51 protein-coding genes (2 of these 51 running past the window's edge) are annotated in these 57,671 nt (G+C 37.3%); 24 read left to right on the top strand and 27 right to left on the bottom strand.

All coding sequences use genetic code 11. The features are described 5' to 3' along the window. A protein-coding gene (locus G7Y57_RS03595) for a DUF4835 family protein (protein WP_165020798.1) crosses the window boundary here: on the top strand, positions 1-166 show its 3' portion. It extends 728 nt beyond the left edge of the window; the window shows 166 of its 894 coding nt (coding positions 729-894); the start codon falls outside the window, past its left edge; it ends in the stop codon at positions 164-166. A 285-nt stretch (positions 167-451) separates the two neighbouring features. After that, positions 452-1,501, top strand: coding sequence for a bifunctional transcriptional activator/DNA repair enzyme AdaA (locus tag G7Y57_RS18135; RefSeq protein WP_165020799.1), 1,050 nt, complete (start codon positions 452-454; stop codon positions 1,499-1,501). A gap of 9 nt (positions 1,502-1,510) precedes the next feature. On the opposite strand, the gene G7Y57_RS03605 is transcribed toward G7Y57_RS18135, so the two are convergent. After that, positions 1,511-2,332, bottom strand: coding sequence for a tetratricopeptide repeat protein (locus tag G7Y57_RS03605; protein WP_165020800.1), 822 nt, complete (start codon positions 2,330-2,332; stop codon positions 1,511-1,513). A 153-nt stretch (positions 2,333-2,485) separates the two neighbouring features. Here G7Y57_RS03605 and G7Y57_RS03610 point away from each other — a divergent pair, with 153 nt between their 5' ends. After that, positions 2,486-3,259 carry a M15 family metallopeptidase gene (locus tag G7Y57_RS03610; RefSeq protein WP_165020801.1) on the top strand — a complete coding sequence of 258 codons (774 nt, stop codon included), beginning with the start codon at positions 2,486-2,488 and terminating at the stop codon, positions 3,257-3,259. 101 nt (positions 3,260-3,360) lie between these two features. On the opposite strand, the gene aspS is transcribed toward G7Y57_RS03610, so the two are convergent. The 5 genes from aspS to G7Y57_RS03635 form a co-directional block, all read right to left on the bottom strand. After that, positions 3,361-5,121 carry an aspartate--tRNA ligase gene (aspS, locus tag G7Y57_RS03615; protein WP_165020802.1) on the bottom strand — a complete coding sequence of 587 codons (1,761 nt, stop codon included), beginning with the start codon at positions 5,119-5,121 and terminating at the stop codon, positions 3,361-3,363. Positions 5,122-5,147: 26 nt separating this feature from the next. Beyond that, positions 5,148-5,438 carry a putative quinol monooxygenase gene (locus tag G7Y57_RS03620; protein ID WP_165020803.1) on the bottom strand — a complete coding sequence of 97 codons (291 nt, stop codon included), beginning with the start codon at positions 5,436-5,438 and terminating at the stop codon, positions 5,148-5,150. Between the two features lie 95 nt (positions 5,439-5,533). Beyond that, entirely contained in the window at positions 5,534-6,016 is a 483-nt protein-coding gene (locus G7Y57_RS03625; protein ID WP_165020804.1) for a GNAT family N-acetyltransferase, read from the bottom strand. Between the two features lie 2 nt (positions 6,017-6,018). Then, entirely contained in the window at positions 6,019-6,528 is a 510-nt protein-coding gene (locus G7Y57_RS03630) for a hypothetical protein (protein WP_165020805.1), read from the bottom strand. Positions 6,529-6,530: 2 nt separating this feature from the next. Continuing rightward, complete coding sequence (locus tag G7Y57_RS03635; RefSeq protein WP_255491321.1) at positions 6,531-6,941, bottom strand: putative quinol monooxygenase; 411 nt, start codon at positions 6,939-6,941, stop codon at positions 6,531-6,533. A gap of 119 nt (positions 6,942-7,060) precedes the next feature. Between G7Y57_RS03635 and G7Y57_RS03640 the strand changes: the two genes are divergently transcribed. Continuing rightward, positions 7,061-7,936: an EamA family transporter gene (locus G7Y57_RS03640; protein ID WP_165020806.1), complete on the top strand. Its 876-nt coding sequence runs from the start codon at positions 7,061-7,063 to the stop codon at positions 7,934-7,936. A gap of 13 nt (positions 7,937-7,949) precedes the next feature. Here G7Y57_RS03640 and G7Y57_RS03645 read toward each other — a convergent pair whose 3' ends face one another. Then, positions 7,950-8,453 (bottom strand): hypothetical protein, encoded by a 504-nt coding sequence (locus G7Y57_RS03645; protein ID WP_165020807.1) that lies wholly within the window; start codon positions 8,451-8,453, stop codon positions 7,950-7,952. 219 nt (positions 8,454-8,672) lie between these two features. Between G7Y57_RS03645 and G7Y57_RS03650 the strand changes: the two genes are divergently transcribed. Beyond that, positions 8,673-9,263, top strand: coding sequence for a sigma-70 family RNA polymerase sigma factor (locus G7Y57_RS03650; RefSeq protein ID WP_165020808.1), 591 nt, complete (start codon positions 8,673-8,675; stop codon positions 9,261-9,263). Between the two features lie 75 nt (positions 9,264-9,338). Here the strand turns inward: G7Y57_RS03650 and G7Y57_RS03655 are convergent, their stop codons facing one another. Next, on the bottom strand, positions 9,339-10,295 hold the full coding sequence (locus G7Y57_RS03655; protein WP_165020809.1) for an aldo/keto reductase: 957 nt from the start codon (positions 10,293-10,295) through the stop codon (positions 9,339-9,341). A 295-nt stretch (positions 10,296-10,590) separates the two neighbouring features. Further along, complete coding sequence (locus tag G7Y57_RS03660; RefSeq protein WP_165020810.1) at positions 10,591-11,022, bottom strand: DUF2147 domain-containing protein; 432 nt, start codon at positions 11,020-11,022, stop codon at positions 10,591-10,593. 175 nt (positions 11,023-11,197) lie between these two features. Here G7Y57_RS03660 and G7Y57_RS03665 point away from each other — a divergent pair, with 175 nt between their 5' ends. The 4 genes from G7Y57_RS03665 (at position 11,198) to G7Y57_RS03680 (ending at position 17,704) form a co-directional block, all read left to right on the top strand. Beyond that, a complete protein-coding gene (locus G7Y57_RS03665) occupies positions 11,198-11,890 on the top strand; it encodes a carbonic anhydrase (RefSeq protein WP_165020811.1) in 693 nt (230 codons plus the stop codon). 100 nt (positions 11,891-11,990) lie between these two features. Beyond that, positions 11,991-14,315, top strand: a complete 2,325-nt coding sequence (locus tag G7Y57_RS03670; protein WP_165020812.1) for an ATP-dependent helicase — start codon at positions 11,991-11,993, stop codon at positions 14,313-14,315. A gap of 239 nt (positions 14,316-14,554) precedes the next feature. Continuing rightward, positions 14,555-15,991: a hypothetical protein gene (locus G7Y57_RS03675; protein ID WP_165020813.1), complete on the top strand. Its 1,437-nt coding sequence runs from the start codon at positions 14,555-14,557 to the stop codon at positions 15,989-15,991. 87 nt (positions 15,992-16,078) lie between these two features. After that, the gene (locus G7Y57_RS03680; RefSeq protein ID WP_165020814.1) at positions 16,079-17,704 is read left to right on the top strand and encodes an OmpP1/FadL family transporter; all 1,626 of its coding nucleotides are present in this window, start codon (positions 16,079-16,081) and stop codon (positions 17,702-17,704) included. A gap of 83 nt (positions 17,705-17,787) precedes the next feature. Here the strand turns inward: G7Y57_RS03680 and G7Y57_RS03685 are convergent, their stop codons facing one another. The 9 genes from G7Y57_RS03685 to G7Y57_RS03725 all read right to left on the bottom strand — a co-directional run bounded on the left by G7Y57_RS03685 (position 17,788) and on the right by G7Y57_RS03725 (position 26,811). Continuing rightward, positions 17,788-18,741, bottom strand: coding sequence for an N-acetylornithine carbamoyltransferase (locus G7Y57_RS03685; RefSeq protein WP_165020815.1), 954 nt, complete (start codon positions 18,739-18,741; stop codon positions 17,788-17,790). Then, entirely contained in the window at positions 18,741-19,643 is a 903-nt protein-coding gene (locus G7Y57_RS03690; protein WP_165020816.1) for an acyltransferase family protein, read from the bottom strand. Before G7Y57_RS03690 ends, G7Y57_RS03685 begins: the two co-directional genes overlap by 1 nt. After that, positions 19,644-19,826 (bottom strand): hypothetical protein, encoded by a 183-nt coding sequence (locus tag G7Y57_RS03695; protein WP_165020817.1) that lies wholly within the window; start codon positions 19,824-19,826, stop codon positions 19,644-19,646. Beyond that, on the bottom strand, positions 19,826-21,076 hold the full coding sequence (locus G7Y57_RS03700; RefSeq protein WP_165020818.1) for a glutamate-5-semialdehyde dehydrogenase: 1,251 nt from the start codon (positions 21,074-21,076) through the stop codon (positions 19,826-19,828). Before G7Y57_RS03700 ends, G7Y57_RS03695 begins: the two co-directional genes overlap by 1 nt. Before the next feature lies 1 nt (position 21,077). Then, on the bottom strand, positions 21,078-22,154 hold the full coding sequence (gene proB / locus G7Y57_RS03705) for a glutamate 5-kinase (RefSeq protein ID WP_165020819.1): 1,077 nt from the start codon (positions 22,152-22,154) through the stop codon (positions 21,078-21,080). A gap of 97 nt (positions 22,155-22,251) precedes the next feature. Next, a complete protein-coding gene (gene rimM / locus G7Y57_RS03710; protein ID WP_165020820.1) occupies positions 22,252-22,779 on the bottom strand; it encodes a ribosome maturation factor RimM in 528 nt (175 codons plus the stop codon). Positions 22,780-22,817: 38 nt separating this feature from the next. Beyond that, the gene (locus tag G7Y57_RS03715; RefSeq protein ID WP_165020821.1) at positions 22,818-23,429 is read right to left on the bottom strand and encodes a DUF4290 domain-containing protein; all 612 of its coding nucleotides are present in this window, start codon (positions 23,427-23,429) and stop codon (positions 22,818-22,820) included. A 140-nt stretch (positions 23,430-23,569) separates the two neighbouring features. Continuing rightward, positions 23,570-25,285, bottom strand: a complete 1,716-nt coding sequence (locus tag G7Y57_RS03720; protein ID WP_165020822.1) for a S41 family peptidase — start codon at positions 25,283-25,285, stop codon at positions 23,570-23,572. 197 nt (positions 25,286-25,482) lie between these two features. Continuing rightward, positions 25,483-26,811: a deoxyguanosinetriphosphate triphosphohydrolase gene (locus G7Y57_RS03725; protein WP_165020823.1), complete on the bottom strand. Its 1,329-nt coding sequence runs from the start codon at positions 26,809-26,811 to the stop codon at positions 25,483-25,485. A gap of 222 nt (positions 26,812-27,033) precedes the next feature. Between G7Y57_RS03725 and G7Y57_RS03730 the strand changes: the two genes are divergently transcribed. The 3 genes from G7Y57_RS03730 (at position 27,034) to G7Y57_RS03740 (ending at position 30,987) form a co-directional block, all read left to right on the top strand. Continuing rightward, positions 27,034-27,909 carry an aldose 1-epimerase family protein gene (locus G7Y57_RS03730; RefSeq protein ID WP_165020824.1) on the top strand — a complete coding sequence of 292 codons (876 nt, stop codon included), beginning with the start codon at positions 27,034-27,036 and terminating at the stop codon, positions 27,907-27,909. A 104-nt stretch (positions 27,910-28,013) separates the two neighbouring features. Continuing rightward, on the top strand, positions 28,014-29,417 hold the full coding sequence (locus G7Y57_RS03735; RefSeq protein ID WP_165020825.1) for a DHA2 family efflux MFS transporter permease subunit: 1,404 nt from the start codon (positions 28,014-28,016) through the stop codon (positions 29,415-29,417). 7 nt (positions 29,418-29,424) lie between these two features. Then, the gene (locus G7Y57_RS03740) at positions 29,425-30,987 is read left to right on the top strand and encodes an NAD(P)/FAD-dependent oxidoreductase (RefSeq protein ID WP_165020826.1); all 1,563 of its coding nucleotides are present in this window, start codon (positions 29,425-29,427) and stop codon (positions 30,985-30,987) included. 69 nt (positions 30,988-31,056) lie between these two features. Here G7Y57_RS03740 and G7Y57_RS03745 read toward each other — a convergent pair whose 3' ends face one another. From G7Y57_RS03745 to mgtE, 3 genes are all read right to left on the bottom strand, one after another. Beyond that, positions 31,057-32,088 (bottom strand): zinc-dependent metalloproteinase lipoprotein, encoded by a 1,032-nt coding sequence (locus tag G7Y57_RS03745; RefSeq protein ID WP_255491322.1) that lies wholly within the window; start codon positions 32,086-32,088, stop codon positions 31,057-31,059. A 100-nt stretch (positions 32,089-32,188) separates the two neighbouring features. Then, positions 32,189-32,746 (bottom strand): maltose acetyltransferase domain-containing protein, encoded by a 558-nt coding sequence (locus G7Y57_RS03750; protein WP_165020827.1) that lies wholly within the window; start codon positions 32,744-32,746, stop codon positions 32,189-32,191. Positions 32,747-32,821: 75 nt separating this feature from the next. Next, entirely contained in the window at positions 32,822-34,213 is a 1,392-nt protein-coding gene (gene mgtE / locus G7Y57_RS03755) for a magnesium transporter (RefSeq protein ID WP_165020828.1), read from the bottom strand. Between the two features lie 216 nt (positions 34,214-34,429). On the opposite strand from mgtE, the gene G7Y57_RS03760 reads away from it, so the two are divergent. The 6 genes from G7Y57_RS03760 to G7Y57_RS03785 all read left to right on the top strand — a co-directional run bounded on the left by G7Y57_RS03760 (position 34,430) and on the right by G7Y57_RS03785 (position 41,392). Continuing rightward, entirely contained in the window at positions 34,430-34,885 is a 456-nt protein-coding gene (locus tag G7Y57_RS03760) for a Fur family transcriptional regulator (RefSeq protein ID WP_255491323.1), read from the top strand. A gap of 19 nt (positions 34,886-34,904) precedes the next feature. Then, entirely contained in the window at positions 34,905-37,358 is a 2,454-nt protein-coding gene (locus G7Y57_RS03765) for a TonB-dependent receptor (protein WP_165020830.1), read from the top strand. A gap of 23 nt (positions 37,359-37,381) precedes the next feature. Beyond that, positions 37,382-37,978: a DUF4625 domain-containing protein gene (locus G7Y57_RS03770; RefSeq protein WP_165020831.1), complete on the top strand. Its 597-nt coding sequence runs from the start codon at positions 37,382-37,384 to the stop codon at positions 37,976-37,978. Between the two features lie 13 nt (positions 37,979-37,991). Beyond that, positions 37,992-38,594, top strand: coding sequence for a DUF4625 domain-containing protein (locus G7Y57_RS03775; protein ID WP_165020832.1), 603 nt, complete (start codon positions 37,992-37,994; stop codon positions 38,592-38,594). Between the two features lie 125 nt (positions 38,595-38,719). Then, positions 38,720-40,750 (top strand): TonB-dependent receptor plug domain-containing protein, encoded by a 2,031-nt coding sequence (locus G7Y57_RS03780; RefSeq protein ID WP_221412103.1) that lies wholly within the window; start codon positions 38,720-38,722, stop codon positions 40,748-40,750. A gap of 9 nt (positions 40,751-40,759) precedes the next feature. Further along, positions 40,760-41,392: a YiiX/YebB-like N1pC/P60 family cysteine hydrolase gene (locus tag G7Y57_RS03785; RefSeq protein WP_165020833.1), complete on the top strand. Its 633-nt coding sequence runs from the start codon at positions 40,760-40,762 to the stop codon at positions 41,390-41,392. 77 nt (positions 41,393-41,469) lie between these two features. Here G7Y57_RS03785 and G7Y57_RS03790 read toward each other — a convergent pair whose 3' ends face one another. From G7Y57_RS03790 to carA, 4 genes are all read right to left on the bottom strand, one after another. Continuing rightward, on the bottom strand, positions 41,470-42,408 hold the full coding sequence (locus G7Y57_RS03790) for a hypothetical protein (protein WP_165020834.1): 939 nt from the start codon (positions 42,406-42,408) through the stop codon (positions 41,470-41,472). 185 nt (positions 42,409-42,593) lie between these two features. After that, positions 42,594-43,346 carry a hypothetical protein gene (locus tag G7Y57_RS03795; protein WP_165020835.1) on the bottom strand — a complete coding sequence of 251 codons (753 nt, stop codon included), beginning with the start codon at positions 43,344-43,346 and terminating at the stop codon, positions 42,594-42,596. Positions 43,347-43,536: 190 nt separating this feature from the next. After that, complete coding sequence (carB, locus tag G7Y57_RS03800) at positions 43,537-46,755, bottom strand: carbamoyl-phosphate synthase (glutamine-hydrolyzing) large subunit (RefSeq protein ID WP_165020836.1); 3,219 nt, start codon at positions 46,753-46,755, stop codon at positions 43,537-43,539. Positions 46,756-46,781: 26 nt separating this feature from the next. Next, positions 46,782-47,852: a glutamine-hydrolyzing carbamoyl-phosphate synthase small subunit gene (carA, locus tag G7Y57_RS03805; RefSeq protein WP_165020837.1), complete on the bottom strand. Its 1,071-nt coding sequence runs from the start codon at positions 47,850-47,852 to the stop codon at positions 46,782-46,784. Positions 47,853-48,312: 460 nt separating this feature from the next. Between carA and G7Y57_RS03810 the strand changes: the two genes are divergently transcribed. Beyond that, a complete protein-coding gene (locus tag G7Y57_RS03810) occupies positions 48,313-48,750 on the top strand; it encodes a hypothetical protein (RefSeq protein ID WP_165020838.1) in 438 nt (145 codons plus the stop codon). 62 nt (positions 48,751-48,812) lie between these two features. On the opposite strand, the gene G7Y57_RS03815 is transcribed toward G7Y57_RS03810, so the two are convergent. Then, positions 48,813-51,134 carry a family 20 glycosylhydrolase gene (locus tag G7Y57_RS03815; protein WP_165020839.1) on the bottom strand — a complete coding sequence of 774 codons (2,322 nt, stop codon included), beginning with the start codon at positions 51,132-51,134 and terminating at the stop codon, positions 48,813-48,815. Positions 51,135-51,257: 123 nt separating this feature from the next. Here G7Y57_RS03815 and G7Y57_RS03820 point away from each other — a divergent pair, with 123 nt between their 5' ends. The 3 genes from G7Y57_RS03820 to G7Y57_RS03830 all read left to right on the top strand — a co-directional run bounded on the left by G7Y57_RS03820 (position 51,258) and on the right by G7Y57_RS03830 (position 55,018). After that, positions 51,258-52,571 (top strand): aspartate kinase, encoded by a 1,314-nt coding sequence (locus G7Y57_RS03820; protein ID WP_165020840.1) that lies wholly within the window; start codon positions 51,258-51,260, stop codon positions 52,569-52,571. A 25-nt stretch (positions 52,572-52,596) separates the two neighbouring features. Further along, positions 52,597-53,754, top strand: coding sequence for a diaminopimelate decarboxylase (gene lysA, locus G7Y57_RS03825; protein ID WP_165020841.1), 1,158 nt, complete (start codon positions 52,597-52,599; stop codon positions 53,752-53,754). A 97-nt stretch (positions 53,755-53,851) separates the two neighbouring features. Further along, entirely contained in the window at positions 53,852-55,018 is a 1,167-nt protein-coding gene (locus tag G7Y57_RS03830; RefSeq protein ID WP_165020842.1) for a glycosyltransferase, read from the top strand. Between the two features lie 3 nt (positions 55,019-55,021). Here the strand turns inward: G7Y57_RS03830 and G7Y57_RS03835 are convergent, their stop codons facing one another. Continuing rightward, complete coding sequence (locus G7Y57_RS03835; RefSeq protein ID WP_165020843.1) at positions 55,022-55,735, bottom strand: archaeosortase/exosortase family protein; 714 nt, start codon at positions 55,733-55,735, stop codon at positions 55,022-55,024. Positions 55,736-55,878: 143 nt separating this feature from the next. Between G7Y57_RS03835 and G7Y57_RS03840 the strand changes: the two genes are divergently transcribed. Both G7Y57_RS03840 and G7Y57_RS03845 read left to right on the top strand, forming a co-directional pair. Beyond that, entirely contained in the window at positions 55,879-56,607 is a 729-nt protein-coding gene (locus G7Y57_RS03840; RefSeq protein WP_165020844.1) for a type III pantothenate kinase, read from the top strand. Continuing rightward, positions 56,594-57,671: the 5' portion of a hypothetical protein gene (locus G7Y57_RS03845; protein WP_165020845.1), read on the top strand. 230 nt of this gene lie beyond the right edge of the window; the window shows 1,078 of its 1,308 coding nt (coding positions 1-1,078); the start codon lies at positions 56,594-56,596; its stop codon lies off the right edge, out of view. The genes G7Y57_RS03840 and G7Y57_RS03845 overlap by 14 nt, the downstream gene beginning before the upstream one ends.

Raw genomic sequence — 57,671 nt, forward strand, 5'->3', positions numbered from 1 at the left:
CGAAGCCCGACCATCGTCTCTTCTGTTGACTCTTTTTGCTGAAACAAAAATGGAGGAACTGGTGAGAATCTGTTCACAAGCTACAACCGAAGAGAAACAAGAGATAAAAAAGAAACTTTTGCTAATGTTTCCTACCAAGAATAATATTATCAATACGTTGAAATAGTATTATTCTGAAACTTATTGTTTTAACGTGAGTTCGATGTAAAATCTTCATTCGAATTTGTCATCCCGATACGCAGTGAGGGATCTTGACTATTCTTTGTTATAGGAGAATAGATCCCTCACTGCGTATCGGGATGACAGAGTAGACGAGAGACAAATACCAGCTCATAACTACTAGCTATATGATATTATATCGAACTCACGTTATTTTAATTAGAAAAAAATACGTGTCAATTTTTCGGTTGCAATAAGGCTTATCTAACTAATATCTTTGTAAAAAAAGCAAATGAAAAAAGAAGATATATTTTATAAGGCATTACTCGATAAAGATAAATCTTTTGAGGGAACATTTATTGTAGGCGTAAAAACTACAGGAATATTCTGCCGTCCGACTTGTACAGCCCGTAAGCCTAAGCAGGAGAATGTAGAGTTCTTCAATAATACGAAAGAGGCGATATTGAAAGGATACAGAGCGTGTAAAATATGCAGGCCTATCGAAAAACCGAACGATACACCCGACTACATAAAACAAGTTATAAAGAAAATAGAATCTGATCCGTCTCTAAAATTGAAAGATTACGATTTGAGGCAGATGGATATAGAGCCGAGTAAGATACGGCGCTGGTTTCAAAAAAATCATGGAATCACATTTCATAGCTATCAGCGGATGTATAGGATCAATACTGCTTTTAAGCAAATACAATCGGGGATTTCGGTTACAGATACAGCCTTCGATTCGGGATATGAATCTCTGAGTGGATTTAACGATTCATTTAAGAAAGTTTTCGGAGTGTCGCCAAAACAAAGTCATAATCAGCAGATAATCGATTTTACGCGTTTCGAAACAATCTTGGGTACAATGGTTGCCTGCGCTACAGACAAAGGTATTTGTTTACTGGAATTTTCGGATAGACGAATGCTCGAAACCGAACTTAAGCAATTGGCTAAAGTGCGTAATGCAACTATCATACAAGGTTATAATGTTTATTTTGATTTGCTTAAAAATCAGATAGATGCTTATTTTGAAGGGAAACTAACCGAATTTGATATTCCACTTGATATAGTTGGTACTGATTTTCAGAAAACTGTATGGGATCAACTCATCAGTATTCCTTATGGTAAAACGCGATCTTACAAAGAACAAGCAGAAGTTTTAAACAAACCTTTAGCTGTAAGGGCTGTCGCAAATGCCAATGGAATGAATAAGATTGCAATCATCATACCTTGCCATCGTGTTATTGGGTCTGATGGATCATTAACAGGTTATGCAGGAGGTTTATGGCGTAAAAAGAGGCTCCTTGATCTGGAAAAAGAAGTGCTTGACAGAAACGGCTGAATTTTATTATTATTTACATAGACGAAGAAAGTCTTCAATTACTTTTTCATCGGCGCCCATCTCTTTAGCTTTCAGAAAATCTTCTTTCGCTTGAAACTTGTCGTATTGAGCTAATCTTAGTTGTCCCCGTAAGATATATATAGATGAGTTTTCATATCCTAATTCGGCAGCTTTGGTTAAGTCTTCTTGTGTACGTGCTAATTTATTAAGGTGCAGATAACATTCGGCACGATTGAAATAGAAGTCAGCATTAGTTTTGTTTTTATATATCAAGTCAGTATACATTTCTTCCGCTTCTTTCCATTCCCCTTTTCGTTTTGTGAGCATTGCCAGCCCCGATTTTGCCAGAATGTTTTCGGGAGAAATAGCTATTATTTTTTCAAAATCTTCTTCAGCAGCAAAAATATTTTTTTTATTCATCTGTAATAACGCTCTGCGATAAAGTGCCTCTATATCATCGGGATTTGAAAGTAGGATGGCATTATAATCTTTCATTGCATCATCGAAGCGATCCATTTCACAATAAAGGGCGGCTCTGTTATGACGCAAGAATGCTATATCGGTATATTTATCTATCGCTACGTTGTAGGAAAAGAGTGCTTCATCAAATTTTCCTAAATGTCGTTGCACTGTTCCCAGATTAACCATCAACATTGTATTGCCTGCATTGCCCGGCTCTTTGCGCAAAGCGGCTAAAAAAGCCTGTTCGGCAGCTGCATATTCACCTTGTTCTGTATAATCCATAGCACGGTTTACATATTCTTCGTAAGTCTGTGCGCTAAGCGATGTTACGCAAAAAGTAAAAATGAGTATAGCTAAATATTTTTTCATTGTTCTATTTATCTTGTGCAACAAAAGTACGCTATATTAACAGATATTTGCGACATATATTATCTAAAAAGATATTAAATACTGATAATAGATACTTATGAAAATAAATCTTATATGTTTGTATATACCCGCTTAATATCTTTCTTTTGCAAGATGAAATTTAGAATATCTTTTTTCTTTGCTGTCTATCTTATGGTATCTATTGCCATAGCTCAGGATATATCTCAATATCCAGTAGAAGTAAAGAGGCTATTGATGGCTTACCCCGAGACAATTGTGGGTTATGATGGTACATCTATTATTTTATATAATGGCACCAAGATAGCATACACAAAAGGCACAAGTGCCAATCATACCGATTTGCTTAATAGTACTAATCTTGGTGATATATTCGCTTATGAATATAAAAGAGGTTTAGTAAAAGATATTCCAAAGAACTATGATCCCGGACGAATCCGCAGCGATAAATTATTGAAGATAATGTACGGATCGACATCCGAAGAGGTTCAAAAGAATCTGACGACGATTATCTGGTGTCCTATGCTTGTTAATCAAAAGTTACGGGTTACAAAAGTGAATGGGGTTGATAAACAATTACAAAAAATATCGGATGAGTTAGACCAACATCCCGAATTGAAGGATTATCTGACTAGTTCGGGCACATTTAACTGGAGAAAAATAAGAGGTACCGATCGGTTGAGTTCTCATAGCTTTGGTACGGCTATTGATATAAGTGTCAAATATTCTAACTATTGGCAGTGGGATTGCCGTTGTACTTCTGAAGATGTAGATTTGAACTATAAGAATAAAATACCCCAATTGATTGTCGATATATTTGAAAAACATGGTTTTATATGGGGTGGAAAATGGTATCATTACGATACAATGCACTTTGAATACAGACCAGAGCTATTAATAATGGAATAATGCATAAAAGAGAAACGACCAACTTAGTTGGTCGTTTTTACTATTATTTGATAAGCTGTTCTCTATAAAGAACTTCTTTACTCATATTCACTTGCTATCTTTTATTCTTTTATCTTTATATCTATTTTCAATCCTAATTCATCCAATTGTTCTTGCTCGATAGTTGACGGAGCGTCGATCATCATATCACGTCCCGAATTATTTTTAGGGAAGGCAATACAGTCACGGATCGAATCCAAACCTGCAAATAAAGATACCAAGCGGTCTAGACCGAAAGCTAATCCTGCGTGAGGAGGAGCTCCATATTTAAACGCATTCATTAAGAATCCAAATTGAGCCTGTGCCTTTTCTTCGGTAAAGCCTAAAACTTCGAATATCTTCTTTTGCAGTTGACTGCTATGAATACGTACCGAACCACCACCAACTTCGACACCATTGATTACCATATCGTAAGCGTTTGCACGAACAGCACCCGGATTAGAATCCAGTAAACTGAAATCTTCTTCTTTCGGACTGGTGAAAGGATGATGTTTGGCGAAATAACGTCCAAGTTCCTCGTCTTTTTCAAGTAGAGGGAAGTCTACTACCCATAGACAACTGAATTTATTTTTATCGCGTAAGCCCAGTTGTTCTCCAACTTCTAAGCGTAGTTCGCAAAGTTGTTTTTGAGCTTTTTCTGTTTCGCCACAGATGATTAAGATAAGGTCACCCGGTTCTGCCTGACAACGTTCTGCCCATTTCTTCAAATCTTCTTGATCATAGAATTTGTCTACTGAAGATTTTAATGAACCATCTGCTTCGTAACGAACATATACAAGACCTTTTGCCCCGATCTGAGGGCGTTTTACGTAATCTGTTAAAGCATCTAATTGCTTACGGGTATATGATGCAGCGCCTTTAGCACAGATCGCACCTACATATTCTACCGAATCGAATACAACAAAATCCTTACCTGTGGTAAGGTCTTTTATTTCGACAAACTCCATACCAAAACGGGTATCGGGTTTATCCGAACCATAGTATTTCATAGCATGGGCATAGTCCATACGAGGAAAATCAGCCAGATCGATATCTTTTACAACTTTGAAAAGATGTTTTGTTAAACCTTCAAATATATTTAATACATCTTCTTGATTTACAAAAGACATTTCACAGTCTATTTGAGTAAATTCGGGTTGACGATCGGCACGAAGGTCTTCGTCACGAAAACATTTTACTATTTGAAAATAGCGGTCAAATCCCGAGACCATCAACAATTGTTTAAATAGCTGAGGCGATTGTGGCAGAGCGTAAAATTCTCCCTGATTCATACGTGACGGAACAACGAAGTCGCGCGCACCTTCGGGAGTAGAACCAATAAGAACAGGAGTTTCTACTTCTAAGAACTGGCGTTCATCGAGGAAACGACGTGTTTCGAATGCAATTCTATGACGAAGTTCTAGATTCTTGCGTACCGGATTACGGCGAAGATCCAGATAACGATATTTCATGCGGGTATCGTCACCACCATCCGTTTCATCTTCGATAGTGAAAGGAGGGGTATCCGATGTATTTAGGATGACAAGTTCATTGACAATTATCTCTATTTCTCCGGTTGGGATATTCAGATTCTTGCTAGAACGCTCTTGTACCGTTCCAGTTATCTGCAATACATATTCACGTCCCAGTTTGTTCGATTGCTCGTACAAATCGGCGTTTACGTCTTTACTGAAAGCTAATTGAGTGATGCCATAACGGTCGCGTAAATCGACAAAAGTCATTCCGCCACCTAATTTCCGTGCTTTTTGCACCCATCCTGCCAATGTTACTTCTTTATTAACATCTGCAATAGTCAACTCTCCGCAAGTATGATTTCTGTACATATTCTGATTTATCTTATTCTGATTTCTTAATAAACTTGTTTGATTATATCTACTGCCAGGCTCTCGATCTTGCCTGCAATACCTCTTTTAAATGCAGCGAAATGATCGCTGGCGTTATGCAAATCTATGGCTTGTTGGTCTTTCCATACTTCCAGTAACGTAAACTTAAGAGGGTTGTTAACATCTACATGCAGGTCGTATGATATATTGCCCGATTCTTTTCGGGTTCCGTCTACTACCGCATGAAATACCTTTGTTAGTTCGACTTTATGTGCTTCTTTAACTACAATAGTTGCCACGATTTTCAATTCAGCCATAACCTTATAATTTAAATGTTTTGAGATTACAAAAGTATAGATTTTATTTGTGTTTAAGACCGCTTTAAGCAGAAAAAGAAAGATATAGAATGTGATTATCCTATATCTTTTATCATTACAAAATTGCTCTTGTTTTCGCTTGCGACTCTAAAACCGGCTCGCTCATATAATTTTCTCGCTTCATTCTGTTTAGACACACTTAGCGATAGAGCTTTGATCCCTCTATTTTGATAGCATCGTATTATTGTTTCTATCAATCGGGTTCCTATTCCTTTATTTCTATACGGAGCTAATACTGCCATACCTATTTCGGGAATAGCTTCGTCTATAAATCCATAGTTCATATCCGATTCTTTAAACAATCGCCCCCAGATTACACCGATTAGCTTGTTGTTTTGTTCAGCTACAAATGCGATATCGTTTTCAGTTTTACCCCAGTCTTTTATATATTTGTGTATATCAGGTTCGTATATTATTGAAGGGGGAAATGGCTTGGCTCCCTCAGGTACAAATAAAGCATGAAACAGCATTTCTTCAAGAAATGCTGTTTCATGTAATTGTAATTCCCTTATTCTCATATTTATAACGGGGAAGGAGGTGGGCTCAGATTTACATGTACCTGTTCGTTTATCAGACGTGTGTATAACTCGTTGGTCGTCATTTTGTTTCCAATTTCGAAAGCAAGTAAGCCTGTATCGATATTAATGAAATACTCATTGTTATTTATATCGATTATACTAAACCATTGTAGAATGCCATTACTGAACTCCATACCTAGCCATCTTAGATGTGTTGTTCGGAGGTTGAATTCCAAATCTCCTCTTTTATAGCCTCTAATGTATGCTTTATCATTAACTATGTAGAGTATCCCACTACTCTCGTAAGCCATAAGCTTAAAAGTTGTATGTTGCGCTTCTTTTGAGTTAATTCTAATTGAAGCCGTAAAGCTAACATTTGACGGTAGATTCGCCAACAATTTTTTTCTTTTACGCTTCTTTATATAATAAATCCCAAAGACTATCCCTGCGATTAAAGCAATAGGGAAGGCTACGATTAAGATTATTACTAAGAGTAGTTCCGATTCCTCCATACTTATTTCAGAATCTGCTTATATAATGTTACACCGGTACCTACGGTTTTGCCCGCTGTAGCTTCCTTATATTCTTTCATGTGAGCAGAATTGTTATGAATATTTATAGCATCCTGCGATTTCCATTCTTCTAAAAAGATCAGTTTGGTACTATCGTTAATATCTTCATGCAGATCATAGAAAATACATCCTTCTTCGGCTCTGCTGGCTTTTATCATTTTATCAAAGATAGGCATCAGCTCTGTTCTGTATTCAGGCGCCACGGTCATAGTCGCTACTATTCGCAGCTCGTTACCTGTCGGTTGATATTTAGTTTCTTCTACGGTCGAGGTTTCAGTCATTTTTTCTGTTTTAGGGTTGCAGCTTACCATACAGATAAGGCTGAATAGTGAAATAAAAGCAATTTTTTTCATAATTATAGTTTTAGTGTTATACGATTGCAAATATATTTATTTTCAGCAGATGTAGGGCTATCAATTTTAAATATTCGTAAATTTGCTTAACCGTCACTATTAAAATCATTAATTTCAGTATGAGTGTCTTAGTAATTGTTGCAATACTTCTTCGTGTACTGTCTAACCCGATGGGTAATGTGTTTCAGAAACAATTGACTAAGAAAACGATCAATCCTCTTTTTATCAATTTCGGAACTTATCTCTTACTAGGCATAGCCTCCCTACTTTATATTCCTTTTATAAATATAAGTCTTTTAGCCGCTGAATTCTGGTTTTATGCTTTTCTTGGTGGAATTATGGGAGCATTGGGTAATGCATTACTCATAAAGGCTTTTGAGAAAGGTGATCTTTCAGTATTGGGGCCTATTAATTCTTATAAGTCTGTTATCAGCATTATATTCGGTATTATTCTGTTAGGTGAAATTCCAAGTGTTTGGGGAATCTTGGGTATTATCTTAATAATAGGAGGAAGCTACTTTGTTTTAGATACCACCGAAGAACGATTCTCGTGGAGATTATTAAAGCAGAAAGAGATTCAGTATAGAATAGGTGCAATGGTATTTTCGGCTATCGAGGCCATTTTTATAAAAAAAACAATATTGTTGTCTTCTATCGAGATTTCGTTTGTGAGTTGGTGTTGGATAGGCGCTTTATTTTCATTCGTTATCCTTTCCCTATTTAAGATAGAGGTAAGAACAGAGATTCATAAAGTCGATAAATTTAGTTTACACAAGTTCTTATATTTGGTGATTTGTGTTGGTATTATGCAGTTTACTACAAATTATGTTTTTGATCACATGCCTGTCGGATATGCACTATCTCTATTCCAACTGTCGGTAATCGTTAGTATTTTCTTTGGGTATAAGATATTTAAAGAAACGAATATCCGTAAGAAGCTTATAGGTGCCATTATAATGGTTGCCGGATCGGTTATTATTATCTTAATGAAATAAGTCTTTCGTATATCTATTTCATATTTTTCTTTATCTCTTTTTCGAGATTACCTTTCTCTATTAGTTTTTCATATTTTTCTATATTCTTATCCTGTTTCAGATAACCTCTGTTTTTACGATAAAAAGCAACTGTAGCTTCTATTCCAGCCATATTGCCTGCTATATTATCTTTAGAATAATTGTTATCTAATGCATACTTTGACCAACCAATCATAAATGGAATCAACAATTCGGGATTTCCATCCATGAAATTTACAACTTTTGGGTGAATGTTTACCTTTATATCGGGCTCACCCGTTAACCATGCAATAAAGAAAGCGTTTGCTTCCTGTCTCTTTTTTGAATCTTGCCCTAGCGAAGTTTGTAATAGCCACTCCATTGTTTCTTTTATCTGGGGTTCATAAGTTTTATAGTCTTCGGCAATAACAAACTTATAGTCTTTTGGTACATTGTAATTTTGACTAAATAGAACAGTGCAAGTAAAACTGAATAATAAAAGTGATAATATTCTTTTCATAGTTTAGGTTTCTTAAATACTTGGGTAAATATTGTAATATTTTTTCACATTGACAAACGGTAATAACCCCATAGTGTTAAATTAAGTTTTGTTCTTTGGGAGTCTGATAAATTTGCTTTTTATTTGTAACTGTAACTCAGATTATTATTAACTACAAATCCAAATTTTTTGCCTATAGAATAAACATTACTCTTTATAAATAAATATAAACTAGAGATAATGGAAACATTAAGAGCGATGACCGACGAACAGTTGGTTGCTACTTATTCTAATGGTAATAATCTTGCCTTCGATATTTTACTGTCGCGACATAAACAAAGTGTATTTAACTACATTTATTTTACTGTTCGTAAAAGAGAACTGGCAGAAGATATTTTTCAAGAAACATTTATCAAAGCTATTGTTACTATCAAACAAGGACGATATACCGAAACCGGTAAGTTTCGTGGTTGGATATCTCGTATAGCACATAATCTTATAATAGATCATTTCCGCCAAGAGAAAAATGAGAATACAATTTCGAATGATGATGCACCTATCGATCTTCTTAATAACACTTCGCTCTGTGATGGTACTATAGAAGATGAGATGATACAAACACAAATAACATCGGATGTTCGAAAACTTATTTCTCATCTCCCCGACACGCAACGCGAGGTTTTGGAAATGCGTTATTATCAGGACTTAAGTTTTAAAGAAATAGCCGATCAAACAGGTGTAAGCATTAATACGGCGTTGGGTCGTATGCGTTACGCCATTATCAATATACGTCGGATGGCTGAAGAGAACAGTATCATACTGACGATGTAAGCATTTTAATATTAAACAACACTGAGAATTAAAAAAGGTGGCCCTGTGAAGAGCTACCTTTTTTCTTGTTATTGCTTATTGTGCGAGTATATTTTCAATCAGAGTTAATTCGTCGGCTCCGAATCGGGTATTATCCATCGCTTTCAAATTGTCCTGCAATTGGGCAACAGAACTTGTTCCTACAATAACGGACGTTACATGTTTATTATTAAGTAGCCATGCTAATGACATTTCGGCCAGAGTCTGCCCACGCTGTTGAGCCAGATCATTCAGAGCCGTTACTTTAGCTATAACAGCAGGGGTTATCTCGCTCTCCTGCAAAAAGCCATGACTTTTGTGGGCACGGGATGTTTCAGGGATACCATGCAGGTATTTATTAGTCAATACACCTTGAGCCAATGGAGAGAATGCGATAAAGCCTACACCATGTTTCTCGTTAATAGTCATATGCTCTTTCTCCGGTTCACGAACCAGCATACTGTACTTATCTTGGTAGATAAGACATGGCACATGTTGCGATTTTAATATTTCGTAAGCCTGCACGGCTTTAGCAGGTGGGTATTTAGATATGCCCACATACAATGCTTTTCCTTGACGTACAATGTCTATGAGGGTTTGCATTGTTTCTTCTATGGGTGTTTGCTCATCATAGCGATGCGAATAGAATATATCGAAATACTCTAAACCTGTTCGTTTTAAACTTTGGTTCAGGCTCGCCATTATATATTTTCGCGAGCTGCCGTCGCCATAAGGTCCATCCCACATAAGATGTCCGGCTTTCGAGGATATAATTAATTCATCACGATGCCCTTTCAGGTCTTTAGCAAGTATTTTGCCAAAATTAGTTTCGGCACTTCCGGGAGAAGGGCCATAGTTATTTGCCAGATCAAAGTGAGTAATTCCGTTATCAAATGCAGTGCAGATCATAGCTGTTGCCACATCGAAATCGTCCACATCACCAAAATTATGCCACAAGCCCAATGATATATCGGGAAGCTGTAAGCCGCTGTTTCCGCAGAAATTATATTTCATAGTCGTTCAAAATATTAGGTATTATGGCTAAAGTTAATAGATATTTCTTTTAGTGCATTTATTTGTATCAGTTTTTTTATATCTATAAGAAAGACATTATCATAATAATTCTTTCTCTCCCTGTCATCCCGATACGCAGTGAGGGATCTATAATATTCTGAAATGAGGTGTAGTACAGATCCCTCACTGCGTATCGGGATGACAGGTTTAGCTAAATATTTTATTAGTTATTACTCCTTTCCCTATATCGAACCACATTAATTAAACCAACAAGATGTGCTATGGAATAGAATTTTTATTTGACTCTTGTCCATGTTTGCGTTCTGCCAAATGCAGATATACCCACATAACCACGTACTTTTAGCTTGTCGGCTCCATCAAGCGAAACATTACATTTATAAAGCTTACCCGATGTTGGATCAAGTATTTTGCCTCCACTATATTCTTCGCCGTCTTTTTTGAGACCTTTAATAATTACCAAGCCCAAAACAGGTTTGTCTTTATCGGCATCTGAACAATCAACACACTTCGAATCTTTTTTGGCAGGATTCAATATCTCTACTACTTTGCCATATATTTTACCGTCTTTTTCGGTGATTTCTACGATCGATTTGGCATCACCTGTCGCGTCGTCAAATGTTTTCCATTTGCCTAAAACACTTTGTGCATTTACAGATAGTACGCCTGCAAACAAGATAAGTAAAAGTGTAACTGTTATTTTCTTCATCGTTTTTTGAGTTGTTATTACATATTTGAATTATTATCATACGAAAGTAATATTATTCTTACAGCACCCTTCACCAAAAGTCACAATAATTTTTTTGTGAAAAAAAAGTAGTCAAAAAAAAACTTGAACCAGATATTTATATACTTTTGCCCAATTTTTATAAAAAACGATACATATGCTAACTTTTAATTTTTCAAAGAAAACAGGATTATTTACTGCGTTTTTACTATTTGTTTCATTAGTTTTTGCCCAAGAAGAGAAGGTTGATGCCTTGTCTATATTGAAAGAAGGGAATAAACGTTTTTATTCCGGCCAGCTTCTGCATGAACATCAGAGTTTGGAAACAGTAAAAGAACTTGTCGGAGGGCAGAACCCGAAGGCAGTAATTATTAGCTGTTCCGATTCGAGGGTAACCCCTGAAATCTTATTCGACCAAGGATTAGGAGATATATTTTCAATCCGTACTGCCGGAAATGTAATGAGTGATTATGAAGAGGGTAGTGTAGAATATGCAGTTGAGCATTTAGGTACAAACCTGGTGGTCGTGATGGGACACCATGGATGTGGGGCAGTGAAGGCTTTTCTTAATTATGCTGAACATAAAGAAGAGCACGAAGATCATGCTGAAGTAGCAAATCATATCAATTCCATTATTGAGAAGATGAGTAGCGAAGATGAGCAAAAGACAGTTTTGGAGCAACCTGGAGATCATTATGAAAAATCGATTGAGGCCAATGTTATAAATGGTGTTAATCAATTAAGAAAATCCGATCCTATTTTGGCTCATTTGTATAAAGAAGGAAAAGTGCAGATAATTGGAGCTATTTATCATATAGAAAACGGACAAGTAGAATTCCTCGATTATTGACGACATACAGATAGTTAACAAAACTCTTTACTCTATATTTGATTGATTAGAGCAAAGAGTTTTTTTATTTATGTATCTTTGTTTCTCACTCTTATGTTATATGAATAATTTACTAGACGAATTGAATCAGCAGCAGCGCGAAGCTGTAGAATATAATGATGGACCATCTCTTATTATTGCAGGTGCAGGTTCCGGAAAAACACGCGTGCTGACATACAAAATAGCTTATTTATTACATCAGGGATTACATCCTCAAAGTATTCTCTCTTTAACCTTTACCAATAAGGCGGCAAGAGAGATGAAGGAGCGTATCGCTCAGATTATCGGATGGCAGCATGCCCGTTATCTGTGGATGGGAACATTTCATTCGGTATTCTCCCGTATATTGAGAACCGAAGCAGAGAAGATCGGTTTTACATCTACTTTTACTATATCCGATTCGGCAGATTCGCGCAACTTGATAAAGACCATTATCAAAGAATATCAACTCGATGATAAGGTGTATAAGCCGGCCCGTGTGCAGGGTACAATCTCTAATGCGAAGAATGCCTTGATTTCGCCCCAAATGTATGCTCAGAATAAAGATCTTATCGAATACGATCAGCGTGCGAAAGTACCGATGATTAAAGATATTTATCGTGATTATTGTAATCGGTTGAAAGCATCGAATACAATGGATTTTGATGACTTATTGTTTTTTACCAACCGTTTGTTTCGCGACCATCCCGATGTTTTGAAAACCTACCAAGAGCGTTTCCAATTTATATTAGTAGATGAGTATCAGGATACTAACTTTGCTCAATATCTGGTTGTTAAGCAACTCGCAGATGCCCATCACAGAGTGTGTGTGGTTGGCGACGATGCGCAAAGTATTTATTCATTTCGAGGAGCAAATATCGATAATATCTTAAAATTTAAGGAAGTATATCCTGAATCGAAACTATTTAAACTCGAACAAAATTACCGTTCTACGAAAAATATAGTAAACGCTGCCAATAGTCTGATCAGTCAGAATAGAGATCAGATACAGAAAAAGGTTTTTTCAGAGAATGACGAAGGCGAGCGCATTGAGGTGGTGAGTGCATTCTCCGATTTTGAAGAGGGTGTAATTGTTTCCAATAAAATATGGGACTTGCGGCGTGATAAGGATGCCTCTTATAGCGATTTTGTTATATTATATCGTACAAATGCGCAATCACGTGTATTTGAAGAATCGCTACGGAAAAAGAATATTCCATATCGAATCTATGGTGGACTATCTTTTTATCAACGTAAAGAGATTAAGGATGTTATAGCATATTTTCGCATGATAGTCAATCCTTATGACGAGGAAGCATTCAAGCGTATTATCAATTTTCCTACTCGTGGCATTGGTAATACGACCGTGGGAAAAGTGACAGCCGCCGCCCGATTGCACGATGTGAGTCTATGGGAGGTAATCGGAGATCCTTTGGCGTACAATCTGAATGTAAATTCGGGAACAGCTAAAAAACTGAATGATTTTCGTCAGTTAATAGAAGGCTTTATCGGGCAATTACCGGCTCTTTCGGCTTACGAACTGGCTACGCATGTTGTTAAGCAAAGCGGTATTGCCAGCGATGCTTATCAGGATCAGACTCCTGAGGGTATGAGCCGTCAGGAAAATCTTCAGGAGTTGCTTGGTGGTATTCACGAGTTTTGCGAAACACGACAAGAGGAGGGTGCAGAAAATATAGGGTTGATGGATTTTCTTTCGGAAGTTTCACTTTTGAGCGATCAGGATACTGATAAAGAGGCAGACAGAGAGAAAGTTACGATGATGACTATTCATGCTTCTAAAGGATTGGAATTTAAAAATGTATTTATCGTTGGGCTCGAAGAGGATCTTTTTCCTTCGGCAATGGCGAAGAACGAATTTAAAGGATTAGAAGAAGAGCGACGTCTTTTTTATGTGGCACTGACTCGTGCTAAAGATTTTTGTATGATGACTTATGCGAAGAGCCGTTTTCGGAATGGTCAGGTCAATGCATGTAATCCGAGCCGTTTTTTGAAAGATATCGATGTTGTATATCTTAATGTAAACAAAGGTGTACTAGACGGTGGTTTCGGATCTTTTCAAGGTGGTTTTCAATCATCGGTTTATAATTCATATAAAGATAAAACTACGGATGATGAACCGATAAGAAGAGATAAAGTTATCAGGGAGCAGCCTGAACAAATTCGCTCTAATTTCGTTAAATTAAAAGATGCAATACATAAGCCTTCCACGACGAATGGAATGTCGGAAGTAAAAGAAGGTGATGTGATTAAACATGAGCGATTTGGAGTGGGTAAGGTGACATCAGTAAGTGGTGATACGGACAGCCGGAAAGCAACTGTAGAATTTGAAAATTCGGGTATAAAACAGCTATTGCTAAAGTTTGCTAGATTTGAAATTATACAATAAAAAGCAATAATATTAGTTGATTAACTTAAAGGCGTATTTCGTTTGTTTTTATTAACATAATTGAGCGCAGCACCTTATATTTATTGGCGTCTCTTCAAGTAGAGTAAGAAAAAAAATGTACATTTGTTCTATAGTGTTTCTTTGATTCATTAAACCTTTTACAGGAGATAACGTCTAAAAGTGGAAGAAACATCTTAAAATAGTACTTAATTATAAAAAAAATAATAGGAGATCAGTTTATGAAGACAATCAAATTATTATTAGTGGTTCTAATGACAATGTTGCCATTCTCTATGTCTGCGCAAAATGGTTGGGATGACCTCTATGGTACTCCTAGAACCAGAACTAAAAAAACGAATACTAAAGCCAATCCGACACCCACGAATACAGTCCCTCCCAGACAAACAAATAATACTCAGGGACAAACAGTTAATCCAAATCAAGTAATTGTGGTAGGCGATAATGGTGATGTAACGCTAGAAACAGCACAACGCAGGCCTCTAGAAATGGATGTCGATGCCTATAATCGTCGTGGAGGAAATGTTGCTCCATCTAATAATATGGATGCCAACGAAGAATTCGAAGAAGAATATACCGATTATAAATATACCGATCGTATCGTTAAGTTTCATGATCCGGCTAATAGCGTCAGGATATCTAGCGATGACCAGATCAATGTTTTTGTAGTAAATGATTTATATAACAATTACTACACCAATCGTGGTTGGGATTTAAATATGAATGCCAATTGGGGTATGGGTTGGAACGGCGGCTGGGGCATGGGCTGGGGTGGCGGCATGTGGGGTCCCGGTTGGGGCGGCATGTGGGGTCCTCGCTGGGGCATGGGCTGGGGTGGCGGCTGGAACATGGGCTGGGGCTGGGGCGGCGGCTGGGGCATGGGCTGGGGCGGCGGTATGTGGGGCGGTGGCATGTGGGGTCCCGGTTGGGGCTGGGGCGGCGGCATGTGGGGTCCTGGTTGGGGCTGGGGCGGCGGCTGGGGCGGTGGTCGTAGAGGCAACGTCAGTATGTCAGGCCGTGGTCGTTCAGGCTACTTCGGAGCAACAGGAAGAAGTGGAAGAAATAACTCTTCGATGAGAAATACGTCAGGTGGAAGAAACAATTCTTCTAGTGCCGGACGAGGCAACACATCTAACACACGTCCAACCTACAATACCGGAGGTCGTCCAGGATCATCAACAAGACCAAATGCAGGTACAAGACCAAATAGCAATACAAACACACGTCCAAGTTATAATACATCGGCAAGTGGAGGTAGAGGTAATTCTTCAACAGGAGCAAATACCAGACCTACAACTACACGTCCGAGCTATAATACATCAACAAGTGGTAATCGTGGTAATTCTTCAACGGGAACTACTTCAAGACCAACAAGTACACGTCCGAGTTATAATACATCGACAAGTGGTAATCGTGGTGGTTCAACAGGAACAACTACCAGACCTGCAACTACACGTCCGGCTAATACATCCACATCTGGCGGTAACCGTGGATCATCATCGCCGAGCGTGAGTAGACCTAGCAGTAGTCCTTCTAATTCCAGATCATCATCGTCTTTCGGTTCACCTAGTGGCGGACGTAGTTCTTCTCCTGCATCATCGGGAGGTCGTTCATCCGGCGGCGGTGGTGGAAGAAGCAGTGGCGGTCGTGGCAGATAAGAGATAATTAATTTATAATAAATAATGCATAAGAGCTGTTTCAAAATGCAAATTGAAGCAGCTTTTTTAAACAAAAATAAAATAGTTATGAAACGTAAATATTTACTAGCATTAGCATTTAGCCTTTCTCTGGGAGCATCGTATGCTCAAGGAGAAATGGATGCTTATAAATTTTCTCGCAATGATCTGACAGGTACAGCTCGTTCTTTATCTATGGGGGGCGCATTTGGCTCTTATGTTGGAGGAGATATATCGGCTATTGCAATCAATCCGGCTGCGATAGGTGAGTATAACAGATCGGAGGTTGTAACAACCTTGAACTTTATGAATACACGGATGGAGTCTAATCTGGGTGGAAATACACAAACTGAAAATAAATTTAAAGTGAGATTTGATAATCTTGCTTTTGTTTCTACATTTCCATTACAGAGTGATGTTGCTCCTTTCCTTAACTTTGGTTTCTCGTATAATCGTCTGAAAACTTTCGATCGCCAATACTCAATGGGAGGAAATACAAGAAACTCGCTTAGTGACTATATGGTGACCAGAGCCGATGGATGGCAAACCAGCGATCTATCGTTGAACTCTAATCCGCAGGCTTGGCGTAACACAGACTGGCTGCCTGTATTAGGTTTTAATTCGGGATTAATTACAAATCGTAATAATTCAACAGATCGTTATGTGTCAACTACCAGAAATTCTGGGGGTAATAGAATTTTGACTCCGTATAGCCAATTATTCAATCAAGAAAGAGGTTCTATAAATACATACGATTTTAATCTTGGAACAACATTTTCCGATATGGTGAGTTTCGGATTTACTGTAAGTATGACCGACATTAATTACCGCATGTATTCCATATATTCGGAAGATTTTGCTAATGGAAATAATCAGGGATTTTTTGATCTTGAAAACTGGTTGAGAACAGATGGTACGGGATGGCAGGTTAAGACAGGTCTTGTATTTAAGCCTATTCACCAATTACGCATAGGTGTAGCTTATCATTCACCTACATGGTACCATATGACAGACTATTATGCTGCAGATATACAGCATGACATATCGGCGCTAAGAGGTACAGCTACTAATATACCAACTGATTATCAACCGGGACGAGTAGAAAGTTTCGATGGAAATGGAGATGGCATAACTGATTATCGTCTTCGTACACCGGACAAATGGTCATTCAATATAACAGGAGTAATTGGCCAAAGAGCTATTATTAGTGCTGATTATGAATTGACTAATTATCGTAATAATATGAGATTACACGATAACAATGGTCGTGCATTAGCTAGTGGCGATGCAGATCCGAATAATCTTATAGAACAAGATTTCAGGAATTCATCGACACTGCGTATAGGTGCAGAGATTCGTATCACTCCTTTATTCTCGGGTCGTGTAGGTTATTCATGGGTGCAAAGTCCATTAGTAGCAGAGTTTAGGAACAATGACTTTGAAGTATTCACTGTTGGTTCTGTTCCTCATTATACATTAGATGGAGACACTCATTATATAACTTATGGTTTGGGGTATAGGCTAACAAGCCACTTCTATACAGATGTTGCTTTTGTAATGACTTCTCAAAAAGATGATTTGTATACATTCTCAAGAGTTTTGGATAATTCGGGTAACGATATTGTTACTCCTGATAGAATTTCTCTTAAGACAAATCGTTTCCAAGGTCTTTTAACTCTTGGTTATAGATTCTAAGAAAAAGAAAAAATTAAGATAAATAAAAAGAGTATTTCCACTACGGAAATACTCTTTTTGTATATAGATGAAAATATGTTTTGTTATAGGCTTTCCAGAATACGTTTTATAACAGTTTGTGCCGATATTTCGCGATTAGCTGCTTCTTGTATTACTATTGATTGAGGGCTTTCTATCACATCGTCGCTCACTATCATATTGCGTCTTACGGGTAAGCAATGCATGAAATAAGCATTATTGGTAAGAGCCATCTTTTCGGTAGTTACTGTCCACGACATATCTTTACTTAATATCTTTCCATAATTAGGATCGGCGTATGCAGCCCAGTTTTTCGCATAAATAAAGTCTGCATCAGCAAATGCCTTATCTTGGTTATATTCTATTTTTGCTCCACGAACAAATTTATCGTCAAGCTCATATCCTTCGGGATGTGTAATCACAAAATCTACGTCAGCTTCATTCATAAAGTCAGCAAATGAATTAGGAACAGCCTGTGGTAACGCTTTTGGGTGAGGAGCCCATGTCAGAACAACTTTTGGACGGTCTTTCTTTTTATATTCCTCTATCGTGATCAGATCGGCAAATCCTTGCAGAGGGTGACCTGTTGCAGCCTCCATGCTAAATACTGGTTTACCTGAATATTTTATGAACTGATTTAGTATTTTTTCTTGATAGTCATCTTCTTTATTCTCAAATTGAGCAAAAGCGCGTACTCCAATAATATCGCAATAGTTTCCCATTACAGGGATTGCCTCGAGGAGATGCTCTGTTTTATCTCCATCCATTATTACGCCACGTTCAGTCTCCAGCTTCCATGCACCTTGATTTATATCCAGTACCATTGTATTCATACCCAGATTCATTCCTGCTTTTTGTGTGCTTAGGCGTGTTCGCAAGCTAGAGTTAAAGAATACCATTAACAGGGTTTTGTTTTCACCCAAATGTTTATAAGCAAAGCGATTCTTTTTAATTTCAAGAGCTTCTTTTACTGCGAGGTTCAAATCACCCAGGTCTTTAACGTTGGTATAATTTTTCATTATAAGAATATTTTTAAGCGTTTATTTATAAGGAGAATAAAGGTAGAAATAAGTATTGAGATTGCCACAATAAAAGGTAGCTTATAGAAATTATTTGTTGTGGAAAGTGGAATTAGCTGCGTTATAACTAAAATATGAATATAAAATATTCCTGCAGAAAGCTTCCCTATACTATCTGTTGCTAACTTATCTTTAGAGCCTTTGATTACAGATAAGAACAAGGCGGGGCAAAGAACAATTAGTGATAAAAATAAATTATAATACGATTGCGATCTGTATGCTATATACGATTCTATCAACAGAAATATAATGCTAATGGCAACTAAGCTATACAGTTGGTAGGTATTTACTTTTTCTGCTATTTTTCGATTTCTGAGATAATAGCCTATTGTAATAAATGGAAAACCAAAGATTAGGCCATTACAAACCAGTCGGTAATCAGCTTGTACATATCCGAGTACATATCCAGCAATGAAAAGAATGACTGCAATACTCATCAATATATTGTCATTCTTAATGTATCTTTTAAGTACAAACAATAGTATGCTGCCTGATATAAGAGCCGGCAGAAACCACAAATGGTAGTATCCTATAAATGTAAATGTAATTAATGAACGAGGTTCTATTTCTGATATATATGTAGGTAGATATATCAATGACCATATCAGATATACAATAATGAGGTGAAGTATATATTTCTTCATCTTCCTATTATCCTCTAGTTTAGAGCGTATAAAATATCCACTAGCGATAAAGAAGCAGGGAACAGCAATACGGGAAATGCCATTAGAAATAAGCCATCCGGCAATAGAGCTATTATCGAATAGAGGCTGAGTATGTATTGTAATAATTAGAATACTCAGAATGAGTTTAAAATAGTCAAGTCTGAGATTACGTTCCATTTATTCGTTGAGATAATTATTCTTATCAGCCTTGCGATTATATGTTTTTTTACTAGGATGTACGCTGGTAATTCTTTTCCATCCGGCTGATTGTTCTAGTTGAATTTCTCTGTCGGCTTTTTTGACAGCCTTTATGTAATCTTCTATAGATATTTTGCCTACCTGCTTTTTCTTCTTTTTCATTATCTTATTTGTCCGTCTCCTTCAATAATCCATTTATAAGTGCAGAGCTCATCTAGCGCCATTGGTCCGCGTGCATGCATTTTCTGTGTGCTGATGCCTATCTCGGCGCCAAGACCAAACTGAGAGCCATCAGTGAAAGCCGTAGAGGCATTGGCATAAATGCAAGCTGCGTCAATCATTGCCTCGAATAGCTTAATTGCATTTTTATCCTCACTGACAATTGCTTCGCTATGTTTCGAACTGTAGGCCGTGATATGCTTAATAGCATCTTCTATTCCCGATACAGTTTTTATTGCCATCTTATAATCAAGAAACTCCGTACCAAAGCTATCGTCATCTGCTTTCTTTAGCAGATCGAACGAATAGAATTGGAAAAGAGCGTCGAACGAATATTTATCGGCATAAATAATAACATTCTTTTTCTCAAGATCTTCGCATAGCATAGGCAGATCTTCCAGTCTGTCTTTGTCAATAACAAGACAATCTAAGGAGTTGCAGACACTAACTTTACGCGTTTTTGCATTAGTGATTATGTCCTTACCTTTTTTTACATCTCCCTCTTTATGAAAATAAGTGTGACATACTCCGGCTCCTGTTTCTATAACCGGGATTCTCGAATTGTCACGAACGAAGTTTATAAGTTCTTTTCCTCCACGAGGGATAATTAAATCTACGTAATCGCGAGCTTTGAGTAATTCGTCTGTAGCCCCTCTATCGTTGGGTAATAGGGTACATACATTCGGATTTACATCATGTTCATCTAGTAGATTTCTAATAATATCGATGATAGCCTCATTCGAAAATCGGGCATCTGATCCACCTTTTAGTATACAGGCATTGCCTGATTTGAAGCATAGTGAAAATACATCAAAGCTAACATTCGGACGTGCTTCGTAAATGATTCCAACAACCCCGAACGGAACAGTTTTTTTTGTTATATTCAATCCGTTTGGTAAAGTCTTTTCCATTAGCTGCTTGCCAATGGGAGAGGGTAGAGAAATAACATTGCGAATATCTTTTACAATATCCGAAATACGTTGCTCATTAAGTAACAATCTGTCGTATTTAGGATTAGAAATATCCATCCGTTGCAAATCTTTTAGATTTTCCGAAAGGATATAATGCATTTTAGACTCTGTTTCTTTTGCAATAGCTTCTAATATTGCATTTATTTCTTTTTCTTCTAATAGATTAAGACTTCTGCTAGCCTCTGCTACTAATTGAAACATATTCTGATGATAGTCGTCCATTTTATTTTTCTATATATAGATAGTCGTAATGTATAATTGCTTTCTTATTGTTTTTGCCAATTATCTCATTGGCTTTTTGGCTGTTGTAAGATGTTCGGCCTATTCCGATCTGTTTTCCGGATTCGTCGATAATTCTTACTATATCGTCTGTTTCGAAGTTGCCTGTTACTTTTGTTACGCCAACGGGAAGCAGGCTGATTGCTTTTTCTCCGAGTAAAGCGTCTTTAGCTCCTTCGTTGATATGGATTTCCCCTTTGGTAAATCCTTCAGAGTGAGCGATCCATTTTTTGACACTCGATACACCCTTGGTTGAAGGGATAAAACGGGTGCAAAGTGTCTCCTTATCTTTCAACAGATGTATCAGTATATTATCTTTACGCCCATTGGCTATAATCACTTCAATACCTTCTTCGGCAACCTTGCGGGCAATGTTATATTTAGTCTGCATTCCACCACGTCCGGCGGTCGATTTAGAAGATTGTATAAACTCTTCTATCTGATCTTTTTGTGTATCGATTTCTCTTATAACTTTAGACTGCGATTTGTTTGGATCTCCATCGAAAATACCGTCTATATTACTTAGAATAATTAATTTATGGCTTCCCATCATTGCTGCAACCAGTCCCGACAGTTCATCATTATCTGTAAACATAAGTTCGTTGACAGATATTGTATCGTTTTCATTTACAATTGGTATAACGTTATTATCTAACATAACAGTCATACAGTTCCGTTGGTTCAAATAATGACGGCGTGTAGCAAAGTCTTCCTTAGTTGCAAGCACTTGCCCGCAGACAATACGATGCTGATGGAATAGATCGTAGTAACGATTGATCAGTTTAGCCTGTCCAACAGCCGAATATAATTGACGAGCAGAAATTGTATCGAGCTTATCTTTTATTTTCAGTTCTGTCTTACCAGATGCCACAGCTCCGGATGATACTAAAATGACCTCAATGCCCTCTTTGTGAAGTTCAGCTACCTGATCCACTAAAGCAGACATACGCGTTACATCTAGTGTACCGTCTTTGCGTGTCAATACATTGCTTCCTATTTTTACAACGATGCGTTCTTTCATTTGAGAATGATTGTAAGAAAAACAAAGTTATAATTTTATTTGAATAAATCTTATTAAGATGGGAGACAAGTTAATTGTAAATAGAGGGGGTATTCTATTATTGGGTATCAATTAAACCTTCGGCAAGTTCGAGATGCAATATCTTTTTCTTTGCGTCGATTCCTACTATAAAGTCCTCGGTAGCAGGTATAATATATTCTCTTTCGCTATTTTTTACAAGAAATAGCGTGTTTAATGTTTTATCGTCAATTGCTTCAATCACGCCTAATTCTCCGGCTACTTCATCTATAACCGTAAATCCGATGAAGAAGTTCCAAGAATATTCAATATCCTCATTTTCTTCCTCTTCGTGATATGACCGCGGAAAATATACATCCAAACCTGATAAGCGTTGGGCTTTATCTTCGTTGTCCACGTCTTCGAAAGTCATTAATACAACTTCTTTTCCTTTGGAGCGGTATTCTTTAATAATGAAAGGTACAAATATGCCATCAATACGACAAATAAGATAAGGACAATCTACCCTTTCGAAAACATCATTCTCGAAAGCAAAAGCGATTTCTCCCTTTATGCCGTGAGGTTTAATGAACTTTCCGATCTTAAATACTTCGCTTTCCTTAATCATTATTCGATATTGTTGTGTGCCTTAAAAGTAATGTAGTCTTATTTTTTACGTTGTTGGGAGTTGTTTTTCTTGCCTCCGTTATTGTTATTATTGTTACGTTGGCCCAAGTCTTTCATCTCCGGTAACTTGATATTGGAATCTCTGATATCTATTTTCTTATCAGACAGATCATATAAATCGAAAAATATTTTCGGATCTTCGACTTCTTTATTCCATTGGATATAAGACTTCTTCATGTGTGTAGCAATAAGTATTACGAATTGCTCTTTTTCTTCAGGATCTTCGATAGTTGTAGCTATTCGAATCATCTTTTCCAGCGTTTTTCCGTAATGTCTGTATTCCATATCAGGGCGGCTGTATTCAAGCTTTCCCGGTTTGCTATATAGATCCTCTTTCTTGATAATCTCGTAAGGATAATCAATGTCTAATTTGAAATCTGACATAATAGCCAAATGATCCCAAAGTATATGTTTGAAGTCGTTAACGTCACGAAGATGTGGAAATAAATTTCCCATTATATTGATTATTGAGTTTGCGCAACGTTTGCGTTCCGAACGATCTTCAATCGTCAGGCAATAATCGACCATGTTTTGAATATTTCTTCCATATTCGGGAAGCGCTAGTTTTTCTAGCTGCGTATTATATTCCATTTGTAAAATATTATAAGACAAGTAGGTTAAGTAATATTAATTGCTTATCGCCTTGTGTTTTTTGATTGTAATAAGTTGTTAGTCTTTACTTTATTGGGGCAATAGAGATGTTTTGTACCCTAAGCCTACAAAGATAATATTTATTTGTCTGTTTCTGTCGGAACAGACAAAGTTTCTTTATACAGTTTAGGATCGTTTAATACCTCCAGTGCTTTAGCTAAAGTTTTATCTCTCTGCAAAGTAAACATATATTCGCCTCTTTCGTGAAAATAACGTTTTACAACCTCTGTATTTATCTGTTGCATAATCTCTTCTTTGAATGTATCCAAGTCACGGTTAAGGTTAGGTACTAATTTCGCTTCCAGAGCCTTATATTCTTCATCGGCTGATTTCATATATCCTTCAAATTCCATAACTTCTTTAAGCGAGGCCATCGATTTTTCGCTCATACGGTCATATTGGAAATCCTTCGATTTAACGAATTCTTTAAAATTCTCATAATCTTCGTCCGTAATATTGAAAGTTTTAGGAGACTCTATCGATTTATGTTTTAAAGCCCAGTTTGTAACCCAGTCGAATACAATAAATTGATTAGAAAGGTAGTAAGTGATGGTAGGTACTTTGTCCTCTTTCAGTTCGATATCGGGAGAAACACCACCACCATCTCTCACAGGGCGTCCTACTTCCGTATAGAATACAGTGGTTAAGCTGTCAGGAATGCGTCCGGCACTGCCATCAGGGTTGCGATGCGAATAATCAATTGCTTGCACGCATCGACCGCTTGGTATGTAGTATTTAGATGTAGTAACCTTCAAGCTACCGCCATAAGGCATTTCGCGAGGCGATTGAACTAACCCTTTTCCAAATGTACGTTCTCCTACCAGTATTGCTCTATCCATATCTTGGAATGCTCCGGCTACGATTTCAGCTGCTGATGCAGAACCTTTATCTACAAGAACTACTAATGGTATTTCATTATCTATCGGCTCTAATGTAGTACGGTATGTTCTATCCCCTTGTTTTAGTCTTCCTTTGGTAGATAAAACTACTTTTCCTTTTGGCACAAACATATTCACTATCTGTACAGCTTCTTCCATTATACCGCCGGGATTTTGACGAAGGTCTAATACGAGTGATGTTACACCTTGCTTTTTTAGATCTAGAAACGCTTTTTTTACTTCTGCTGCGCTCTTGTCTGTGAATCCATTCAGATTGATATACCCTGTTTTAGGGCTCACTAGACCGTGATAAGGGACAACATCTACAATTATTTTTTCACGAGTCAGTTTCACTTCTACAGGCTTTTTTTCACCCGGGCGTTCTACTTTTATAGTTATAATTGTTCCCGGCAGTCCTTTCAGATTAGAACTAACAAAGTTGCTAAGTGTGCGTGCATAAGCTTCTCCTTCTTTTTTCTCACACTTAGTCATGTCTTTTCCATCTATTTCGAGGATGTAATCACCGGCTTTTAGTCCGGCTTTTGCTGCGGGTTTGCCTTCAAATGGTTCTGTGATAGATATTTTTCCGTCTTTGTATATAATTCCGGCTCCAATTCCTGCATATTCGCCGGTGGTCATGAAAGTAAAATCTTTCATATTATTTTCATCGAAATACTCGGTATACGGGTCTAAGCTTCCGAGCATATTGTCGATTCCGGTTCTCACAGTCTTGGTTATATCTAAACTATCTACATAGAATAGATCTAGCTCACGAAGTATCGAGTTGTAAATATCTATGTTTTTATTTATATCGAAGTAACGTTGTTGATCTTGGTTTTGAGGTTGTGTATTTTGAGCATTTATTGCTGATGTGCCAATTATAGAGAGGACAAATAGAACGATTAATTTATTTTTCATTGACTCTAAATTATATATTATTTTTTTGTTTCAAATTTTAACAACAAAGGAAATACTTTTTTATGTATCTCGAAATTTAACAGACCGATAAGTCTAATAAAAAAAGTGAAAATATGAAGAAACCACCTAAAAAATTGTCTATGAATCATTTTAGAACCTAAAGTCGGCCAATTTCCTATATTTTCGGGGCTATTTATTTATACAGTCGGTAAACTCATACCTGTTATTTTGCGATACAGATCGAGAGCATATACATCTGTCATTCCCGAAACAAAATCGAGTATAGCAAGAATACGATCGTAAAGGCTTGATGCATGTATATCGTACTGTTCAGGAACTCTGCTAAGAATGAGTTCTGAATATTTTGCTTCGGGCGATTGTATAGCATTGATGAATGTATCGAGAAGAAAACCTATAATGCGATGTCCTGCCAATTCTATATCTACTACATCTTTTGTCTTATATATTCTTTTTACACTCACATCTGTGCATACTTTATAAGCCTGATTGGGTAATGATGATATTCTCTTGATGAGTGCACCCTCAAAAGTACCATCTAATATAGTTTCTTCGTTTTCGAGAAATACTTGGGTACATTCGTCTACTAATAAACCTATTACGCTAGATCGCAAATAGGCGATCTGTTCGTTGGTGTCATTTACTAATAGCATTGTTTTTTGCATCTTTGCTTGTCTTTCTTCCGAGAAATACTGTAAGAAAAGATTGATTGTTTCTTCTCTCGAAAGTATTCCAAGTTTATGCGCATCCTCAATATCCATTATTTTGTAACAAATATCGTCTGCTGCTTCCACGAGATAGACTAGGGGATGACGAGCAAATTTAAGTGGGTTTTCCTGTATGCAAATCATACCAAGTTCTTCCGCTATTTTTTTGAAATCCTCTTCTTCTGATTGGAAAAATCCGAATTTACCTTTTCCATTAGCAGCAACAGCAGAATAAGGATATTTCGCTATAGATGCCAGCGTGGAGTAGGTCATAACGAAGCCTCCACGACGACGACCATTAAATTGGTGGATTAGTAAGCGGATTGAATTGGCATTTCCTTCAAAGTTGGTCAGGTCTTCCCATCTTCCTCCTCCGTCTCTTACTTTCGCTTCAAGCGATTGTCCGTTACCTTCTTTAAAATAGCTGGTAATAGCTGTCTCGCCCGAATGACCGAAAGGGGGGTTTCCTAAGTCGTGGGCTAAACAAGCAGCAGCGACAATCGAGCTTATTTCCTCAAAATCGGTAGTTGCATTTGGATACCTTTTTCTCAATTCTTTTCCTACAATTACTCCAAGCGAGCGTCCCACACACGAAACCTCTATGCTATGTGTTAGTCTGTTATGTACAAATACGCTACCGGGAAGAGGGAAAACTTGTGTCTTATTTTGTAATCGGCGAAAGGGCGATGAGAAAATCAGCCTATCATAATCCCGTTGGAAGTCAGTTCGGTCATGCCGTCTCTCATCATGAAACTCTTCCATGCCGAATCGTTTAGAAGAGAGGAGTTGTTGCCAATTCATTATTATATTTTTTTATTTAAACCAAAGATATTAAAATAATACGCTATAGCTGTAATTTTTTTGTAAATATCAAATTGAAATAACTACTTTTAATCTGTTAAGTAAAATAACCTATTTAATGTCATGTTTTAAAACTATAACTATCAATCATTGTTATATTTGGATGGCTAATCAATAGGTCTGTGACCTCAGAATATTCATACGGAAGAATAAATTGGTAATATGAAAACACTTGAAAATGATCATTTAACAGTAAAAGTAAAACCGGAAGGAGCAGAGTTAACGAGTATAAGAAACAATAAGACAGGCGTTGAGTATCTCTGGCATGCAGACCCTACATTTTGGAAACGCCATTCTCCTGTTCTTTTTCCTATCGTAGGTAGTTTATGGAATAATGAATTGAGAAATGATGGTAATACTTTTAATATGTCTCAGCATGGATTTGCCCGTGATGAGTATTTTGAGTTATTATCGGCTACTTCTACTGAAGTCTTTTATCAACTAGTAAGCCATAGGGAAACATTGGCAAAATATCCATTTCCATTTCAATTGGAAATAGGTTATCGATTAAAGGATAATCGTATCGAAGTGATTTGGAAAGTAAAGAATATAGGCGATTCAACGATGTATTTTCAGATAGGTGCTCATCCGGCATTTAATTATCCCGATTTTGATGGCTCAACGGATGAAAGGGGATATTTTTCTTTTGATAAATCAGAGGGGTTAGAGTATAGCCTGTTAGGCGAAAAGGGCTGTGCGCTACCAGCCAAATATAATCTTGATACACAAGATGGCTTGCTACCTATTAATGTCCATACTTTCGATATTGATACATTGATTTTTGAAGATAGTCAATTGACTCGTGTATCTCTTTTGGATAATAGTAAAAATCCTTATATAACTCTGCATTTTAATGCCCCTGTTCTCGGACTGTGGTCACCTCCCCGCAAAAATGCTCCGTTTATATGTATCGAACCGTGGTATGGACGCTGCGATAGGGTGGGATATAGCGGAGAGTTTAAAGATAAAGACTGGATGAATTCACTTGCAGCCGGAGAAGTATTTAAGAGTTCTTATATAATTGAAATAGAGGTTTAGTGTTTTAACCCTTATAGTTATTTCTTATGACTTATTGATGCTGTATCTTTCTGTTTCATTCTAAAAATGTTTCTACCTTTGCACCCGATTATTAACATTTGTAAATGAAGTTAGATAGATCTATAACAGTGTCGCTTATTGTAGCTATTGCATTCTTTATGCAAGGCCTTGATACGACTGCTGTTAATACGGCTATTCCCGCTATGGCGCGATCGTTTGGAACAGATGTCGTTCACCTTAGTTCGGGAGTGACATCTTATCTTATCGCTTTAGCTATTTTCATCCCGGTCAGCGGATGGATTGCCGATCGCTTTGGTACCCGTAGGGTGTTTTGTACTGCAATAGTCTTATTTATTATAGCTTCTATACTGTGTGGCAGTTCTCAAAATTTAACTCAGTTTGTTATATTTCGCATAATGCAGGGTATGGCAGGAGCGATGATGACTCCTGTCGGGCGTTTGGCTGTATTGAAAGCTACGCCGAAAGAGAATCTGGTTGTGGCTATGGCTTATATCACATGGCCTGCATTAGTCGCACCGATATTAGGTCCATTAGTTGGAGGTTATCTTACTACTTACTGGACATGGCATTGGATATTTTTTCTGAATATACCATTTGGGATTATTTGTGTGGCTTTGGCATGGCATTTTATACCAAAAGAGGAAGCAACCGAAGAACCTAAAAAACGCTTTGATGTAGTTGGATTTGTATTAAGTGGCTTAGCTCTTGCAGGATTTATGTATGGGGTAGAATTGTTGAGTAGACCCGAAGTACCCTATTATGTTTCAATGGCTATCATTGTGATGGGGGTTCTTCTGTTGGTTTTCAATGTGAGGTATTCAAAGCATATTTCTAATCCGTTGATTGACTATACCGTTGTGAAGATTCCAACATATCGGGTTACCATATTTACAGGTTCGCTTTCGCGTATGGTTATAGGAGTCGCCCCATTTCTTGTTCCGCTGATGTTTCAGGAAGCATTTGGATTAAGTCCTTTCGAATCGGGGCTTCTATTCCTCTCTACAATGGCGGGTAATTTAGTTATGAAACCGATTACTGTATGGGTGATGCACCGTTTCAGCTTCAGGACTGTCTTAATTATCAATGGTTTTATGATTGTTGTATTTACGTTGCTGACAGCTATTCTCTTACCTACTACACCCAAGGTGCTTATTGTAGCTGTTATGTTCTTATCGGGAATGTTTCGTTCTATGCAGTTCAGTAGTATTACCACCCTTGCTTTTGTAGATATACCACAAGAGCGTATGACAACAGCAAATACACTTTATAGTACCGTTCAGCAAATGTCGACAGGTATGGGTATTGCTATGGGAGCCGTGTTCTTGCGTTTCTCGAATATGATAAATGGAGGTACAAACGGATATAGTGTTGCCGATTTCCGTTTATCATTTATCTTTGTAGCCATCCTCGGATTTATATCCTTATTTGGATATACTAAACTTGCGCCCGATGCCGGAGATGTAGTAAGGGTAAAGAAAAAACATTAAATTATTTATGCAAAAAGATATAGATTTACGTATCTCGCCCAAAGAGGCTGCCGATATCGAAATGGTTAAACAAATATTTGCTTCGCAGGCAGATATGCCGCTCCAAAATATCAGCTCAGTACGTATTCTTCGCCGTTCGATAGATGCCCGTCAGCGCAATATATTTATCAACCTGAAAGTAAGAGGGTATATTGATGAAGTGGAAAATGATGCTCAATTCGAGAGTACTTATTATCCGAATGTTTCGGAGTGTCCGCAGGCTATTGTTGTTGGTGCAGGTCCGGCAGGTCTATTTGCCGCTTTACGGTTGATAGAATTGGGTGTTCGTCCTATTGTTGTCGAAAGAGGAAAAAATGTGCGTGATCGTAAACGTGATACGGCTCTGATGAATCGTGAACATGTCGTAAACCCCGAATCTAATTATTGCTTTGGCGAAGGTGGAGCGGGAGCGTATTCGGATGGTAAACTCTATACCCGAAGCAAAAAAAGAGGTAATGTAGAAAAAATTCTGAATGTTTTCTGTCAGCATGGTGCTCATCCTTCTATCCTTGTAGATGCCCATCCTCATATAGGTACGGATAAATTATCGGGAATTATCGAAAAAATGCGTGTGCAGATTATTTCATCTGGAGGAGAAGTTCATTTCCAGACACGAATGAGTAAGCTTATTTTCGAAAATAATGAGATAAAAGGTATTGAAACAAATACAGGCAAAACATTCTTAGGGCAAGTAATATTGGCTACAGGGCATTCGGCCCGCGATGTATATTATATGCTCTATGATCAGAAAATAAAGATTGAAGCTAAAGGTTTGGCAGTTGGTTTTCGTATCGAACACCCTGCACATCTGATAGATCAGATACAATATCATTGTGTGGAAGGACGGGGAGAATATCTTCCTGCTGCCGAATATAGTTTTGTTGTTCAGGCGGGTGATCGAGGTGTATATTCATTCTGTATGTGCCCTGGAGGAACGGTTGTACCTTCGGCGAGTGGACCAAAACAAGTGGTTGTGAATGGTATGTCTCCGTCTAATCGTGGTTCCCGTTGGTCTAATTCGGGTGTCGTTGTAGAAATTCATCCCGAAGATTTTCCCGAATATGCTAAGTACAACGAGCTGGCACTATTAAAATTTCAGGAAGATCTGGAAGAATTGGCATGGGTGCACGGAGGGAAAACTCAGGTTGCTCCGGCTCAACGTATGCTCGATTTTGTAAATAATAAAATAAGTTCATCTTTACCCGATTCATCGTATGCTCCGGGTATTGTTTCGTCGCCTATGCACGAGTGGATGCCCAAATTTGTATCGTCACGATTGCAGGAAGCGTTCAAAAAAGTAGGAAATAATAGTAAAGGTTATTTGACTAACGAAGCCTTACTATTAGCGGTAGAAAGCCGAACTTCGTCGCCTGTTCGTGTGGTTCGCGATAGGGAAACTATGCAGCATGTCGAAATACAAGGGCTTTATCCATGTGGTGAAGGTGCCGGTTATGCCGGAGGTATAGTCTCTGCTGCTATGGATGGAGAGCGATGTGCAGAAGCCTTGGCAGCTAAAATGAAAGAAATTTGATAATATACTTTTGCTTTTGAAGAATAATAAAGAAGCCCTGCAAATTCATTATTTGCAGGGCTTCTTTATTCATTTCATTGTACGTATCGGTAGATCCATAGGACCATCTTGTGAATATGCTTTTGTTCTATCCTTTTTAGGTCCCGGTATCAGTGGGCTATAGGCCAGCACATGACGAATCCGTTCTTTTTGGTTCTGAGTAAATTGGTTTGATTTTGAAACCTCATAATCCATTATATTGTACGAAATAAACTTAGTTCCGCTACAGTTTATTCTTGTTATCAGATTGTTGTAAATATATTCATTTTCAGATAGCCCCTTGCGCCATATATTATATTCGCTGCGATTATACGTAGGAGTATCGGCGCAATAGTCTGTATCTTGGCATAGATTAGTATTTTCGTCATCTCCTTCGGAAAAAGCATGTAGCAGACCTAGGTAATGCCCTAATTCATGCGCTAGAGTAACTGTGATATCTGTTGGTCGATAAATTCTATCGTCACTCTGATCATATAGGTATGAATTGTTGATTGATACACAATAAGGAAAATTGAGATTGGAATGATTGAGGATGCGATCTGTCTGATTAAGTCCTTCTAAAGAATTAGATGTAAGAGTAAAGGGTAGGTGAGAAATGCCTAATGCATTTTCGTCAGTGAATGTATATAGCATTATATTAATATATTGGTCTACATTCCAGAGCAATTTAGCATTTGTCGCGCTTTCAGTTTCCATAAATTTCTCGCAATCCATTACCGGTGTTTGCCATAGAATGCGTTCAACTCCCGGTTCTGATAAGGTATTACCCTTGGGATCTACAGTTGCCATCACAAATTCGATATTGATATCTGTGCCATTTGCATTTAGTTTACTTTGATAAAGCTTATTGCAAGCAGCTACGATCTGACTTAAACGACCTTTATCTACATATTGATAGGGATCATTCTGATTCTGGTATAGTACATGGAAAATTATAGGTATCTCGTAATGATAATTATCTGTGACAACAATTTGTGGCTGATCTTTTTCTTCGTCAGAATCTTTACAGCTGATAGATAGGAATAAAATAGAGAGCAGAAGTATTAATTTTATCTTCATCATAATATTTTTTGAAATAGAATTCCAAAAGTAGTGTTTTGATTTTGATATATAATTATCTCGACATGTATTGTTAAATTATATCAGTTATATAGTAGTAGGCTTAATCTAGTTCTTTGATTACTTTCGCCGGATTACCACCTACTAATACATTATCGGGTATATCTTTTATTACAACGGCACCCGATGCTATAACTACATTATTTCCGATAGTTACGCCCGGATTTATAATTGCACCTCCGCCTATCCAAACGTTATCGCCAATTGTTATAGGTTCACCATACTCTAAGCCCGTAAGACGCATTTTTGCATCTGTCGGACGTGTAGCTGTATAGATATGTACGCTAGGAGCAAGCAGACAATTATCCCCAATCTCTATTCGACATACATCGAGCATTACACAGTCGAAATTGGCATAAAAGTTTTCTCCTACATGTATATTATACCCATAGTCACATTTGAAAGTTGGTTCGACAGTAATAGATTTTCCTTTCTTTCCAAATAACCTGTTGAGAATATCCGTTCGTAGATTATCATCTTGTGGTATGGAATGATTGTATGTATGGAGTAATTCTTTTGTCTGAATTCTTTCCTGAGCTAATTCTGTATCACCGGCAAAATATAATTCGCCGGCTAACATTTTTTCTTTTTCAGTTTTCATATTGTCTCTTTCTACTGATTAATAATCAAATATATGAAAAAGACTTTTAAATCATTCTATTTTTAGTGTAAGGAATTATCCGTGCATTATCGGGCCGAATATCCAGCTTGCAATAGTCAGATAAATAATAAGTCCTGTTACATCGACAATCGTAGCTACAAATGGAGCTGAAGATGTAGCAGGGTCGGCTCCCAATCTGCGGAGAATAAAAGGAAGCATCGAGCCAATGAGTGAACCCCACAATACGATTCCCACCAGAGCCAGTGATACGGTAGAGGCTACCATAATCCAATGATCACCATATAGATTCGGGAAAATGAAGTGCCATACATATATTCTGAAGAAACCTATCGATCCCAGTATAATACCAAGAGAAAGCCCGGATATTATTTCGCGTCGGAATACAGTTGTCCAGTCTTTCAGTTTTACTTCGCCGGTCGCCATGGCTTGAATTATAAGAGTCGAAGCCTGCGATCCGCTATTTCCTCCGCTCGAAATCATTAGCGGCAGAAACATTGCCAAGACAATGACCTGTGCCAACTGATCTTCGTAATACTGCATAACCGAAGCCGTCAGTAATTCGCCGATGAATAATACAATAAGCCAACCAGCTCTTTTCCATACCAGTTTGTGTATAGGCAAATCGAGATATGGTTCTTCGAGTGCGGCTGTACCCCCCATTCGTTGCATGTCCTCAGAATATTCTTCGTCTGCAACCCAAAGTATATCGTCGATAGTAACGATACCTAAAATGACTCCTTGGGCATCTATAACAGGGAGAGCTACCCTATTATTCATTTTGAATATTTTGATAGCATCTTCAGCAGGGGTATGTGCTCTAAGATATATAAGCCGTCCATCAATAAGCTCTGATAGAGTTGATTGCGGATCAGCGATTAATAAATCACGTATTCGAAGGTCATCAATGAGCACTCCGTTGTCATCGAGGATATAAATTACATCAATCGTTTCTGATGCTTTCCCATTGCGGCGTATATATGCTAAAGCCTGTTCTACGGTATAGTCTTTGTCTATAGCCATAAAATCAGGAGTCATCAGACGTCCTACACTATCTTCGGGATAAGAAAGGAGCATAAGTACTTCTTTCCTGTCGGCCGGAGATAAGAGCGATATCAGCCTGTGAAGGAGATCCTGGTCTTTCATCTCACCAAAGAAGGATACCCTGTCATCGGGAGGGAGACTATTGATAATCTCCGATATTTTATTTCCTGATAATTTCTTTATTACACGTTCCTGCGTCGGAACATCGAGAATTCTAAATACATTGACCGATCTGTTGAGGCTCATGGTATTGATAACCAAAGGAGCATAATCGGGTAATTCGTCGATAAGATCTTCTACATCAGAGATGTTGAGATTGTCTAGAAATTCTTGTAGTTGATTAAGATCTCCTGATTCTATTAGGAGTTCTGTTTCTTTCGCTAGTAGTTCCACATTCGCTTTCATCCATTATGTCTTAATTTGAGGTGAATATTATCAGAAATACTTCTATGGTAAAAATATTTCTGGGATGAACTCACATTTTTCAAACATTCGAATAAATCTTATATTATCAGCAATATAGAGGTATTCATTTGTAAAACGTGGCGCAAAGGTAGTCTTTATAATGCAGAGGGCTACAACTTTTTAAGAAAAAATATGTTGTATATAACGAGAATTGAAATGAAAAGTGTTACATTTGCAACATTGTTTCATTTGTATATATGTTTCATTATGGATGCGGAACAAATATTAAAGCACCACAATCTGAAGAATACAGGTTGTCGTAAGTTTATAATCAGCGAGTTGTTGTGTAATAATCTTGCTTTGTCGGAAAATGAGATAAAACAAGCATTGCCTGATCTTTTCGACCGTGTTACATTCTATCGTTCCCTAAAAACCTTAGAAGAGAAGAAGATAATACACCGCATCATTCTACACGATGCAACTATAAAATATGCTTTGAATAAAGAAGCTATGCCAAAAGAAGATCACGCCCATTTTCATTGTGTGAAATGCGATGGTGTGACATGCTTGGAAACGGAAGTAGAAATACCTTCAAATTTACCTACGGGTTTCTCTCTCGAATCGACACAGATTCTACTGGAAGGGACATGCCCTTCGTGTAAAAAGAAATAATATAAATATATTATATTGGATGAAGAAAATATTGTCCCTCATTTTATTCTTGGTTTGTAGCTTCTCTCTGTCTGCTCAGAATTATTATAGCGTAGCGGGAATAGTAAGAGACAGGGAAACAGGAGTTATCATCGAGAATGCTGCAGTGTCGCTCCAATCTACAAGTGTAGGAGCATTTACAGATACAGAAGGTAGATATAGTTTTTGTGATATTGCTCAAGGACACTATAGTTTATTAGTGCGCCATATGGGGCACATGACCGATACTGTAAATATAGATTTGAATAAAGATATTGTAGTTGATATTCAACTGCAGCGATCATCTAATGCATTAAAAGAGATAGTGGTAGAGGCTTACGGCCGTGGTGACGGGCACCCATCTTTAGGTACTACAACCGTTAACTATAGTTCCATATATAATATGCCAATAACGAACCTGTCCAAGATGTTGACTACTGTTCCTGGTGTAGCAACTATGGATATTGGGGCAGGTGTCTCTAAACCTGTTATCAGGGGGCTGGGTTTTAATCGCATAGCTGTTATAAATAAAGGTATTACACAGCAGAATCAACAATGGGGAGCCGATCATGGCATGGAAATAAGCCAGTTCGATTTTGAGTATATAAGTGTGCATAAAGGAGCTAGTTCGTTAATGTATGGCTCGGATGCCATGTCCGGAGCAATAGACATTACACCTGCAGGATTTAGAAGACAATCTCAAGATAAGAGCGATAAGGGTTTATTTAATGGGGAAGCGATTGTCTGGGGTGCTTCTAATAACGACTTGTATGGAGGTGCTTTTAAAGGGGAGTGGCAAAAAGATAAATATTTTATCCGAGGTGTTTATTCCTATCAGGACTTTGCCGATTATAGAGTACCTGCTGATGAATTTAATTATTTATCATATAATTTTCCTATTTACGATAGACGACTGAAAAATACAGCAGGCAGAGAGCGAAATATATCATTTTCTGCCGGATATATTCTTAAAAATGTTCGTACTATATTCAGTGTAAGTGATAATTATCAAAAAAACGGATTTTTTTCGGGTGCACATGGTATTCCCGATGCTGCTAATCTTATACCTGACGGATCTGTTCGCAATATTGAGATGCCATACAATACAGCTAATCATTTTACATTGACGAATAACACTGAATGGAAGACATCGTCGTTAAGACTGCTAATCAATACAGGATATCAGGATAATCACCGCACGGAACGTTCTTCATTTCATTCGCATTATGGAGAAGATGAGCATGATCATGAGGATGAAGACGATCATGGTCATTCTAGTCTGGAATTTGATTTCAGATTAAAGACTTATTCTACTAATGCGCGCTTGTTCTTCGATGAGAACCAAAAATGGAAAAAAACAATAGGAATGGCTCTCGAACATCAAAATAATGAGATAGGAGGGTATGATTTCTTTCTGCCACGTTTTAATCAAACAACCGGTGGAGTATTCTTTATAAACGATTATTCAGTGTCTTCTGATTTGAGTTTTACCGGTGGTTTGCGTTACGATATGGGTAAAATTGATATAAGCGGATTCTATGATGATGAGTTGGCTGAATATCTGAAAAATCAAGGCTATTCGCCCGAAGAAGTACAACAATATGCCCAAAGAGCCCTTGATGTAGATCGTCGCTTTAATAGTTTTTCAGGATCTGTCGGTGTGAATTATAACATGAAAGATTATTACAATGGATATTATACCATCAAAGCTAATATTGGTAAGAGCTATCGCTTTCCTACTGCCAACGAATTAGCATCTAATGGCGTTCATCACGGAGCATTTCGTCATGAAAAAGGAAATCCGGATTTGGATGCTGAACAAGGATATTCGTTTAATCTCGATCTTACTTGGGATAAATCTTCTACATATCAAGTTGAATTGAATTTATTTACCAATTACTTTTCTAATTTTATTTATCTTGAACCATCGAAGCAATGGTCTGTTTTACCCCATGCCGGACAATTATATAACTATCAGCAGGCAGAAGCCTTATTTGGCGGAGGCGAATATCGAATTTCGTGGCTTGCCTCAAATAATATAAAGCTGGCTACGCAAGGTGAATATGTTGTGAATAAAAATCTGGATAATAATTATCCATTACCTTTCACACCTCCTTTCACAATGAAAAATGAAATTTCGTACGGAAAATATAGATATTATGGAAATAATAAATCCAAATTAAGTCATTACGAAATCTCTCTCTCTCACCAGTGGTTTGCCGATCAGAATCGTATTGCTCAAGGTGAAGAAAAGACTCCCGGAACAAATCTGTTTAATGTAACAGCCGGAATAGATTATAAGGTGAGTAAGAAATGTACCATAAGGCTGAATGTGCAAGCGCAGAATATATTCGATACGCGTTATATGAATCATCTGAGTTTCTACAGAAAACTGAATATACCCGAACCGGGACGAAACATACAAGTATTTGTAAGAATACCATTTAGTAGTTGATTGTTAAATATAAAATAGCCAAGATGAAAAAGAATTTTTTATTTGTATTGTCTTTATTTGTAGTTCTAGGATTTGCATCATGTAGTAGTGATGATAATGATACTGAAAAACCGGTAATATCGAATATTGAACCTGCGGATGGTGATGTATTGGTGATAGGAGAGAAGGTTCATTTAGAAATTGATTTGAGTGATAACGAAGAATTGGCATCATACAAAATTGATATCCACAACAATTTTGATAACCACGAACATTCGAAAGCTAGTTCAAGTGACAGCATTGCATTTTCGTTTGTTAAAACATGGACGGATATTCATGGACAAAAAAATGCACATGTTCATCATCACGAAATAGAAATACCGAAAGAGATGATGGCAAGCGATGGTATATTAAAACCTGTTCGCGAAGGTAAATATCATTTTGTAATCTACTGTTTGGACGAGGCGGGAAATGAATCTGTTTTATCTCGCAATGTTTGCTATCATATACAGAACCCGAAGGAGGTCACGACGACGATCTTGGGCATAGCCACTAATAAATCTGTGAAATATATAAAAGAGGTTGTAAGCTTTAGATTTACAGCCTCTTTTTATTATATTTGCGCTTGTATTATGCATTAACATATAAAAATATATGAATAAACGTTTTCTGCTGATAGCTATATTTGTCTTGTGTACTATTATCACCTTTTTTTCTTGCGAAAAGAGCACGGAATCGAGTGATACGGAACCGCCTAAGATTATGGATGTGAAAACAAATATAAAAGATGCTGTAGTAACAGACCTTGGCGATTCTCTGTTTTTAAACACAGACTCACTGAATATTGCAAGAATAGATACAATTGTATTAGGACATCGTATTCTTTTTTCTGCTAGATTTACAGATAATGAAGCTCTATCGTCGTACAGGATTGTTATAGAGGTAGATTCTAACAATAAAGGAGATGAAAGTATCAAGGATGCAACATTTTATACAAATAGAGGGTGGACATTGTTTGGACAAGGGTTGGAATCTGTAAAAAAAGATACTACTATTGTGAAGCAGAACAGTATAATAACCACAGAGACTATTGAAGAGATGAAGGCTGGCGATACTGTCGCCAAAGATTATCCCGTAAGAGAAGGAGATTACTCCTTTAAAGTGTGCTGTGTTGATAAGGCGGGAAATCGAGATTCTTTAATCCGTACTATCAGATTATTAAGCAGTGAAACTATACTGAAAAGCCGTCTCCAGTAATAAATATAATTTATAATCGAAGCGTATATCTCACCGGATATACGCTTTTTTTATTTGTTAAAGCTTAAAGCTGTTCTTAAGAATGTTTTTACCTTTGTGCCGATAATTTTAATTTTATTAATGAAATGAAACAAAAACAGAAAAGTTTTAGTGATCAGCGGGCATATCGTTTCAAGCGGTTTGTCAGGAAAGGTTATGGTGCTTTCAACAGCATGCATAGGCTAGTTAACATTGGTGTTGTAGTAGGTTGCGTACTGACGATTGTACCTTCGGCAACAACTTCTGCTCAGTCTATAGGAGGAGAAGAGCAGCAAAAAGTGATGGAGAAAGAGTTGGATGAGGTGATGGTCACGGCCTCGCGTATAGAGATGCCGATAAATCAAACAGCCAAACTCGTAACGGTAATCTCTAAAGAACAGATTGCGCAGGCACCCGTCCAGAGTATCCAAGATCTGTTAGTGTATGTGGCTAACATTGATGTCATCCAGCGTGGAGGACATGGTGTACAAGCCGATATTTCGATCCGTGGAGGATCATTCGACCAAAATGCAATACTATTAAACGGAGTTAACCTATCCAATCCACACACGGGACATTATAGCTTCGACATTCCCATTAATCTTTCAGACATCGAACGTATCGAAATTCTTCATGGACCATCAGCCTTGGTTTATGGATCGAGTGCATTTTCGGGTGGTGTCAATATCATTACTAAGAAAGCACTAGATTCTAAAGCGTTTGCAAATGTAGAATCGGGTATGCACAAACTTCGGGGAATAGAAGTGAGGGGTGCTACTCAGATCGGTGCTACGAGCAATAGTTTATCAGTCGGTTATAATTCGTCCGAAGGTTATATTGCCAACAGCGACTACGACATCTACAATATGCTATGGCAAACACGATTAAAATTTAAAGGAGAATCTAAATTAGATCTACAATTGGGTTATAACGATAAAAAGTATGGAGCTAATACTTTTTATTCTCCTGCATTTCCCAATCAGTACGAGCGAACCAGCACCTATATGGGTTCGCTGAAAGGTGAATTTGGCTCTGCTCTTAAAATTATCCCTATCCTCTATTGGGACAGGCATCACGACCAATTCGATTTGGTAAAAGATACTGATTACGGCCGTAATTATCATCGGAATGATACTTATGGCGCTAACCTGATCTTTATGTACCGTTCTAAGCTGGGAGCTACAAGTCTAGGAGGGGAATTGCGCAGAGAAGATATCATGAGTAGCAATTTGGGCAAGCCAATGGTAGAGCCACACCGTAAATATAAGATGTATGACGACCGTATCAATGCCAGTGTGGTATTGGAACATACCTTGAATCTAAATAAATTTATAGTATCGGCAGGAGTATTAGTAAATCATAATACTTTATTGGATGGGGAGTATAAGTTTTTCCCTTCTGTCGATATCGGTTATCGGCCTATAGATGAGTTCAAGATATATACCTCGTGGAGCAAATCTACACGTATGCCTACATTTACAGACTTATATTATACAACTGAGACACATAATGGCAACGATGGCTTAAAGCCAGAGAAATCAGAATCGCTAGATCTCGGGTTTAAATACAATGATTCATTTGTGAGTGCCTATCTTACAGGTTTCCTGATGTGGGGACGTGATATTATTGATTGGGTGAAAATCAATCCCGAAGATAAAAAATGGGCATCATGGAATCACACTGAATTAAATACACAAGGTATAGAAGCCGGTGTTAAATTTCAATTGGGTAGTTATTTACCTGTATTAGGACGAAAATCTTATCTGGCATTCGATTATGCAAGATTGCATCAGGATTGCAATACAGATGGTCTTCAATCTATATTCTCGCTTAACTATTTGAGAGATAAATTTACAACACAGTTCAGTCACGAAATATATGACGGATTATCAGCCGGATGGTTCTTTCGCTATCAAAAGCGTATGGGCTCTTACGAAAAATATGAGAATCAGGTGAAAGTAGGTAATGAACGATACCCTGCTTTTTCGACACTAGATCTTAAATTGAATTATACGTATGATAATCTGAACTTTAATCTGAATCTGAATAATCTTTATAACACTGATTATTTTGACCGGGGTAATATTCCCCAACCCGGATTCTGGCTGATGGGTGGAATTAGTTATACATTTAAATAATAGCACAATATGAAACTATTATTAATATCACTGTTCGCTTTATTGCAGCCGAATGCAGATGATTTCAAATTGCAGAATGGCGATCTGATATTTCAGGAGGCGTGTTCGGGCGATGTAGCTACAGCTATAAAAGACGTAACTAAAAGTTCAGATGGCAATCAATTTACACATGTCGGTATTGTTTACATCGATGAGAATGAGAATGTTTTTGTGTTGGAAGCCACTCATCCGAAGGTAATATTAACGCCGCTGAACGAGTATCTATATCCCCAAGAACATAAAGATTCTTATCCTAAATCGGTTGTTGGTCGCCTCAAAAATGAATATCAACATTGCATTCCTAAAGCATTAAAAGAGGGGATGAATTTGATAGGGAAAGATTATGATTATGGCTATATATTAAATAATGATCAGTATTATTGTTCCGAATTGGTTTATGATATTCTGCTGAAGGCAAACAATGGTCTGCCTGTATTTCCTTTGAATGTCATGACTTTCAAATCATCAGAAACAGGAGAGTTTACAAAAGAATGGATCGATTATTTTGATCGGTTAGATGTACCTGTTCCCGAAGGCGAAATGGGTATCAATCCCGGAGCAATGTCTCGGTCTGATGTCTTGAGCATCATTCATTATTATTGATATAGTATTTTGAAAATAAGAAAGGCGGTCCATAACGGATCGCCTTTCTTTATAATTATATTCTTTGTCAGAATAATTTACTGTTTGATGAATGTGTTATAAGTTTCGATTATTTTGTTGTAATCAGACATCGAATAATTGTATAATTGGTTCATCTCATCGCTAGTACCTGTTTGACTTTCTATTTTATCAGCAAGTTTAGTTAAGTAAGACACACAAGAAATAAAATGACGGTAATAGTTTTGATAAACCTCTTTATAGTACACATCACTTAATTTCGAGACATCTTTAGTGGAGATATCTTTATTTTTCTCTAATGTAGCAGATAATGTGCTTAATTCACTTTTTATAGAAGTGATATCGACATCTTCTCTGTTAAGATTGTTGAGAATTCCGTCCAGATCGATAAGATCTTTTTTCATTGGAATAACAAAACTAGCAATTGGACTACTTTCCAATAATATAAGTTCAGCCTTGCTTCCTGCAACGGATGCTTCCTTAGATGCTTCAGCCCATGATTGTTTCGCCTTATTTACATATAGGGCTAGACTGTCTTTTATTGATGCATATTTGGTATATTCCGTATCTGCTATATACTCCTTGTTTGAAAAATAAGCGCTAAGATTACCACACCATTGACTAATGGATTTCATATTGTTTTCACCTTCAGTAACTGCTTTTTTGATAGCATCTTTTTCCGGGAAACTTTGAACACCTGTTAGGGCAGTCGTGTATTCTTGTTGCTGGCGTGGCTGAACAGAAACCACATCGCATCTTATAGCAAAAGGCTGCATATTGGGATTTCTTTTTATTCTATTCAAATTATTTTCAGCATTATCGAATGAGCTTTTGTAATTCTTTAGTGTTTCGTTATACGAATTTCCAAGAGCAATTACAGTGTTACTGAAGCGTATGATATTAGACGCATCTAATTCAGCTTTTGTAGGTTTTTTTTGAGCAAATGTGCTTGTTGCGACAAGGCTTATCAAAGCGAGTACAATTAATCTAAGTTTCATTTGTAAGTTTATTAAAATTTGGAGGTGCAAAGATAAGTTTTATATAGGAAATAAAAAGAGAAAAAATGAGATATGTGTATGTTTGACGCACAATTGCTGAAAGATTAACATTTTAGTAATAGTACAGATAGAAAAAGGACTGCTTAAATAATAAGCAGTCCTTTCTCGTTAATTGATAATTTAAATTATTGAGCTTTTCTATATACAAATTCGCGAGCTATTTCTCCGTTATAAAATTGTTTAACAGGATATCCGTCCTGATCGTATTCATAAGTAATGACAGCTTCAGAATCGTTTACTCTGGTATCATCTATATCGAACGATGTAGCACTGTTTTTACCCATAAATTCGGCACACCACTTCAAATTATTCATATGATAAGCCCAAAACCATTCGGGCAAATTTTGAATGTTGGCAAAAGGCGAAATGTCATTTCCGTATGTATAATCGATATCGCGTTGACCACCATCAGCTACGAAGTGAAAAATATATCTGGTAAGGTTGTTATTGTTATCATAATTGAACTCTTCCCAAAGAACTTCGTCTGCAAAAGTTGTTTTAGTTAAACGCCCTAAGCTATCGATATGTATGCGGTTGCTCTCGGTTGCTCTACCTTGCAATTTCCCTCTCATAGATACATTTTCTGTTACATAATCGGGGCTTGTGTACGTATATCTGATATTCGTAATTATATCCCCTCTGTCGCGGTTCATATTGCGTTCTACCAGTCGGTCACTTTTATCGTATTTCAAAGAGTATTCACGATAAAATGCTATACCCATCTCTGAAAAAAAGACCAGCTGATTTTTAGCGTTATACCTGAACTCGATTGTTTCGCTTTCCACAGTAGAATTGATTCTATGTACTAGCTTTTTAACTTGGGCATTTAAACTGCATGTAGTTAAAAGGATGGCAACAATGATTAATAATTTCTTCATATAGGTGTAATAAGAGTAACATGATTTTGTATAAATAATTACTTATAATAACAGATAACAGCGTATTTAAGTTTTTATTATTTAAAGAATAAAAAAATATAATGATTTGAAGCTTCTTTGTGCTAAAAATAGTGAAAAAATAAGAACCATCCGGGAAGGATGATTCTTATTTTTATTATCAGGAAGTTATTTATTCGTATTCATCCCAATGCTTGATCTCGATATCGTCTACATCCATTTTACAGAATGCTTGGATATATGCGGATGCTAAGCGTGAGTTGGTTAATAATGGCACATTGTAGTCGATAGATGCGCGTCGTATTTTATATCCGTTGTTCAGCTCACTAGATGAGAAGTTCTTCGGAATATTCACCACCATATCTATCTCTTTGTTTTGTATCATTTCCAATGCACTTGGTTTTTGATCTTCGCTAGGCCAGTATACTTGTGTCGAAGGTACTCCGTTATCCTCAAGGAATTTTTGAGAGCCCCCTGTTGCATATAGATCATATCCTTTCAGATGTAGCAATCTTGCCGCTTCCAGCATATCTACTTTCGATTTAGCCGGACCTGTCGAGAATAATACAGACTTCTTAGGAATACGGTGACCTACCGATAGCATCGATTTTAGCATTGCGTCGTAGAAGTTATGGCCAATACAGCCTACTTCTCCTGTCGAAGCCATATCTACACCCAGTACAGGGTCGGCTTTCTGCAAGCGTGAGAATGAGAATTGTGATGCTTTGATACCCACATAGTCCAGATCGAATGCATTCTTATTTGGTTTCTCAACCTCTTTGCCTAGCATTACCTGAGTAGCAAGGTCTATGAAGTTTATCTTCAATACTTTCGATACGAATGGGAATGATCGTGATGCGCGTAAGTTACACTCTATCACTTTTATATCATTGTCTTTCGCTAAGAATTGAATATTGAAAGGTCCTGTAATTTGCAATTCGTGTGCTATTTGCTTCGCAACTTTCTTCACTCGGCGTATTGTTTCCACATATAAGCGTTGTGCTGGGAATTGTATTGTAGCATCACCCGAGTGGACTCCTGCAAACTCTACATGTTCCGATATGGCATACATTACCACATCTCCTTTGTTTGCTACAGCATCGAATTCTACCTCTTTCGCATTCTCTAGGAACTCACTAACTACTACGGGATGTTTTTTCGAAACCTCGGCAGCTAGTCCTAAGAAGTTTTCTAGTTCCTGATCGTTAGAACATACGTTCATCGCAGCACCCGAGAGTACATAAGATGGACGAATCAGTACCGGATAACCTACTTCTTCCACAAATACTTTGATGTCGTCAAGCGATGATAATTCTTTCCAGCGTGGTTGATCCACACCGATTCTATCGAGCATGCTCGAGAATTTGTGACGGTCTTCTGCGTTGTCGATACTTTTAGCAGTAGTTCCAAGTATATTTACTTTCGCTTCATCCAAGCGGATAGCTAAGTTGTTTGGTATCTGTCCACCTACCGAAAGGATTACTCCGTGAGGATTTTCTAGTTCGATAATATCCATTACACGCTCGTAAGTCAGCTCGTCGAAGTAGAGGCGGTCACACATATCGTAGTCAGTCGAAACTGTCTCAGGATTGTAATTTATCATTACCGATCGGTAGCCTTCTTTGCGGATACTTTGCAGTGCGTTAACCGAACACCAGTCGAATTCTACCGACGATCCGATGCGATAAGCTCCCGATCCCAGTACAATTACCGATTTTTTGTCGCCCAAATACTTCACATCATTTTCTTTACCGTTGTAGGTGATGTACAAGTAGTTGGTTTGCGCCGGATACTCTGCTGCCAGTGTATCTATTTGTTTTACACATGGTACGATACCGTTTTCCTTACGTATGCGGCGTACTTCGTGTGTTATAGCTTCAATCAAGGTCGGTTCTTTGCATACTAATTTTGCTATCTGGAAGTCAGAGAATCCCATTTTCTTAGAAGCAAGTAGCAGATTAAGAGGTAACGATTGGATATCGTCAAACTTCTCTATCTCTTTAGAGCAACTATAGATATATTGCAGTTTTTGTAAGAACCAGCGATCTATCTTAGTCAGGTCATGTATTTGATCTACTGTATATCCTTTAATAAATGCTTGTTCTATGCAGAAGATACGTTTATCTGTCGGATTCTTCAGACTTTCATCCAAATCGTCTATTTCGAGTGGTTTGTTAGCAGCAAATCCGTGCATGCCGATATTGATCATACGAAGTCCTTTTTGGATGGCTTCTTCGAAGGTACGACCAATAGCCATAATTTCACCTACCGACTTCATACTCGAACCGATTTCTTTAGATACGCCGTGGAATTTACCTAAATCCCAACGAGGAATCTTAACTACTACATAGTCGAGTGCAGGTTCGAAGAATGCACAAGTAGATTTTGTTACCGAATTTTTCAGTTCGAATAATCCATAACCTAGTCCCAGCTTAGCAGCTACAAAAGCAAGTGGATATCCTGTCGCTTTCGATGCCAGCGCAGACGAGCGGCTTAGGCGGGCGTTAACCTCTATCACACGGTAGTCTTCCGATTCGGGGTCGAATGCATATTGTACGTTACATTCTCCAACTATTCCGATATGTTTTACGATACGGATAGCCAGTTCGCGTAATTTGTGAAATTCTGAGTTGGTCAGTGTTTGCGATGGTGCAACAACGATACTCTCTCCGGTGTGAATACCAAGAGGGTCGAAGTTTTCCATATTGCACACTGTCATACAGTTACCATACTTGTCACGTACTACTTCGTACTCAATTTCTTTCCAGCCTTTTAGCGATTTTTCCACCAAAAGTTGAGTAGAGTAGGCGAGAGCTTTTTCTGCGAGTGCACGTAGTTCTTGTTCGTTGTCACAGAATCCCGAGCCTAGCCCTCCAAGTGCATAAGCAGCACGTACAATAATCGGATAACCTAAGTCGGCAGCAGCTTTTACTGCATCCTCTATCGTACCGACTGCCATGCTCTTGATCGTTTTCACATCGATCTGATCGAGCTTCTTAACGAAAAGCTCACGATCTTCGGTATCCATGATCGCTTGTACAGGTGTTCCGAGAACACGTACATTATATTTTTCCAGCGTACCTGCTTCGAAAAGTTGTACACCGCAGTTTAATGCTGTTTGTCCGCCAAATGCAAGTAATATTCCGTCTGGTTTTTCTCTTTTGATGACCTTTTCAACAAAGTAGGGAGTGATTGGTAAGAAATATATCTTGTCGGCACTGCCTTCCGATGTTTGTACAGTTGCAATATTGGGGTTGATAAGTACTGTCTCTATTCCTTCTTCCTTAAGAGCTTTCAGCGCTTGCGAACCAGAATAGTCGAACTCTCCGGCTTCTCCGATCTTTAAAGCTCCCGAACCGAGGACTAATACTTTTTTTACATCTATATCCATTTTATATTATCTTTATTTTTTGTGGATTATAATTTATCTATAAACATATCGAATAAGAAGTCTGTATCAGTAGGACCACTCGCAGCTTCAGGATGAAATTGAGCCGAGAAGAAAGGTTTCGTTTTATGTTTGATACCTTCGTTTGTTCCGTCATTCAGGTTGATAAAGAATGGTTCCCATTCGCTACCCAACGAGGTGTTTGATACAGCGAATCCGTGATTTTGAGAAGTGATGAAGCATCGTGTCGTGTTAACCATTCTTACTGGTTGATTGTGGCTACGATGTCCGTATTTTAGTTTATAGATGGTTGCACCACCTGCTTTCGATAGCAGTTGGTTACCCATGCAGATTCCACAAATAGGTTTTGTACCTTCCATTGCTTTGCGGATATTTTGTACTGTTGCTTCGCAGAAATCAGGGTTTCCGGGACCATTTGAAATAAACAGACCGTCCCACTCTAATTGGTTGAAGTCGTAATCCCAAGGCACACGTACTATTTTAATGTTCTTCTTTAGTAAGCAGCGGATGATATTATGTTTTACACCGCAATCTACGAGCACTATTGTCTTAGCTCCGCTACCATATTCAATAACCTCTTTACAGCTTGCTTTCGCTACCTGATTTTCGATATTTGGGTCGATAAAGTCTATCTCGTTTGCATCTTTGAAAACAATTTTGCCTTTCATCGCACCTTTTTCGCGGATGATCTTTGTCAGCTCACGTGTATCGATATCATATATACCGGGTACATCATGTTCTTTCAACCAATCGCCAAGGCTTTTCTTTGCATTCCAGTGTGAATATTCGGGAGAATAGTTAGAAACAATTAATCCACTTACCTGTATTTTTTCAGATTCGAAAAAATCTGAGATTCCATTTGTAAATGTATTGTCCGGAACACCATAGTTACCTACAAGAGGAAAAGTGACAACAAGAATTTGTCCCAGATAAGAGGGGTCTGTAAGGCTTTCAGGGTAGCCCACCATGGCTGTGCTGAATACCACTTCGCCGGCACTGGCTTTCTCTGATCCAAAAGATCTTCCTTCGAAGACTGTTCCGTCGTCAAGAATTAATTGAATTGGTTTGTCTGACTGCATTTTTTGTTACAAATATAAATTGTGAGTAATAAGCTATTTACAAAGTTAAAAAAAAAGGAACGAGATATCTAACATATCTGTTCCTTTAGTCTTTATTATAATTGAATGTATTTTCTTCTTTATCATTTTTTCAAATATCCAAGGGTATAATTATGTACATGAATATCTAAAGCACAAAGGTAAAAATAAAAAACAAATTAAACCAACCCTTAATCGTAATATTTGAAAAATAATTTGGTTGTTGTGCCTCTTCCCCGATAAAGTAGGCAATAGAGTAATATTGGCAATGTTCTGTATATGCAGGTTATGACCTTTTTTAGTTGCTTTTTCTAACAAAATCTTATTAATATATAAAAATATATATACATCAGTTTTAATCTATATTTTCTGAAAACTAATTTTGTTTTCCATTGTTTTAGTATTCAGGGAATATCCTATTAATCTCGTAAAAAAAGAAAAAATGTTATATAGTATAATCGGTTATGTAAAAGAGTTCGTGGCAAATGCTGTGGACGAAAACTCCGCAGTGCCAAGTGATAAAAAAGACCTGGCCAGTGAGGCTACAACTGCTGCTGTAATTAATGGATTCAGGGAACATTTTACGTCAGATAATATTTCAGGACTTACCGATCTTTTTTCAGGGAAAGGCCATTCTATTGTAGATAGTCTAAAGAAGGCCGTTAGTGATACTCTTACTGAAAAAGTGGGATTAAGTACCGAAATAGCCAATAGTATCTCGACTTCAGTTGTTCCTCCTATTATAAAAGCTATTTCGAATAAAGTGAATGATCCGAATGAGAAAGATTTCTGTGTAGAGTCTGTTATTGGAGCATTTATAGGCGAAAAGGCGAATAAGAAAGGTGGTCTTTTAGATACAATAGGTGGTTTTTTCGGTTAAGAAAAAGCTACTATAAAAATACAAAGCCCAATATTCGATTTAGAATATTGGGCTTTGTATTTTTAGTAAACCTTTATCTCGTCAAGCATAAGATATGCCTTCTGGCCTTTTTTCTTATGCCAGTCGGGTAAGACCTTGATCGATTCGGCTATAACTTTTATGTATCTTGTCTTTATTGGAGGGAATTTCGCATCTATACCTACGATCATAGGGGAAATATCTTTACCGGGAATAGGGTAAGTATCATTATATATTTGTTTATAATCTTTACCATTATCCGAAGTTAATATTGTAAGTCTTTTCATCTTGAACAGGTCGCCTCTTGTGTTTACAAAGCAATTTATAACGACTGAAGATATTTCAGTTTCGTTTTTCATGTCTATAATAGCTTCCATGTCTGTGCCTAAGAATCCTATCCGTGTGCCTGTTCGGTAACTGGTTATCGCGCCTAGCTGTCCGTCAACAAGAGTTGTTGCTCCATTGAATGAATAACGGCTGGCTGGCTCATGTTTAAGTTGTATGGGTTTTGCTATTGCTTTATGCGATACAAATTTTTTCGTATATGGATTCCCTTTGTTCTTTCCTGATATAGCTTTTATGGTCATATCATTATTTATAGTAATAGGGGTGTTGTATAGTGTCGATTTATTCGTCGGTTCTTCTCCGTTTGTAGTATAATAAATGGGGCTGTTGTCAAATGTTGACAAATATACCTTTATCTCGTTCATCGTTGTATCTATGACGATAGAGTCTTGGACACCATATGCTTGTTTACAATTTTCATAACCCAATCTGTCGAAGTGTTTTGATAGATTGTATAGACGTGAAACGAAATTGTTATAATCTTTCTTTTCGGGATTTGTCCAAAGTGTTTCAGCTAATGCAGCCATGCGTGGTAATAACATATATTCTACATTTTTACTAGTAGGCATGTATTCCGACCATATATTTACTTGTGCACCCAGTATATGTTTCTTATTATCCGCATTCAATTCCGATGGCATAGGGTTGTATGAATACACTTTCTTCAGATCGGTCAGCCAGCCAAACGTAAAAGGCTCTTTATCCACATCGGGCGATTGGTAATAATCGAGATAGAGATATGCTTCGGGAGTCATTATTACGTCATGGCCTTTATTAGCAGCATAAATACCACCTTCTGTTCCTCGCCACGACATGATCGTTGCATTGGGTGCAATTCCACCTTCAAGTATCTCATCCCAACCGATTATTTGTTTCCCCTTTGCGTTTATCATCTTTTCTACACGAGCAATAAAATAACTTTGGAGTTGCTCACCTAAAGAATGTTCTTTTGTTTCATGCAATCCCAGTTCTTTTATCCTGTTTTTACATTTAGGACATTCCATCCACCTGTTTTTTAGGCATTCATCGCCGCCTATGTGTATATATTGAGATGGGAATAGTTCTGCAACTTCGCTGAATACATTATCGAGAAAAGAGAATACATCTTCGTTTCCTGCACATAGTGCGTCTTCATAGATTCCCCATTCAGAACCTACAATGTATGGTCCTCCTGTACAGCCCAATTCGGGATATGAGGCTAAAGCAGCCAGCATGTGTCCGGGTAGATCGATTTCCGGAATAACAGTTATATGTCGTTGAGCAGCATAGGCAACTATATCTTTTATTTCGTCTTGAGTATAATATCCGCCATGAGGAGTGTGGTCGAATGTGGCTGTATGTCTGCCTATAATTGTTGAGTCTCGTTGAGAGCCTATTTCAGTTAACTTAGGGTATTTCTTTATTTCGATGCGCCATCCTTGATCATCGGTCAAATGCCAATGAAAAACATTCATATTGCATAATGCTAATACATCGATATGCTTTTTGACAAAATCAGCTGAAAAGAAATGTCTCGATACATCGAGCGAAGCGCCACGATGTTTATAGTATGGAAAGTCTTTTATTTCTCCGGCAGGGAATTCAATATAGTCTTTAGCACTTGTTGGTATCGATTTGCGTAGTGTTTGTATGGCATAGAAAATGCCAGCCTCGCTACTACCATCGATTGTCATATTGTCTTTATTTATTGAGAGAGTGTAGCTTTCCTTATTTTCGTTTTCGAGAGTGTTTTTGAGGAATATATTGTTGGTTAATGTGCTTGCGCTTTCTCCAATATTTATTGTATAACCGGTTATGTCAGATAGGTCCTTGGACAGAAATTCGGCTAATATTCGGTGACTATTATTCTCTTTTTGATAAACAATTTTGGTTGATTTATTCAATATGAATGGATCGCCTTCTGTTAATTTTATTTCTTGTGGTAAAGGAACGACATTGTAGTCTGCTAGTCTGAAATCTTTGTCCTGAACACATGATATGATTAAAATAGTAAAAATGATGGATGTAAAGTATTTGTACATGGCTCAGAATGTTAGAAAAATGTGTTTAATTTGATTAATCTTATCAAATATAGTGTTTATTGTGAAATAAATGCTCGAAATTTTTGTATTTTTGCATGACGAAAATATCTAAATGAATTAAAGATGAAGGTTCTAAAGTTTGGTAGTGCATCTATAGCTACAGCAGAAAAAATAGGGCATGTTGCCACAATAGCAACGCAAGAGCGAGGTAATATAATTGTTCTATCTTCGATGCGTGGTACAGCAGAAGCTTTGGCCGAAATATCGGATTATTTATATAAAAAGAATCAAGAAGGTGCTATTGAAATCATTAATAGGCTTCAATCTCATTTTCAGAATTTAGTTTCTGAACTTTTCGTAAATCAAGATGCGAAAAGTCAGGCCGATCAATTTATTGAAGACAAATTCAATCATATCCGATCTTTCACAAAAGATCTTTTCACACTGTTCGAAGAACGGGTTGTGATGGCTCAGGGCGAACTTATCAGTTCGGAGCTATTTTATATATATCTAAAACAAAAAGGATTAAATGTAGTTTTGCTGCCTGCACTCGATTTTATGCGTACAGACAAAAACTCTACTCCCGACCCTGTTTATATAAAAGACAAACTAAGAGCTTTGCTCAATGCATCTGAAGGTGCGGATATTTACATTACGCAAGGATATATTTGCCGTAATGCATACGGTGAGATCGATGATCTTCACCGAGGAGGTAGCGATTATACAGCATCATTGATTGGTGCGGCTGTCAGCGCAGAAGAAATACAGATATGGGCTGATGTAGATGTTATGCAAAATAACGATCCCCGTTATGTAAAGGATACTACTCCCGTTCGTCAGCTAAACTTCGATGAGGCTGCCGAATTAGCATACTTTGGGGCTAAGATACTTCATCCTACATGTATATCTCCGGCTAAACTTTCTAATATACCTGTACGTTTAAAGAACATGCAGAAACCGGAAGCTCCGGGAACTGTTATATCGAATGCAATAGAGCCTCATACAATAAAGGCAATAGCTGCAAAAGAAAATATAACAGCAATAAAAATAAAATCGGGGAGAATGCTTCTTGCTCATGGTTTCCTTCGTCGTGTATTTGAAGTTTTCGAGAACTATCAGACCTCTATCGACATGTTGACAACATCTGAGATAGGTGTGTCGCTGACTATTGATAATGATAGAAATCTTCAACATATTTTGGACGACCTTAAGAAGTATGGAACAGTGTCTACTGATAGCAATATGGTGATTATATCGGTTGTCGGTGATCTGAATTTCGAAGATGCTCAGCTTGCAGCAAAAATACTCGATGCTGTTAAGGATATTTCTGTTCGTATGGTTTCGTATGGCGGAAGTAAATACAATTTCTCTTTCCTCATACAACGAAAGGATAAAGAGAAAACATTACAAATATTGAATGACAAGCTATTTAATTAAATTTTAATTCTTAATTATAACAATAATGACAAAAGGAACATTTCCTATTGACAAACTTAAAGGTATAGAGACGCCTTTCTATTATTACGATATGGAGCTTTTGAAAAAAACGCTTAAGATTGTAAAAGAAGAGACTAAAAAATATGGTTTTATTCAGCATTATGCAGTAAAAGCAAATGCAAACCGTCGCATCTTGGAAGTAATAGCAACCGAAGGTTTTGGTGCGGACTGTGTTAGTGGAAACGAAGTAAAAGCAGCTATGGCAGCAGGTTTTCCTGCTTCTAAAATAGTTTTTGCAGGTGTTGGTAAAACTGATAAGGAAATTAATGTAGCATTAGATTATAATATCTTTTGTTTCAATGTTGAGTCGTTACCCGAATTGGAAGTTATAAATGAACTGGCTGCTAAAAAAGGTAAATTAGCGCAAGTTGCACTGCGTATCAATCCGAATGTAGATGCACATACGCATGAATATATCACTACCGGACTGAGTGAGAATAAGTTTGGATTCAATATGAATCATTTGGATAAGGTTATTGAGAAAATTGGAACATTAAAGAATATAAGTCTGATAGGAATCCATTTTCATATTGGCTCTCAAATAGAAGATGTAACTACATTTGCACCGCTTTGCGCACGTGTAAATGAATTGCAAAAGTTCTTCGAAGAAAGAGGTATTCAATTGCCACATATTAACCTTGGTGGTGGTTTGGGTATCGATTATGAAGATCCAACAGCTCATCCGATTTCTGATTTCGTAGCTTATTTCGAGTTATTTCATAAGAACTTGCAATTGCGTGATGGACAAACTGCTCATTTCGAACTAGGTCGTTGTATTGTTGCTCAATGTGGTGCATTAATGACAAAAGTTACTTATGTGAAAGAAGGCGAGAATAAAAAATTTGCTATCTTAGATGCCGGTATGACCGATCTTATTCGTCCGGCATTATATCAGGCATATCATAAAATAGAAAATATATCATCGGATCTGCCTGTGCAGAAATATGATGTAGTAGGGCCTATTTGCGAATCGTCGGATACCTTTGCTAAAGATTACGAATTGAACGAAACAAAAAGGGGAGATCTTATTGCACTTCGTTCAGCGGGTGCTTATGGAGAGATAATGGCTTCGCAATATAATTGCAGGGAGATTCCTAAGGCATATTTTTCGGACAAGATATAATTAAAGACATATTTTAATAATGTGCAAGGGTCGTATGAAAAGATATGGCTCTTGCGCTTTTTTGCGAAACACGTTTTTTTTGAACAAGTAAACTAAAATGGAGCAAATCTTATCCTACTTTATATTCGACAAGATAGAAATTATCGGGTTATCGTTTTTCTTCCTGTTTTTCTTATTACAAATCTTTTATTACGTAATATATTATAGAAAGCCTTTAATATATGCACGTAAGCAGGAAGAAGCTAAAAGAGAAGGACGATTATTAGAAAATAAGCCTAAGGTTTCTGTTATAATAGAATCAGAGAATGAAGCTTACCGCTTGGAGAAAAGTTTGCCCTTGATTTTAGAGCAGGATTACCCCGATTTTGAAGTTATAGTAGTAAATAACGGATCTACCGATGAGAGTTACGATCTACTGCAATCGCTCCGACTTAAATATCCGAACTTGTATCATACTTATGTGCCTAACTCTAGCGATAGATCTTTCGGACGTCGAAAATTAGCACTCACATTGGGTATAAAAGCTGCAAAAGGAGATGTGTTATTGTTTACCGAACCTTATTCGCAACCTGTTTCTGATCAGTGGATATCGTTGATGGTGAAGGATCTAAAAGATGATAAAGAAGTTGCTTTAGGTTATTCATATTATAGAAAATCGAAGAGTTTCTTTAATCGCATAGCTCGCTTCGATAATCATTTATTCAGTATGCAATATTTATCTATGGCTATCAGAAATAAGCCATTTATAGGTGTATACAGAAATGTTGCTTTTCGTAAAAGCTTGTTTTTCGATAATAAAGGTTTTGCATCGTTTCTTGGACTGGAAAGCGGAGAAGTGGTCTTCCTTAATCAGATTTTGACAAGAGAAAATACTGTGGTAGTAGTGTCACAAGACAGCTTTATAGAAACTAACATGGATAATTCGTCTCTGTGGAAACAAATAAAGAAATCTTATTCGTTGGCGAAACCTCATTTTAAAGGTAAGGCGGTGAAAATATTTGCTTTAGAATATTTTTCGCGCTATGTTTTTTATCTTGCTTTGGTTGGATTAATCGCTTATTCCGCTGTATTTCAAAAGTGGGTGTTATTAGGGATAGTTCTTTTTATCTTTTTACTGCGGCTGATATTACAATTGGTTGTACTCAATAAGTCGGCCAGTTATTTTTGTTCCGGTAAATTCCATTTTTCTTTGTTGGTAGCAGATGTATTTCAACCTATCTATAATCTGAAATACAGGAGTCGTCAGCGCAGATTTAAACGCTGATATTTATTCAGCTACTTCTTGAGTGTTTATTGCACTTTTAGCCTTTAGTCTTTGGAATGGTTTGTTGATCTTTTCTTCCCATATCAGCCATAATACAAACATTACACCATCGTAATATAGCCAAGTGAATACATCACGGTGAAAAACATTGAACCAATCCACGTAAAATTCCCAATAGCTTGCTCTTGTATTTTCCCAGGTGCGACCATTGTACCACTCGTTAACAGGAATGAACCACAGAGGGTAAGGATCTTTTATGATTATACATATAATCGCTAAGCGAAGTATATTTATTATAAGAAGGATAAAAAGTGATAGCGGTATAAACCATAGTTTCTTTTTTATCGGGCCAAAATAAAACACCATGATAAACAGAAACATAAATAATTGTTTCAGCCCTGTACAACCCCAAATGATGTCAACGCGTAATGAACCGTCGAAGAAAATGGTGCTGCCTTCTATTTTGAAATCAGAGTATCCGAATAAAGTATGCACAGTCCAATACACAGCTTTAGCAGTCCAGAGGCATATCCCGTCAGTATAAGATGTAAGATCGTTACCCAAAACAAGTAATACTCTTTCGTCTACACCTTGGTGGACACATAGCTTCCAGATCAGGTCGAATAAAATAAATAAGAAGAGAAACCATATAATATCCTTAAATGGCTCTATTATTTTGAAATATTTGTTCGAACTTAACTTTGCTGTTATATCCATCGCGTAGTTTGATTGCTATGCGAAGATATTAAGAATAAGTATAATTAATATTTTTAAGATAAAAAAAATATGACATTTTATCTAAAAAGTCTGTTAACTAAGTTTTTTTAATTTACTTTGCACAAATTTCATACTGTTTTTAGGTGAACTTAGTAATAGATCAGGGTAATACTGTAACCAAAGTCGCTTTCTTCGAAGCTGGTGTACTTATCGAGACATTTCTTTACGATATTTTTGACGTAAATGTTTGTTCTTCATTATTAGCCCATTATACTGTCGAAAGATGTATATTCTGTAGTGTGATACACACTTCACCCGAAATTTTGGCATATTTGAATAATAATTTGCCTAATTTTATGTTTATAGATGAGAATACGCTTTTGCCGATAAACAATAGGTATAAAACACCTAAAACATTAGGAAAAGATCGTTTAGCTGCAGTTGTAGGAGCAAATGGAATTTTTCCGGGAAAGAATATATTGGTTGTAGATATAGGGACTGCTATTACTTACGAATTTATTGATAGCCTGTCTAATTATTATGGAGGAAATATATCGCCCGGTATAAGTATGAGATTTAAAGCTTTAGATAAATATACAGGGAAGCTTCCTTTGATAGACCGCTATGGAGAACTCACAGATATGGGATATGATACCGAAACGGCGATCAGAGCAGGAGTGATAAATGGTGTAATTTACGAGATTCGCTCTTACATAGAACGCTTTTCTACAAAATATCCGGATATAGAAGTTGTTCTTACCGGGGGGCATACAAAATATATAGAATCGCAATTGAAAGAGCCTGTATTTGTTGATATAGACTTAGTATTGAAAGGATTAAACAGAATATTGAATTATAATGTTAAAGAATAAAAAACTTTTGCTCATAGCCATTATGGCTTGTTTCTTTTGCTCTGTAGGAGCACAGACAAATTCTCCTTATAGTAGATATGGTTATGGAGTCTTAAGGGATCAGGTCGTAGGACCATCCAAAGGTATGGGTGGAATTGGTTATGGACTTCGCAATAGTTTAAGTGCCAACCCATCGAATCCGGCTTCGTATTCGGGAGTTGACTCGCTTACATTCCTTTTTGATGTGGGTGTTTTTGCAAATAAAGCAAAATTGAGTGATGATTCGGGGTCGCGTTCCGACTATAATGGTGGACTCGATTATATTACAATATTAATGCCGGTAGGCAAGGGGATCGGCGTCAGTGCTGGTATATTACCATTCAGTAGTGTTGGGTACGACTTTGGAGCTTCGGGTACAGAAGGTTCGGTGAACTATATTCGTACTTTTAATGGATCAGGTGGTTTTAGCCAAATATATGCCGGAGTAGGATATAAAACACCTTTTGTGAAAGGATTATCGGTTGGAGCAAATGCGTCGTTCTTATTTGGTACACTAAGTCATACACGTAGCCTTTCTTATTTGAGTACTTATGGTAACCTATCCACTGAAATTAGTGAGTTGACCATGAAAACGTTTAAGTTCGATATTGGAGCACAATATGAAACACAATTAAACAAAAATAATAAGTTGATTCTTGGAGCTGTATTTTCTCCTTCTATGAATACTACAGCCAATTTTCAGAACTTGCATCGTGAGTTTACAGCGGCTGGATCTACAATATCTATCGATACTTTAGCCGTAAATGGTGTAAATGCGGGTATGCCTTCCACTGTGGGGCTCGGTTTTACTCTCGTTCATAAAAATAAATTAGTAGTAGGAGCTGATGTTCTGTACCAGAGTTGGACTAAAGTTAAATATTCATCGCTGATGGGCGATGGACTTAAAGCGTCAGATCGTTTCAATGATAGATGGAAATATAGTGTCGGAGGAGAATTTACGCCGGATCCGCTATCAAGAAGTTTTATTCAAAGAGTTAAATTTAGAGCAGGGGCTAATTATAGTAATTCGTATCTGAATGTTATGA

The sequence above is a fragment of the Dysgonomonas sp. ZJ279 genome (genome assembly GCF_011039205.1).
Taxonomy (GTDB): domain Bacteria; phylum Bacteroidota; class Bacteroidia; order Bacteroidales; family Dysgonomonadaceae; genus Dysgonomonas.

Coding starts and splice junctions, on each gene's coding strand:
- G7Y57_RS18135 (WP_165020799.1), top strand. CDS start 452: ATGAAAAAAGAAGATATATTTTATAAGGCATTACTCGATAAAGATAAA.
- G7Y57_RS03605 (WP_165020800.1), bottom strand. CDS start 2,332: ATGAAAAAATATTTAGCTATACTCATTTTTACTTTTTGCGTAACATCG.
- G7Y57_RS03610 (WP_165020801.1), top strand. CDS start 2,486: ATGAAATTTAGAATATCTTTTTTCTTTGCTGTCTATCTTATGGTATCT.
- aspS (WP_165020802.1), bottom strand. CDS start 5,121: ATGTACAGAAATCATACTTGCGGAGAGTTGACTATTGCAGATGTTAAT.
- G7Y57_RS03620 (WP_165020803.1), bottom strand. CDS start 5,438: ATGGCTGAATTGAAAATCGTGGCAACTATTGTAGTTAAAGAAGCACAT.
- G7Y57_RS03625 (WP_165020804.1), bottom strand. CDS start 6,016: ATGAGAATAAGGGAATTACAATTACATGAAACAGCATTTCTTGAAGAA.
- G7Y57_RS03630 (WP_165020805.1), bottom strand. CDS start 6,528: ATGGAGGAATCGGAACTACTCTTAGTAATAATCTTAATCGTAGCCTTC.
- G7Y57_RS03635 (WP_255491321.1), bottom strand. CDS start 6,941: ATGAAAAAAATTGCTTTTATTTCACTATTCAGCCTTATCTGTATGGTA.
- G7Y57_RS03640 (WP_165020806.1), top strand. CDS start 7,061: ATGAGTGTCTTAGTAATTGTTGCAATACTTCTTCGTGTACTGTCTAAC.
- G7Y57_RS03645 (WP_165020807.1), bottom strand. CDS start 8,453: ATGAAAAGAATATTATCACTTTTATTATTCAGTTTTACTTGCACTGTT.
- G7Y57_RS03650 (WP_165020808.1), top strand. CDS start 8,673: ATGGAAACATTAAGAGCGATGACCGACGAACAGTTGGTTGCTACTTAT.
- G7Y57_RS03655 (WP_165020809.1), bottom strand. CDS start 10,295: ATGAAATATAATTTCTGCGGAAACAGCGGCTTACAGCTTCCCGATATA.
- G7Y57_RS03660 (WP_165020810.1), bottom strand. CDS start 11,022: ATGAAGAAAATAACAGTTACACTTTTACTTATCTTGTTTGCAGGCGTA.
- G7Y57_RS03665 (WP_165020811.1), top strand. CDS start 11,198: ATGCTAACTTTTAATTTTTCAAAGAAAACAGGATTATTTACTGCGTTT.
- G7Y57_RS03670 (WP_165020812.1), top strand. CDS start 11,991: ATGAATAATTTACTAGACGAATTGAATCAGCAGCAGCGCGAAGCTGTA.
- G7Y57_RS03675 (WP_165020813.1), top strand. CDS start 14,555: ATGAAGACAATCAAATTATTATTAGTGGTTCTAATGACAATGTTGCCA.
- G7Y57_RS03680 (WP_165020814.1), top strand. CDS start 16,079: ATGAAACGTAAATATTTACTAGCATTAGCATTTAGCCTTTCTCTGGGA.
- G7Y57_RS03685 (WP_165020815.1), bottom strand. CDS start 18,741: ATGAAAAATTATACCAACGTTAAAGACCTGGGTGATTTGAACCTCGCA.
- G7Y57_RS03690 (WP_165020816.1), bottom strand. CDS start 19,643: ATGGAACGTAATCTCAGACTTGACTATTTTAAACTCATTCTGAGTATT.
- G7Y57_RS03695 (WP_165020817.1), bottom strand. CDS start 19,826: ATGAAAAAGAAGAAAAAGCAGGTAGGCAAAATATCTATAGAAGATTAC.
- G7Y57_RS03700 (WP_165020818.1), bottom strand. CDS start 21,076: ATGGACGACTATCATCAGAATATGTTTCAATTAGTAGCAGAGGCTAGC.
- proB (WP_165020819.1), bottom strand. CDS start 22,154: ATGAAAGAACGCATCGTTGTAAAAATAGGAAGCAATGTATTGACACGC.
- rimM (WP_165020820.1), bottom strand. CDS start 22,779: ATGATTAAGGAAAGCGAAGTATTTAAGATCGGAAAGTTCATTAAACCT.
- G7Y57_RS03715 (WP_165020821.1), bottom strand. CDS start 23,429: ATGGAATATAATACGCAGCTAGAAAAACTAGCGCTTCCCGAATATGGA.
- G7Y57_RS03720 (WP_165020822.1), bottom strand. CDS start 25,285: ATGAAAAATAAATTAATCGTTCTATTTGTCCTCTCTATAATTGGCACA.
- G7Y57_RS03725 (WP_165020823.1), bottom strand. CDS start 26,811: ATGAATTGGCAACAACTCCTCTCTTCTAAACGATTCGGCATGGAAGAG.
- G7Y57_RS03730 (WP_165020824.1), top strand. CDS start 27,034: ATGAAAACACTTGAAAATGATCATTTAACAGTAAAAGTAAAACCGGAA.
- G7Y57_RS03735 (WP_165020825.1), top strand. CDS start 28,014: ATGAAGTTAGATAGATCTATAACAGTGTCGCTTATTGTAGCTATTGCA.
- G7Y57_RS03740 (WP_165020826.1), top strand. CDS start 29,425: ATGCAAAAAGATATAGATTTACGTATCTCGCCCAAAGAGGCTGCCGAT.
- G7Y57_RS03745 (WP_255491322.1), bottom strand. CDS start 32,088: ATGATGAAGATAAAATTAATACTTCTGCTCTCTATTTTATTCCTATCT.
- G7Y57_RS03750 (WP_165020827.1), bottom strand. CDS start 32,746: ATGAAAACTGAAAAAGAAAAAATGTTAGCCGGCGAATTATATTTTGCC.
- mgtE (WP_165020828.1), bottom strand. CDS start 34,213: ATGAAAGCGAATGTGGAACTACTAGCGAAAGAAACAGAACTCCTAATA.
- G7Y57_RS03760 (WP_255491323.1), top strand. CDS start 34,430: ATGAAAAGTGTTACATTTGCAACATTGTTTCATTTGTATATATGTTTC.
- G7Y57_RS03765 (WP_165020830.1), top strand. CDS start 34,905: ATGAAGAAAATATTGTCCCTCATTTTATTCTTGGTTTGTAGCTTCTCT.
- G7Y57_RS03770 (WP_165020831.1), top strand. CDS start 37,382: ATGAAAAAGAATTTTTTATTTGTATTGTCTTTATTTGTAGTTCTAGGA.
- G7Y57_RS03775 (WP_165020832.1), top strand. CDS start 37,992: ATGAATAAACGTTTTCTGCTGATAGCTATATTTGTCTTGTGTACTATT.
- G7Y57_RS03780 (WP_221412103.1), top strand. CDS start 38,720: ATGAAACAAAAACAGAAAAGTTTTAGTGATCAGCGGGCATATCGTTTC.
- G7Y57_RS03785 (WP_165020833.1), top strand. CDS start 40,760: ATGAAACTATTATTAATATCACTGTTCGCTTTATTGCAGCCGAATGCA.
- G7Y57_RS03790 (WP_165020834.1), bottom strand. CDS start 42,408: ATGAAACTTAGATTAATTGTACTCGCTTTGATAAGCCTTGTCGCAACA.
- G7Y57_RS03795 (WP_165020835.1), bottom strand. CDS start 43,346: ATGAAGAAATTATTAATCATTGTTGCCATCCTTTTAACTACATGCAGT.
- carB (WP_165020836.1), bottom strand. CDS start 46,755: ATGGATATAGATGTAAAAAAAGTATTAGTCCTCGGTTCGGGAGCTTTA.
- carA (WP_165020837.1), bottom strand. CDS start 47,852: ATGCAGTCAGACAAACCAATTCAATTAATTCTTGACGACGGAACAGTC.
- G7Y57_RS03810 (WP_165020838.1), top strand. CDS start 48,313: ATGTTATATAGTATAATCGGTTATGTAAAAGAGTTCGTGGCAAATGCT.
- G7Y57_RS03815 (WP_165020839.1), bottom strand. CDS start 51,134: ATGTACAAATACTTTACATCCATCATTTTTACTATTTTAATCATATCA.
- G7Y57_RS03820 (WP_165020840.1), top strand. CDS start 51,258: ATGAAGGTTCTAAAGTTTGGTAGTGCATCTATAGCTACAGCAGAAAAA.
- lysA (WP_165020841.1), top strand. CDS start 52,597: ATGACAAAAGGAACATTTCCTATTGACAAACTTAAAGGTATAGAGACG.
- G7Y57_RS03830 (WP_165020842.1), top strand. CDS start 53,852: ATGGAGCAAATCTTATCCTACTTTATATTCGACAAGATAGAAATTATC.
- G7Y57_RS03835 (WP_165020843.1), bottom strand. CDS start 55,735: ATGGATATAACAGCAAAGTTAAGTTCGAACAAATATTTCAAAATAATA.